General features: G+C 37.5%; 51 protein-coding genes, 1 other RNA gene and 1 other annotated feature (1 of these 53 only partly in view). Of the genes, 6 read left to right on the top strand and 46 right to left on the bottom strand.

Annotated elements, in window-relative coordinates:
* Nucleotides 1-34: 34 nt before the first annotated feature.
* The 6 genes from NPA36_RS00255 to NPA36_RS00280 form a co-directional block, all read right to left on the bottom strand.
* Nucleotides 35-274, bottom strand: a complete 240-nt coding sequence (locus NPA36_RS00255; RefSeq protein ID WP_256944115.1) for a YneF family protein — start codon at nt 272-274, stop codon at nt 35-37.
* Nucleotides 275-363: 89 nt separating this feature from the next.
* Nucleotides 364-1,431, bottom strand: coding sequence for a DNA polymerase IV (gene dinB / locus NPA36_RS00260; RefSeq protein ID WP_256944116.1), 1,068 nt, complete (start codon nt 1,429-1,431; stop codon nt 364-366).
* A gap of 115 nt (nt 1,432-1,546) precedes the next feature.
* Entirely contained in the window at nt 1,547-1,870 is a 324-nt protein-coding gene (locus NPA36_RS00265) for a branched-chain amino acid transporter permease (RefSeq protein ID WP_256944117.1), read from the bottom strand.
* Nucleotides 1,863-2,576, bottom strand: coding sequence for an AzlC family ABC transporter permease (locus NPA36_RS00270; RefSeq protein ID WP_256944118.1), 714 nt, complete (start codon nt 2,574-2,576; stop codon nt 1,863-1,865). The genes NPA36_RS00265 and NPA36_RS00270 overlap by 8 nt, the downstream gene beginning before the upstream one ends.
* 100 nt (nt 2,577-2,676) lie before the next feature.
* Nucleotides 2,677-4,677 (bottom strand): transketolase, encoded by a 2,001-nt coding sequence (tkt, locus tag NPA36_RS00275; RefSeq protein WP_256944119.1) that lies wholly within the window; start codon nt 4,675-4,677, stop codon nt 2,677-2,679.
* A gap of 88 nt (nt 4,678-4,765) precedes the next feature.
* Nucleotides 4,766-5,017, bottom strand: a complete 252-nt coding sequence (locus tag NPA36_RS00280; RefSeq protein WP_256944120.1) for a DUF896 family protein — start codon at nt 5,015-5,017, stop codon at nt 4,766-4,768.
* Between the two features lie 265 nt (nt 5,018-5,282).
* Here NPA36_RS00280 and lexA point away from each other — a divergent pair, with 265 nt between their 5' ends.
* The gene (lexA, locus tag NPA36_RS00285; RefSeq protein WP_256944121.1) at nt 5,283-5,903 is read left to right on the top strand and encodes a transcriptional repressor LexA; all 621 of its coding nucleotides are present in this window, start codon (nt 5,283-5,285) and stop codon (nt 5,901-5,903) included.
* Between the two features lie 226 nt (nt 5,904-6,129).
* On the opposite strand, the gene NPA36_RS00290 is transcribed toward lexA, so the two are convergent.
* The 21 genes from NPA36_RS00290 to hisS form a co-directional block, all read right to left on the bottom strand.
* Complete coding sequence (locus NPA36_RS00290; RefSeq protein WP_256944122.1) at nt 6,130-6,657, bottom strand: adenine phosphoribosyltransferase; 528 nt, start codon at nt 6,655-6,657, stop codon at nt 6,130-6,132.
* Nucleotides 6,658-6,736: 79 nt separating this feature from the next.
* Entirely contained in the window at nt 6,737-9,043 is a 2,307-nt protein-coding gene (recJ, locus tag NPA36_RS00295; protein WP_256944123.1) for a single-stranded-DNA-specific exonuclease RecJ, read from the bottom strand.
* A 33-nt stretch (nt 9,044-9,076) separates the two neighbouring features.
* A complete protein-coding gene (locus tag NPA36_RS00300; protein ID WP_256944124.1) occupies nt 9,077-9,499 on the bottom strand; it encodes a lipopolysaccharide assembly protein LapA domain-containing protein in 423 nt (140 codons plus the stop codon).
* Between the two features lie 12 nt (nt 9,500-9,511).
* Nucleotides 9,512-10,309: an SDR family NAD(P)-dependent oxidoreductase gene (locus NPA36_RS00305; protein WP_256944125.1), complete on the bottom strand. Its 798-nt coding sequence runs from the start codon at nt 10,307-10,309 to the stop codon at nt 9,512-9,514.
* 10 nt (nt 10,310-10,319) lie between these two features.
* The gene (rnz, locus tag NPA36_RS00310) at nt 10,320-11,249 is read right to left on the bottom strand and encodes a ribonuclease Z (protein WP_256944126.1); all 930 of its coding nucleotides are present in this window, start codon (nt 11,247-11,249) and stop codon (nt 10,320-10,322) included.
* Between the two features lie 10 nt (nt 11,250-11,259).
* Nucleotides 11,260-13,119 carry an acyltransferase family protein gene (locus tag NPA36_RS00315; protein ID WP_256944127.1) on the bottom strand — a complete coding sequence of 620 codons (1,860 nt, stop codon included), beginning with the start codon at nt 13,117-13,119 and terminating at the stop codon, nt 11,260-11,262.
* Nucleotides 13,120-13,127: 8 nt separating this feature from the next.
* Complete coding sequence (gene obgE / locus NPA36_RS00320; protein WP_256944128.1) at nt 13,128-14,435, bottom strand: GTPase ObgE; 1,308 nt, start codon at nt 14,433-14,435, stop codon at nt 13,128-13,130.
* A gap of 123 nt (nt 14,436-14,558) precedes the next feature.
* A complete protein-coding gene (glyS, locus tag NPA36_RS00325; RefSeq protein ID WP_256944129.1) occupies nt 14,559-16,646 on the bottom strand; it encodes a glycine--tRNA ligase subunit beta in 2,088 nt (695 codons plus the stop codon).
* A gap of 36 nt (nt 16,647-16,682) precedes the next feature.
* Complete coding sequence (gene glyQ, locus NPA36_RS00330) at nt 16,683-17,567, bottom strand: glycine--tRNA ligase subunit alpha (RefSeq protein WP_256944130.1); 885 nt, start codon at nt 17,565-17,567, stop codon at nt 16,683-16,685.
* Between the two features lie 64 nt (nt 17,568-17,631).
* Complete coding sequence (locus tag NPA36_RS00335) at nt 17,632-17,874, bottom strand: hypothetical protein (protein WP_256944131.1); 243 nt, start codon at nt 17,872-17,874, stop codon at nt 17,632-17,634.
* Nucleotides 17,875-18,189: 315 nt separating this feature from the next.
* Complete coding sequence (recO, locus tag NPA36_RS00340) at nt 18,190-18,975, bottom strand: DNA repair protein RecO (RefSeq protein WP_256944132.1); 786 nt, start codon at nt 18,973-18,975, stop codon at nt 18,190-18,192.
* A 19-nt stretch (nt 18,976-18,994) separates the two neighbouring features.
* Entirely contained in the window at nt 18,995-19,909 is a 915-nt protein-coding gene (gene era / locus NPA36_RS00345) for a GTPase Era (RefSeq protein ID WP_256944133.1), read from the bottom strand.
* A 9-nt stretch (nt 19,910-19,918) separates the two neighbouring features.
* On the bottom strand, nt 19,919-20,335 hold the full coding sequence (locus NPA36_RS00350; protein ID WP_256944134.1) for a diacylglycerol kinase family protein: 417 nt from the start codon (nt 20,333-20,335) through the stop codon (nt 19,919-19,921).
* Complete coding sequence (gene ybeY, locus NPA36_RS00355) at nt 20,313-20,798, bottom strand: rRNA maturation RNase YbeY (RefSeq protein WP_256944135.1); 486 nt, start codon at nt 20,796-20,798, stop codon at nt 20,313-20,315. Before ybeY ends, NPA36_RS00350 begins: the two co-directional genes overlap by 23 nt.
* Nucleotides 20,799-20,804: 6 nt before the next feature.
* The gene (locus tag NPA36_RS00360; protein WP_256944136.1) at nt 20,805-23,030 is read right to left on the bottom strand and encodes an HD family phosphohydrolase; all 2,226 of its coding nucleotides are present in this window, start codon (nt 23,028-23,030) and stop codon (nt 20,805-20,807) included.
* 29 nt (nt 23,031-23,059) lie between these two features.
* Nucleotides 23,060-24,016, bottom strand: coding sequence for a PhoH family protein (locus tag NPA36_RS00365; RefSeq protein ID WP_256944137.1), 957 nt, complete (start codon nt 24,014-24,016; stop codon nt 23,060-23,062).
* A gap of 69 nt (nt 24,017-24,085) precedes the next feature.
* Entirely contained in the window at nt 24,086-24,532 is a 447-nt protein-coding gene (locus NPA36_RS00370; protein WP_256944138.1) for a GatB/YqeY domain-containing protein, read from the bottom strand.
* Nucleotides 24,533-24,610: 78 nt separating this feature from the next.
* Nucleotides 24,611-24,784, bottom strand: a complete 174-nt coding sequence (rpsU, locus tag NPA36_RS00375; protein ID WP_005605651.1) for a 30S ribosomal protein S21 — start codon at nt 24,782-24,784, stop codon at nt 24,611-24,613.
* 193 nt (nt 24,785-24,977) lie between these two features.
* The gene (locus NPA36_RS00380; RefSeq protein WP_256944139.1) at nt 24,978-25,406 is read right to left on the bottom strand and encodes a Fur family transcriptional regulator; all 429 of its coding nucleotides are present in this window, start codon (nt 25,404-25,406) and stop codon (nt 24,978-24,980) included.
* Nucleotides 25,407-25,905: 499 nt separating this feature from the next.
* Nucleotides 25,906-27,663 (bottom strand): aspartate--tRNA ligase, encoded by a 1,758-nt coding sequence (aspS, locus tag NPA36_RS00385; RefSeq protein ID WP_256944140.1) that lies wholly within the window; start codon nt 27,661-27,663, stop codon nt 25,906-25,908.
* A gap of 30 nt (nt 27,664-27,693) precedes the next feature.
* Nucleotides 27,694-29,007 (bottom strand): histidine--tRNA ligase, encoded by a 1,314-nt coding sequence (hisS, locus tag NPA36_RS00390; protein ID WP_256944141.1) that lies wholly within the window; start codon nt 29,005-29,007, stop codon nt 27,694-27,696.
* A gap of 85 nt (nt 29,008-29,092) precedes the next feature.
* Nucleotides 29,093-29,289: a binding site (T-box leader), on the bottom strand.
* A 134-nt stretch (nt 29,290-29,423) separates the two neighbouring features.
* On the opposite strand from hisS, the gene NPA36_RS00395 reads away from it, so the two are divergent.
* Nucleotides 29,424-30,974 carry an N-acetylmuramoyl-L-alanine amidase gene (locus NPA36_RS00395; RefSeq protein WP_256944142.1) on the top strand — a complete coding sequence of 517 codons (1,551 nt, stop codon included), beginning with the start codon at nt 29,424-29,426 and terminating at the stop codon, nt 30,972-30,974.
* Between the two features lie 115 nt (nt 30,975-31,089).
* Here NPA36_RS00395 and dtd read toward each other — a convergent pair whose 3' ends face one another.
* The 5 genes from dtd to prmA form a co-directional block, all read right to left on the bottom strand.
* The gene (gene dtd, locus NPA36_RS00400) at nt 31,090-31,536 is read right to left on the bottom strand and encodes a D-aminoacyl-tRNA deacylase (RefSeq protein WP_256944143.1); all 447 of its coding nucleotides are present in this window, start codon (nt 31,534-31,536) and stop codon (nt 31,090-31,092) included.
* Between the two features lie 8 nt (nt 31,537-31,544).
* Complete coding sequence (locus NPA36_RS00405) at nt 31,545-33,764, bottom strand: RelA/SpoT family protein (RefSeq protein ID WP_256944144.1); 2,220 nt, start codon at nt 33,762-33,764, stop codon at nt 31,545-31,547.
* Between the two features lie 81 nt (nt 33,765-33,845).
* On the bottom strand, nt 33,846-34,517 hold the full coding sequence (gene deoC, locus NPA36_RS00410) for a deoxyribose-phosphate aldolase (protein ID WP_256944145.1): 672 nt from the start codon (nt 34,515-34,517) through the stop codon (nt 33,846-33,848).
* A gap of 4 nt (nt 34,518-34,521) precedes the next feature.
* Nucleotides 34,522-35,286, bottom strand: coding sequence for a 16S rRNA (uracil(1498)-N(3))-methyltransferase (locus NPA36_RS00415; protein ID WP_256944146.1), 765 nt, complete (start codon nt 35,284-35,286; stop codon nt 34,522-34,524).
* A 2-nt stretch (nt 35,287-35,288) separates the two neighbouring features.
* Nucleotides 35,289-36,236: a 50S ribosomal protein L11 methyltransferase gene (gene prmA, locus NPA36_RS00420; protein WP_256944147.1), complete on the bottom strand. Its 948-nt coding sequence runs from the start codon at nt 36,234-36,236 to the stop codon at nt 35,289-35,291.
* Between the two features lie 278 nt (nt 36,237-36,514).
* Between prmA and gpsB the strand changes: the two genes are divergently transcribed.
* The 3 genes from gpsB to NPA36_RS00435 all read left to right on the top strand — a co-directional run bounded on the left by gpsB (nt 36,515) and on the right by NPA36_RS00435 (nt 38,529).
* Nucleotides 36,515-36,904, top strand: coding sequence for a cell division regulator GpsB (gene gpsB, locus NPA36_RS00425; RefSeq protein ID WP_256944148.1), 390 nt, complete (start codon nt 36,515-36,517; stop codon nt 36,902-36,904).
* Between the two features lie 13 nt (nt 36,905-36,917).
* Nucleotides 36,918-37,286: RNase P RNA component class B (gene rnpB / locus NPA36_RS00430), an RNA gene on the top strand.
* A gap of 97 nt (nt 37,287-37,383) precedes the next feature.
* On the top strand, nt 37,384-38,529 hold the full coding sequence (locus tag NPA36_RS00435; protein ID WP_256944149.1) for a THUMP domain-containing class I SAM-dependent RNA methyltransferase: 1,146 nt from the start codon (nt 37,384-37,386) through the stop codon (nt 38,527-38,529).
* A 262-nt stretch (nt 38,530-38,791) separates the two neighbouring features.
* Here NPA36_RS00435 and NPA36_RS00440 read toward each other — a convergent pair whose 3' ends face one another.
* The 5 genes from NPA36_RS00440 to parE all read right to left on the bottom strand — a co-directional run bounded on the left by NPA36_RS00440 (nt 38,792) and on the right by parE (nt 47,470).
* Nucleotides 38,792-39,436, bottom strand: a complete 645-nt coding sequence (locus tag NPA36_RS00440) for a transposase (protein WP_256944150.1) — start codon at nt 39,434-39,436, stop codon at nt 38,792-38,794.
* Nucleotides 39,437-39,583: 147 nt separating this feature from the next.
* Nucleotides 39,584-40,345: a pyruvate formate-lyase-activating protein gene (pflA, locus tag NPA36_RS00445; RefSeq protein WP_256944151.1), complete on the bottom strand. Its 762-nt coding sequence runs from the start codon at nt 40,343-40,345 to the stop codon at nt 39,584-39,586.
* Between the two features lie 102 nt (nt 40,346-40,447).
* Nucleotides 40,448-42,676 (bottom strand): formate C-acetyltransferase, encoded by a 2,229-nt coding sequence (gene pflB, locus NPA36_RS00450; protein ID WP_256944152.1) that lies wholly within the window; start codon nt 42,674-42,676, stop codon nt 40,448-40,450.
* Between the two features lie 272 nt (nt 42,677-42,948).
* Entirely contained in the window at nt 42,949-45,411 is a 2,463-nt protein-coding gene (gene parC, locus NPA36_RS00455; RefSeq protein WP_256944153.1) for a DNA topoisomerase IV subunit A, read from the bottom strand.
* Between the two features lies 1 nt (nt 45,412).
* Nucleotides 45,413-47,470, bottom strand: coding sequence for a DNA topoisomerase IV subunit B (gene parE / locus NPA36_RS00460; protein ID WP_256944154.1), 2,058 nt, complete (start codon nt 47,468-47,470; stop codon nt 45,413-45,415).
* Between the two features lie 207 nt (nt 47,471-47,677).
* On the opposite strand from parE, the gene plsY reads away from it, so the two are divergent.
* Nucleotides 47,678-48,280 carry a glycerol-3-phosphate 1-O-acyltransferase PlsY gene (gene plsY, locus NPA36_RS00465; protein WP_256944464.1) on the top strand — a complete coding sequence of 201 codons (603 nt, stop codon included), beginning with the start codon at nt 47,678-47,680 and terminating at the stop codon, nt 48,278-48,280.
* A gap of 155 nt (nt 48,281-48,435) precedes the next feature.
* On the opposite strand, the gene NPA36_RS00470 is transcribed toward plsY, so the two are convergent.
* From NPA36_RS00470 to ylqF, 9 genes are all read right to left on the bottom strand, one after another.
* Nucleotides 48,436-49,302: an aldose 1-epimerase family protein gene (locus NPA36_RS00470; RefSeq protein ID WP_256944155.1), complete on the bottom strand. Its 867-nt coding sequence runs from the start codon at nt 49,300-49,302 to the stop codon at nt 48,436-48,438.
* A gap of 23 nt (nt 49,303-49,325) precedes the next feature.
* On the bottom strand, nt 49,326-50,129 hold the full coding sequence (gene codY, locus NPA36_RS00475) for a GTP-sensing pleiotropic transcriptional regulator CodY (RefSeq protein ID WP_256944156.1): 804 nt from the start codon (nt 50,127-50,129) through the stop codon (nt 49,326-49,328).
* Nucleotides 50,130-50,200: 71 nt separating this feature from the next.
* Nucleotides 50,201-51,613 (bottom strand): ATP-dependent protease ATPase subunit HslU, encoded by a 1,413-nt coding sequence (gene hslU, locus NPA36_RS00480; RefSeq protein ID WP_256944157.1) that lies wholly within the window; start codon nt 51,611-51,613, stop codon nt 50,201-50,203.
* 43 nt (nt 51,614-51,656) lie between these two features.
* The gene (gene hslV, locus NPA36_RS00485; RefSeq protein WP_256944158.1) at nt 51,657-52,184 is read right to left on the bottom strand and encodes an ATP-dependent protease subunit HslV; all 528 of its coding nucleotides are present in this window, start codon (nt 52,182-52,184) and stop codon (nt 51,657-51,659) included.
* 27 nt (nt 52,185-52,211) lie between these two features.
* Nucleotides 52,212-53,153, bottom strand: coding sequence for a tyrosine recombinase XerC (xerC, locus tag NPA36_RS00490; RefSeq protein WP_256944159.1), 942 nt, complete (start codon nt 53,151-53,153; stop codon nt 52,212-52,214).
* A gap of 499 nt (nt 53,154-53,652) precedes the next feature.
* Nucleotides 53,653-55,719 (bottom strand): type I DNA topoisomerase, encoded by a 2,067-nt coding sequence (gene topA / locus NPA36_RS00495; RefSeq protein WP_256944465.1) that lies wholly within the window; start codon nt 55,717-55,719, stop codon nt 53,653-53,655.
* 185 nt (nt 55,720-55,904) lie between these two features.
* Complete coding sequence (gene dprA, locus NPA36_RS00500) at nt 55,905-56,771, bottom strand: DNA-processing protein DprA (RefSeq protein ID WP_256944160.1); 867 nt, start codon at nt 56,769-56,771, stop codon at nt 55,905-55,907.
* 77 nt (nt 56,772-56,848) lie between these two features.
* A complete protein-coding gene (locus NPA36_RS00505; RefSeq protein WP_256944161.1) occupies nt 56,849-57,610 on the bottom strand; it encodes a ribonuclease HII in 762 nt (253 codons plus the stop codon).
* Nucleotides 57,610-57,671, bottom strand: the final stretch of a protein-coding gene (gene ylqF / locus NPA36_RS00510) for a ribosome biogenesis GTPase YlqF (protein ID WP_256944162.1). The gene runs 814 nt beyond the window's last position; only the last 62 of its 876 coding nucleotides appear in the window; the start codon falls outside the window, past its right edge — the gene reads right to left on this strand; its stop codon occupies nt 57,610-57,612. Before ylqF ends, NPA36_RS00505 begins: the two co-directional genes overlap by 1 nt.

Raw genomic sequence — 57,671 nt, forward strand, 5'->3', positions numbered from 1 at the left:
GTCCATTTTTATTAAGTAATAACCTTATAAGGGCTTATTTTTTCTTTTGACTGTTCTTTTTAGCTTGTGCTTTCATAGAAGCAGCAATTTGTCTTACTTTTGTTTCTGATGGTTTTTGACCCATTTGTGTCATCATCATACGTAACATTTCTTCATCAATTGGAGGGTTTGCTGCAAAATAGTCCATCATGTAACGACGGGCTAAAAAGAATCCACCAGCTGCACCGGCAACTACACCAAGGATGACAATTAAAATCCAAATTCCTGTACTCACGTTTCTATCTCCCTTCACTAATACTCCATTATCATATTGTACTAAAAAAACAGCTCAATGAAAAGTCTAAAATGATTCTTTCAACTGATTCAGTCAAACAAACTTAACTGTTGATAGGCAGAAGTCGCCTCTTCTAAAAGCCCAATGTTGACTCCGATGAGTCGGATATCTTCTTGTCGATATATTTTCTCAAATAGATCAATGACTTCTGTAAAAATGGTGTTTTGATCATTGAAATAATACGTCAAACTATGGCTTCGATTCATCGTTTGAAAGCTTTTATCTCGTATTTTCAGACTAACACTTTTTCCAACCAATTGTTTCATTTGTAATTCTTCTGCTATTTCTTTAGAAAAATTCTCTAAAGCACCAATTAACTTCTGTTCATCATCTGTATCGGATAAAAAAGTTCTTTCTTTAGAGATGGACTTCCTTTTGCGGTTTAGTACCAAAATATCATTCGATTTCCCTCGAACCTGATGGTAAAGAATATAGCCTTGCTTGCCAAATTTACGTGTTAGGTCTACTAACTCCAAGTCTAGCAAATCTTTACCAGTCTTAATGCCCGATTCTTTTAATTTTTGGGCTGAGACTTTGCCAACGCCATAAAAATCTTCGATAGGTAGCTCTGCAATAAAATTAGGAAAACGTTCATAATCCACTACCGTTATTCCTGCTGGTTTTTCAAAACCCGAAGCAACTTTGGCTAAAAATTTATTAAAAGACACTCCTACAGAACAGGTCAACCCAGTCACTTGAAAAATCTCTTCCTTGATACACTTAGCAACAATTGTGGCCGAGCCAATATTGAGTTTATTTTCTGTCACATCCAAATAAGCCTCATCAATAGAAAGAGGCTCTACTAAGTCAGTGTACTTATAAAAAATTTCCCGTACTTGTCTAGAAACTTTGCGGTACAACTCAAAATTAGAAGATGCCAAAATCGCTTGAGGACATAAGGCTAAAGCTTCCTTTACAGGCATGGCTGAGTGGACACCATATTGACGAGCTTCATAAGAACAAGTAGAAACCACGCCTCTTTGAATAGATTTCCCACCAACAATCACCGGTTTTCCACGCCATTCAGGATGCTCCCGCTGCTCAACTGATGCAAAAAAAGCATCCATATCAATATGTAAAATCTTTCTCCCCACCATGTTTACACCCTCCAAAGGAACATCTGTTCGCTTATAAGTATAAATGAAATAAGAGAGAAAAACAAGTAATAGAAATGGGTGAAGGACTCAAATATTTTAAGTACGGTAGGCTTTCCTAGAAAATTTGAACCAGTACCATATAAATTATTGTGGGAAGAAAGATGCTTAAAAGTGTATTCTTTTTCCAAACATGTAAAGCAATCACCAGAAGCACACAAATTATTTCAGGCAAGCCATATGGACTAGTGGTAAAATTCATTTCTTTTAAAGAATAAATGACCAAAATCACCATGATAGCCATAGGTAAAGTGTAGCTAAGGTATTCAAGTGCCAACGGTAGCTTCTTCATCTTTGAAAACAAGAGAAATGGCGTTGCCCTTATCCCAAAGGTAATCAAACCTGAAATTATCAAGGCACTATAAACATAAAAGCTAGTCATGACCTTTTCCTCCCTTCAAGCGACCATCAGATATTCGTCGGCTTTCTTCTACCACAAACAAGAGAATAATTGTAGCAATTAGAGATGGTAGTAAAAAATAGGTTGGACCAAATACAATTAAAGAAATGATGCCAGATACAGCACCAATAATAAATGGAAAATAAGAAGCAGCTTGACTCATTTGATTTATTACAATAACCACAAAGAGTGCTGTCATAGAAAATTCAATTCCTTTTGTGGAAAACCCGATATAATCTCCCACGAAATAACCAATAATCGTGCCAGAAATCCAATACAAATGATTAAATACAGCCACCCAAATAAAGGTTTCTTGAGAATATTTTTTACTAGACTGCTTCATTCCTAGGAAAATAGAAAAGGTTTCATCCGTTAAGGCAAACATCATATAAGGAGCCTTCCAGCCCATTTTTTTATAATCTTCAATAAAATTAATCCCATAAAATAACATTCTAAAATTAATGACAAGAGTCATAAGTGCAATCATCCATAATGGCATTACCAAGGAGAGCAAGCCTACCAAGGCAAACTGCATAGAACCGGCATAGACAATCATACTTGCCAGTGTAATCGGTAAAAATGAAAATCCACTTTCTCTCATTAACAAGGCGAAAGCAATAGCTAAAAATACATAGCCAAAACTGATAGGCAAACTTAGTCGAAACGCCTCTTTCATCTCTTTAGTCATCACTTAGCTCCTCTCTATTTTGAACTTCCCTTTAGAAATAGCAAAAAGGCTGAGGAGTGCTCAGCCTTTTTGCTATACAAATTCTTAGTCAGAGAACTGATTATTCAAAATTTGAAATATAGTTAGCACAGATGTTTTCCACAGTAAAGCCATATTCAGCCATAACTTGGTTTCCGTTTCCTGAAGCACCGAATCGGTCGATTCCCATAACAACCCCATCTAATCCTACATAACGTTCCCAACCAAAGCTAGCTGCCATTTCGATAGCTAAACGGTTTCTAACTGAGTTAGGTAGAACACTTTCTTTGTAGTCGTTTGATTGTTGGTCGAAAAGATTCATCGCTGGAATAGACACTACGGATACATCATGTCCTAATGTTCTTAATTGTTTTTGAGCCTCAATAGCTAGAGAAACCTCTGAACCTGTAGCCATTAAGATTCCGCTTGGAGTTTCGCCTTCTTGTGGGCTAAGAACATAAGCACCTTTTTCTAGGTAATCATATGCTTTCTCTTTTGTATTAGGCAATACTGGTAAATTTTGTCTACTCAATACCAATAAAGTAGGTGTATCGGTTGATTCAATGGCTACCTTCCAAGCTGCCGAAACTTCATTTCCATCAGCTGGTCTGATGACATTCAAGTTTGGTGTCGCACGGAATGCGGCTAATTGTTCAACTGGTTCATGAGTTGGTCCATCTTCTCCAACAGCAATAGAGTCATGGGTAAAGACATAAATAGCTGGCAAATGTGAGATTGCCGCAACACGAATAGCTGCTTTTAAGTAATCTGAAAAGACAAAGAATGTTCCAGCATACGCTTTTGTGCCACCGTGAAGCAAGATTCCATTTAAGGCTGCTCCCATTGCAAATTCACGAACACCAAACCAAATATTCCGTCCTTGATAGTTATCTGCATCAAAGTCACTATCAGCCTTATTCATGGTGTTGTTGGATGAAGATAAGTCAGCTGAGCCACCCCAAAAGTTTGGAAGAGCCTTCCCTAATTCTTGAATGGCATTTTGGCTAGTGACACGAGAAGCCAATGCTGGGCTATCAAGATCATAAGTTGGTAAAATAGTTTTCAAATCAACTTTAATATCTTCGCTAAATGCATCTTCAAATTCTTGAGCCAATTCAGGGAAAACGGTGCGATATTCTTCGAATAAAGAAATCCACTCATCTTGGTCTTTTTGACCAGTTTGTCCCAAAAGTTTTTCAAAGCGGTGTGAAACAGCTTCAGGAACTTCAAATGGTGCATAATCCCAACCATAATAGTCTTTTGCTGCTTGTACACCGGCAACTCCAAGAGGTGCTCCATGAACTTTATGGGTTCCAGCTTCTGGCGCACCATAACCAATAACTGTTTTTATTTCAATAATTGAAGGTTTTAACGTTTCACATTGAGCTTCCTCAATTGCATCAGCAATGGCATCCAAGTCGTTACCATCTTCAACACGCACATAATGCCAACCTTGGGCAAGGAAGCGTTCTTGAACATTTTCATTAAATGATTTATCAAGTGGTCCATCTAAAGAAATGTCATTTGAATCATATAAAACAATTAACTTACCTAATTTTAGGGTGCCTGCTAAAGAAGCAGCTTCGTAAGAGATTCCTTCCATCAAGTCACCATCGCCACATAAGGCATAAGTATGATGGTCCACTATTGGAAAGCCGTCACGGTTATAAGTAGCTGCTAAATGAGCCTCTGCCATAGCAAATCCAACTGCATTGGCAAACCCTTGTCCAAGTGGGCCAGTTGTCGCTTCTACCCCATCAGTATCATGAACTTCTGGATGTCCAGGTGTTTTGCTACCAAGTTGGCGGAAATTTTTCACATCATCAATAGAAACATCGAATCCTGATAAATGCAATAATGAATAAAGTAACGCTGAACCATGACCAGCTGATAAAACAAAACGATCGCGGTCAACCCAGGTAGAATCATTAGGATTTACTTTTAAATATTTAGACCATAAAACATAAGCCATTGGAGCTGCTCCCATTGGTAATCCAGGATGTCCAGAATTTGCAGCTTGCACCATATCCATACTCAAAGTACGAATAGTATTCACAGCAAGTTGATCGGTATTGTCAAACATGTTATCACTCCTTAATTTTATCAAGCACTTACATTATTTTACTTTGTTAAGCTGTAGAAAGCAATCACAAGTTATTAGCAAGATAACATTACTCTTCTTGATTACGTCCATGTAATCCCTTTTCAGCTTGGATCTGTTTTAGTTTGTCTGGGGTAACGTCCTTACCTTCTTTGTCAACAACCTTAAGTCCTTCGATATGATTTCTCATGCCACTCCTAAAAGACTTCAAGTAAGCTTTTCTAAGCTGTTCTTGTTCAAGTGTCTCCTCATCCGTTAAACCTTCTTCTTTCTTCTTTTTTGCTAGCTCATTAAGCCGCTCTATTTGCTCCTTATCTAACATGATATCCCTCCAATTTAGATGATACTTGCCTCTTTTATAGTATATGTGATTACTAATTTTACTGCAAACATATACTACAATCTTTTATGTTGATTTCATGACTTCATCTCTAAATATGCTCATAATCTTAGTAGCTAGCATTTTCTCATAAAATGGTTATTGTTTCAGAAAATCATTTCTAAAAATATACGAACATTCGTTTGATTTCAAAAAAAGTTTGTGCTATACTTCTATTAAGAAATCGCATAAGAAACGGGTGAAACGAATGAAATCAGCAAAAGAATCCAGACAAATAGAAGTTTTGCGCTATATTTATAGTGAAGTGAAAGAACATGGCTACCCACCAACCGTTAGAGAAATAGGAAATGCCGTTAACCTTTCCTCTACCTCAACAGTTCATGGGCATCTATCTCGCCTAGAAAAAAATGGACTTATTCAACGTGACCCAACCAAACCACGTGCCATAGAAGTCACACCAGCAGGTTTAAAAGAATTAGGAATTGCTTCAGAAAATATACCTATTCTTGGAACGGTTACTGCTGGCGAACCTATCCTGGCTGTTGAAGAAGCCTCAGACTTCTTTCCTATTCCACCTAGTTTGAAACATGAAGAATCTGATTTGTTTATGCTAGTTATTCGTGGAGAGAGTATGATAAACGCTGGAATTCTTGATGGAGATTATGTCATCGTTCGTAAACAAACCTACGCATCTAATGGAGATATTGTAATTGCTATGACTGATGAAGATGAAGCTACCTGTAAGAGATTTTTCAAGGAGAGCACACATTTCCGTCTGCAACCAGAGAACGACCGACTTGACCCTATTCTCCTGCCGAATGTCAGCATACTAGGTAAAGTCATCGGATTATTTAGAGATAGAATTTAATATCAATCAAAAAACACCTAAAATCACGTTTAGCCTTAAACGATGATTTTAGGTGTTTTTCTAATGATCCAGGCAAAAAATTTAACAAGTAATATCAAATCCTAAACTACAAAGGAGTCTCCAACTTATACCATTATCTGTCACAAAAAGGTGCAACTGTTCTCATTTCTGATAGGTATAGGCTGGAAACTCGAATATATGCAGTCAAAATAATTATTTTTTAGACCTACTCTTCATCTTCCGTATAGCCCATTAAAGTAAAAATATCATATTCCTTAATCTTTTCACGGCCTTTAAGATCTAAGAGCTCGATTAAAAAGGCTAGCCCAACAACTTGACCACCTAATTTTTCTACAAGCTTAGCTGCTGCTACCATAGTTCCACCAGTCGCTAATAAGTCATCACAAATCAATACTTTTTGACCTGGTTTAATAGCATCTTTATGCAGATGTAATTCTGCAGTGCCGTATTCTAGATCATACTCAACAGAAACAGTTTCACGAGGAAGTTTTCCTTTCTTACGTGCAGGTGCAAAACCGATTCCTAATTCATAAGCAACCGGACATCCCACAATAAAACCACGAGCTTCAGGACCGACTATCATTTCAGCCCCTACCTTTTTAGCATAATCAACAATTTGTTGTGTTGCATATTGGTAGGCAGGGCCATCAGCCATCAAAGGAGAAATGTCTCTAAAAACAATGCCTTCCTTAGGGTAATCTTTAACACTTGCAATATACTTTTTTAAATCCATCTTTTTTCTTCCTCCTAATAAAACTCACTTCATTTTTCAAAATAGTTCTTAGTTGATTGGTCGTACGAAAGAACTCCAATTAACCCAACCATTTGGTTAAATCTTTAAAATTGCTGTAGATAAATACTTTTTCTAGCCAAATTTTCTGGGCTTGTTCTTGAAAAGCACTTGTTTCTTCTAGCTGTACTCCTTTAGAAATCGGTTTGGTTTCAAGAGAGCCACCTGCTATTGTAACAAATCCAATCTCAAAAAACATCTTTAAAATAAGTTTGAAGCGTTCAAGTGGAATTTGCAGAAATGGCGCAATTTTGGCTAGATTTTCAGACACTTGAATCTGTTGATGACCTAGAAGGTACTGGTAGACATCTCTACATTCCTTTTTACTAGGAAGCCCCTGCTTTGTAGCTGATTCGACCTGATAAGCAATTATATAAGTATTCAAGTTATTTGGGTAGGAGACTACTGTTTCAACTGCTTTTCGATTTATAGGACACTCTAAAATTACCCAATTACTTTTATTAGTGGTCACAAAGATATCTGCATCAATATCTTCCCATAAAAGAACTTGAGAACTCTTAGGAATCATTTGTGTAATACTTGCTACCTTATCCGATTTATTAATCATATAAATAGCATTTTCAACTTGCAAATGCTCTGGTTTTAATATGGAAGAACGCCAGTCAAAGTACATACGCTCTTGTGAGCTGACATCTTTAATAATCAGTTGTGCAGCTTGATTTCCCTGCCATTCATTAATAGTGAGACTTCCAATCATAGAAATCGAAGCACCTACCATTAATCGCTCACTCCAACTTCCTTTTCCAAAGCCGATAGCCTGCAAATCAACATTTTGGTCACTGACTTGAAGTTTTAGATGAGTTTGCTCAGCACCCAAACGTCTAATTTGGCTTAAGGTAACATCATCAATCTCAACAAGCGGTTCGCTATTATCCGTACCAAATGGCTTTAATAAATGAAATTCCTTAATTAAAGAAACAGAAATATCTGAAATTGGAATAGCACTGGTCACTGAGATACTTGGTTGACTCTCAATTGCTTTTTGAAATTTTTGAGCAACCTGATTAACTTGACCTTCCAATTCTTTCAAGTTGTCCAAAGGCACACTTAATCCAGCAGCCATGTGATGACCACCAAATTTTTCTAAAAGACTTGAACAAGCTTGTAAGCTTTTAAAAATGTCAAGTGATTCAATAGAACGAGCTGAACCTTTAGCCATCTGTTTATTCTCATCAATTGAAAGAACAATGGTTGGTCGCTGAGTCACTTCCACAACTTTGCTGGCAACAATACCTAGTACGCCTTCGTGCCAATCCTTGCCCCAAACAATTTGTACCAACCTATCTTCTTTTGTAGCCACTTGCTCGAGAGCTTCTTCAGTAATCTGCTTAACGATTTCTTGCCTTTGACTATTTTGTTGCATCATCAGATCAACAATATCCGTTGCAATACTTTGATCAAACGTGGTTAAAAGTTCAACTCCTGGTGAAGCGTCCCCTAACCTTCCCAAGGCATTTAAACGAGGCCCAATCTGAAACCCAATTGTTGTTTCATCTACTTCATCTAGCTTTAAGGAAATTTTTTTAAAGAGTAAATCCAGTCCCAGCCTAGAATTTTCCTTCAACTGTAGCAAACCTTGTTTGACAATGGTGCGATTTTCATCCTTTAAGCTGACCAAATCAGCAACGGTCCCGATTGCAGCGAGGTCTAATAGTTCGATTGGAACTTCTCCAAGCAGAGCTGTCACCAATTTGAAGGTAACGCCAGCTCCGGACAAATCACCGAAAGGGTAATTTCCTTCAGGATGTCTTGGGTGAACAACAGCATACGCTGTAGGTATTTCCCGAGGGATTTCATGGTGGTCTGTTATAATTACATCCACTTGGTTTTCCATGGCAAATGCCACTGCTTCATGAGCAGCAATTCCACAATCAACCGTGATAATCAGTTGAATACCCTTGTTTATATATTCTTCAAAAACTTGTATATTGGGTCCATATCCATCAGTGAAACGATTAGGGAGATAATACTCCACTTGTGCCCCAATAGCCTGCAACCCTTCAAGTAAAATGGTTGTTGAGGTAATACCATCTGCATCATAATCCCCAAAAATTAGAATTCGCTCATCTGAATCAATTGCCTGTCCTATTCGTTCTATAGCTTTTTCCATATGATGCATTAGCATAGGGTCGTGAAAAAGTGTTGGATTTGGCTCAACAAACTCTTCAATAGCTTCTTTTGTATCAAGATTTCTCTCTAAACATACACTTAAAAAATAGGGACTATAAGGTAAGTCAGCTTGTAATCTTGCTAATTTATCTTGGTCTACTTCAAATGGCTTTTGCCAATTTAGCTGTGCAAATGACATGACACTCTCCTACTGATTGCAAATATGAATCGATTAAATTTCTCTTGGTTCTTGATGTATGCTTACATTGTTTAGCTCACTCTGAAGTTTGCTATTCTCATCCTTCATTTTATATAAGTCCTCTTCCACTTCATTGAGTGTTTTTCTATACCGCTCTTCTACCGCTTTTACCTCTTCCCGTAAACGAACATTATCTTCTTTATATTGATTGAATTCATCACCATATTTTTCATCCAATTGTCTGATTTGACGGTTTTTCGAAAATAAGGTTTGTAGTGAAAAAAAGATAGTCGCAACAGCCCCCAAAATAAAAGCTATGATGATAATTACAATCAGCGGACCAGATATTTTTGCAAACCCAAAATTTATCGGTACAGTCGTATTGTTCATTAAAGCAAAGATTGAAACAAGTAAAACGACTAATCCACTAATCACTAAGGTAACTTGATTTTTCATCTTTACACCTCACTATTTTTTATTAAAGAGATTCCCAGCAAAATAATCTCCTGTTTTAGGAAAGATTGCATATATTTTACTAGCCATATTCATTAAAGTTGGAATATTGATTTCACGTTGTGGTTGATTGATAAGGTCAATTATTTTTTCGGCAACAGTCTTAGCATCCAAGACTGTCCCACCTAAAGCTTTTAAGTATTGACCAGTTGGTTCTGCTTTAGCAAAGAAATCCGTATGAATTGGCCCTGGATTAACACTACTTACTTTTATACCATTCGACTTCATTTCTAGCCTTAAAGCATTGGTGTAGCCTAAAACAGCAAATTTAGTAGAAGAATAGATAGATGATTTTGCCGTAGCCATCTTACCAGCTTGTGAAGCTATCTGGATAATATGTCCCGTTCCTTGTTCTAACATTTGCTTACCAATTCTATTGGAGAAATCCATCAAAGCGAACACGTTTACTTCAAACATATCCTTGATTTCATTTTGGGTAAACTCTACGGCATCCTTGTATAATCCATAACCAGCATTGTTTATGAGCACATCTACTTTTCCATTTTGCAAAATGGTATCGATACATTGTCTTCTTTCTTCTTCAAGGCTTAAATCAGCACTATAATAGAAAATCTGTCCTACAGATAGTAGTTGACAATTACGAGCTACTTCTTTTAATTGTTCTTGACGTCTGGCAATAAGGACCAAATTGGCGCCTCTTTTGGCAGCAGCTAGCGCCATCTCTTTGCCAAGTCCTCCACTAGCACCAGTAATCACGATGTTTTTTCCAAGTAATTCTAACGTTTGTGACATAATATCCTCCTTAATCTGAAAAAGGAACCGGAATAATATCAAGGTCGTTGACGATGGTTGAGTTGGCAAAAACTTGCTTTGCTTCTTTTTCTAATTCTTTGGCTAAGTAGCCAACATAACGCGAACTAATATGTGTTAGTAAAAGTTTTTTTGCCTGTGCTTGATTTGCTACTTGAGCTGCTTGATGCGATGTTGAGTGAAAATACCGTTTAGCCAATCCTTTTTCACTAGCTTCAAAGGTCGCTTCATGTACTAAAACATCCGCATTTCCCGCCAACTTAGCAGCGTTTTCACAACATCTGGTATCCCCTAAAATAGTCACGATCCGCCCTCTTTTAGGCTCGGAAATATAATCTTTACCATCAATAAGTCTACCATCCTCTAACTCAATCGTCTGACCTTGTTTCAGTTTCCCAAATAATGGTCCATAAGGAACACCCAGTTCTTTTAATCTATCCGCTTGTAATTCTCCCGGATGGTCCTTTTCAACAATACGATAACCAAATGACGGAATTCCATGATCTAGTTTTAAGGTTAACACCTTAAATTTGGCATCATCAATGAGCTCCCCACCATCAGTGAATTCCTTATAGTGAATGGGATAGCCTAATCTAGACTGAGATAAACGAATGCTGGTTTCAACATACTCTTTAATTCCTTTGGGACCGTAAATTGTAACAGGACAATCCCCAGCTTGAAAGGTACGGCTACTCAAAAAACCAGGGAGTCCAAAAATGTGGTCGCCATGTAAATGGGTTATAAAAATTTTAGTGACTTTTCTTGGTTTTATAGCCGTATGAAGAATCATGTGTTGAGTGGCTTCACCACAATCAAATAGCCAAACCTCATTAATTTCATCTAATAATTTCAAGGCAATACTGGTAACATTACGATTTTTGGAAGGTAAGCCAGCCCCTGTACCTAAAAATTGAATTTCCATTCGTCACCTTCTATCCTCTTAAACTTGCATAAATTTGTTTGGTGATAAATAAAGCCATTTCATTTGCCCCTGTGGGATTGGTGTGAACCATATCTTCATAAAACCATTCTGGATGGTCTTTGCTGTAGCTCGCCCAATCGATAACGTGTACGTTTGAATACTTATCTGCTCCTGCTTTTAAGGTATCATTGACTTGATTTTTCCAAGTTCTGGGAACATTAGTATTGACAAAAAAGATTTGCTTATCTACTCCGATAGTTTTAATGAGAGATTCTAGTTGAGCAAAAGAAAATGCCCCATTTGAACCTAGTAACAAGACTACATTATTTTTTAGAAGTTTCTTTGATGCGAGTTCTTCTATATCAGCCGATGATTGATAGAGTTGGCGACCGATTGACCCGTCTAAAATAGCATTTGGGAAGATTGGTTGTAAGCTATTGGCCATTGCCAAAAGTGTTGAATCTCCAACAAAATTTACTTCCAGTGAGTTGCTGAATACCGTTTCTTCTCGTGTCAAACCAGCCACATTATTAATTGTCCGAACGGTATCTTTATCTGTACTTTGCGAATCACTAATCAATGTTGAGTTTTGACTGATAGTGTTTTGCAATGCTACTGTTTCTTGTGTAACCTGAGAAGTCGATTGCAGCAAGCCAATCACGCTAACGATAGGAAGAAATAGTAAAGCAGCGAGTTTAGCTAATCTTTTCCACTCTTTAGAAGGATTGGAAACAGCATCCTTTACCAGTTCGAATTGTTCTTGTCGTTGTGTTGCTGTGGCAAGACCTAGGTTTAGCTTACCATTTTCCAGTAATTGGTAGGATAACTCGCCGAATACAATAATTAGTAGACTTTGGATAAGAACATGAACTTGAGGTAGGTTGCTTAAATCACTTACCTTATCTTGGTAAAGGGTAATAATTGGGAAATACCACAAGTAGTAAGAGTAACTTCTTCGCCCTACCCATGTTAATGGCTTAATTCGAAATAGATAAGACAGCGCTGATGATGAATGAAGGCCAGTCATAATTAAGAAAGCTGTGGCCAAAGAAAAAATAAACATTCCGCCTCGATATGTCTGCCAGGTTTGATCCGACAAAAAGAAGATTAGAAAAATAAGAGACGCAAATGACAGGAGACTCATCCAGCCAAATCGTTTTTTCTGAGTAACTGACAATAGCTCTCTAAACTGTGATAGTGGCCAAATCAATGCCATGCTTGCCCCAATCAATAGTGAGAATGAACGTGTATCGGTACCAAAATAAACTCTAGATGGGTCAGTATCTGGCGAATACAAGAAAAACATAGCTAGTCCTGAAGCAAGTGCCAGGGCAGCAACACTTCTAAGGAGCCATTTATGATTTTTAATCAAGGTACTTAAGAAAACAAAAATGATAGGCCAGATAGCAAAGAGTTGAACCACCAAGGACAAGTACCATAAATGGGTAAATGGTGATTGCCCCGAATAGCGATCAAAATAAGAATGGCCATTGGCAATCTGCCACCAGTTATTCACAAAAAATAGAGATGACAGTAAGGATGGTCTCAAATTGATTAAAAGGTTTCGTTGAAATAAGGTAATGTAGGCTGTAACTAGCATACACATCCAGAGCATAGGTCTAATAATGCGGCTTAAGCGTTTCTTCAAAAAAGAGCGCAAAGGAACCTTTGAACGATTCATCAAACTTGACATTAAATTCGAGGTCATCAGATATCCTGAAATGACTAAGAAGATATCCACACCCAAGAAACCTCCAGGTATAACATGAGGTGTTAAGTGATAAAATATTATACAAAAGATGGCCACTGCTCTTAAACCATCAATGGCTGGAACATAAATTTTGTGTCCAATATCATTTCTTTCTACCATATCATCACCTAATCTACAAACTCAAATTCAAAACTCTTGATTCGAACTAGGTCACCATTTTTAGCACCTTTTTCTCGCAAGGTTTCATCTACACCCATACCACGTAGCTGTCTAGAGAAACGCATAACGGACTCATCGTGTTCAAGATTTGTCATTGAGAATAATTTTTCTAAGCGATCACCAGAAAGTTCCCACACCCCTTGAGAGTCTCTCGAAACGGTAAATGGTGCTTCATCTTCCAGTGTATAAACAACGTGTTCTACTTCTTCAGGGTCTTCAAGTGGGAAGAAGTCAGTAGCATCTAAAAGAAGAGCTGTTTCATTCAGTAACGCATCTAGACCTTCTTTACGATATGCAGAAATCGGATAAACTTTTGGAGTTTCTTGTCCTTCTTCTGAATAGTATTCCTTAAGCTTTTTAGTGAATTCTTCTAGGTTGTCACTAGCTTGGGGTTGATCCATCTTGTTAGCAACGATAATCATTGGGCGTTCTAATAAACGTAAGTGATAAGAAGCTAATTCATCCATAATTACCTTGAAATCATCAAAGGGATCTCTACCTTCCATTGTTGCCATATCGATAACATGGAGCAATACTTTAGTGCGTTCAATGTGTTTTAAAAAATGTATTCCTAGTCCAATTCCCGTGTGAGCACCTTCAATTAATCCAGGCAAATCAGCAACAACAAATTGTTGACCATTTGGAGCTTGTGTCATTCCTAATTGTGGCACCAAGGTCGTAAAATGGTAGTCAGCAATTTTGGGTTTGGCACTTGAGATAACAGACAAGAGCGTGGATTTTCCTACAGAGGGAAAGCCAACAAGACCAACATCCGCTAAGACTTTTAGTTCTAGTTCCAACTCTAATTCTTGTCCCGGTTCACCATTTTCAGCAATATCAGGTGCTGGGTTTTTATGAGTCGCAAAGCGGATATTTCCGCGGCCGCCACGACCACCTTTGGCAACTACAACCTCTTCTCCTGCATCGACCATATCTGCAATGAATTCCTTGGTAATGGCATTGCGAATAACCGTCCCAGCAGGAACCTTAACAATTAAATCTTCAGCTCCACGCCCATACATACTCTTGCTCATACCGTTTTCGCCATTTTTTGCTTTAAAATGACGATTATATCTAAAATCTAAAAGGGTTCTCAATCCTTCATCTACTCGAAAGATGACACTGCCCCCTCTACCACCATCTCCACCAGCTGGACCTCCATCAGGAACATACTTTTCACGTCTAAAAGCGACCATTCCGTTTCCACCGTTACCGGCTTTGACGACCACTTTGGCTTGATCAAAAAACACTGCCATTTATTTGTTCCTCCATCTTCATTTACTCAAAAATTTTGATTTTTTCTTATCTAACCATACCATAAAAGTGCAAAAATTACTTGCTAGCGCAACACTCTTTAGTATTAAAATCTACTTTCTTTTCTATTTCACATTTAAGGAAGAGAAATTAGCTACTACCAACATCATCTTAGCTAGTTGCTTTAATAGATTCAAGCGGTTTTCTCTTACTTTAGGGTCTTCTGCCATAACCATGGTTGTTTCAAAGAAATCTTTGATTTGTGGGCTTAGCTCTTCTAAAGCATTGAATTTTTCTTCCAGAGACATATTATCATAAGACTTGGCTAACCCTTTAAAGGTGTGAACTAGCTTTCTTTCACTGTCGTTTTCCAAGAGTGCTTCATCAACTGGTAAGGCATCTATTGCGTCTAGTTCCTCTTTGGTCGAATTCTTTAGACTTAGATTGATAACCCGAGTCAAGGCCTCTGTTGTTTCTTTAAAACTTTCCAAATCATGTTTTCTATCTAATAAACTTGCAAATACCATTAGTTGTGGAATAGATTGATTGCTGCTTTCTAGAATAGCTTCGATAACATCGTGTCGTTTAGTGATTAGGAATAATCGTTGTGCAATTCGATCTTTTAAGAATTGGCTAACTGTTTCTGCTACTGTTTCTTGATTGTCCTTGGCCATATCTTTGTAGTCTGTTCCAATCAATAAACGCATAAACTTATCTAAAGATAATTCCCAATTGAAAGCAATGGCAATTTGAACAACACCCATTAATTGTCTACGAAGAGCATAAGGATCGTTTGACCCAGTTGGAATTAGCCCTACTGATATGAAGCTTAGGAAGCTATCTAACTTATCAGCAATGGCTAACAGTGCGCCAGCTGTAGACTCTGGAAGTTGCCCATCAAACGATGTTGGCAAGTAGTGTTCTCGAATCGCTTGGGCAACCTCTTTACTTTCACCCTGCTCAATAGCATAAATCTCTCCCATGACACCTTGTAATTCAGGAAATTCCCCAACCATATTAGTCACTAAATCAAATTTATAGATTTCCGCAGCTCGTTGAGCAACAACTAAGGTATGCTCATCTATCGATAATTCTTTAGCCAAACGAGCAATTAGCGTTTGAACGCGTGCCATTTTTTCAGAAATAGAACCGATTTTCGCATGGAAATTCAATTTATCTAATTTTTTTAGATAGTAAGATAAGCTTTCTTTTTGGTCTTCATGATAGAAAAAGAGAGCATCCTCTAAACGTGCGGTTAAGACCTTTTGATTTCCTTTAGCAACATTCTCAATCGCTTTGTCATTCCCATTACGTGCAGAAATGAAAAATGGTAACAGCTGAGAATCATGATTGTAGACAACGAAATAACGCTGATGTTCTCTCATGCTAGTGACCAAAACAGGATCAGGAACACTTAAGTATTTTTCGTCAAATGATGCCGAAAAAACAGTTGGGTATTCCAAAATTGCAGAGACTTCTTCCAATAAATCTTCATCCACTGGAATAACCCAATTATTCTCTTGGGCTTTCTTGGTTAGCTGGTTGCGAATTTCTTCTTTACGTTTATCTTGGTCTGCAATAACAAAAACAGATTCTAAAGCTGCCTCATAGTCATCTGCATGTTCAATAGAGACTGGTTTGCCTAAAAAACGATGTCCTTGGCTAATTCGATCAGCTTGTATGTTTAATACGTGAACTTCTGGAATAATATCAGAGCCGTAAAGTGCAACGAGCCAGTGTATTGGACGGATATATTCAAGGTTATGAGCGTTCCATCTCATAGTGACACCAAACGTCATTGAGGTAATCACTTGGGATAGGCCTTTTAACACATCAATTGTTGCTAAACCTTTTTCCTCTTTTTTGACGTGAACGTACTCTATTCCATTCACCTCTTCAAAGTAAATATCTTCAACAGTTAAGCCTTTTCCCCGAACAAAGCCTTGAGCTGCTTTTGTCCAGTCGCCATCTTTTTGTGCAACTTCTTTTGAAGGTCCTTTAAAGATTTCGAGACGATCTTCTTGTCTTTCCGCCACGTCAGCCACTCTGGCACATAAACGTCGTGGTGTCGCAAATACGTCAACCTGACCATGAGAAATATTGGCTTCTGTTAGAAAATCATCAATTCGTTTTCCTAGTTGGTCAGCACTAGTTCGCACATAACGTGCTGGTAACTCTTCAAGTCCTATTTCTAATAATAGTGGTTTAGTCATTTATCTATTCTCCTTTATCTACTAGCATACACATCATTATTTTTCTTTTAAAAGTGGGAATCCTAGTGCTTCACGTTCTTCTACAAAAGTTTTTGCAATCGTTCTAGCCATCTTACGAATTCTACCTAGATATCCTGCTCTATCTGTAGCCGAAATAATTCCTCTAGCATCCATTAAGTTAAAGGCATGAGAACATTTTAGAACATAGTCATAGGCTGGATGAACTAGTTTTTCTTCCATCAGACGAGTTGCTTCTTTTTCATACTCATTAAAAAGCTCCATTAAGAGTTGCGGATTAGAGCTTTCAAAGGCATATTTAGAATGTTCAAATTCAGCTTGTGTGAAGATTTCCCCATATTTAACATCTTGAGTCCATACTAAATCATAAACACTATCTACATCTTGAATGTAAGAAGCTAGACGTTCTAAGCCATAAGTTAACTCACTGGTAACAGGGTGGCATTCTAAACCACCAACCTGTTGGAAATAGGTAAATTGAGTCACTTCCATCCCATCTAACCAAACTTCCCAACCTAAACCGGCACAACCTAAAGAAGGGTTTTCCCAATTGTCTTCTACAAAACGAATATCATGTTCTAAAGGGTCAATGCCTAAAGCATACAAACTTCCTAGATATAATTCTTGAATATTCTCAGGGGATGGTTTCATAACCACTTGAAATTGGTGATGTTGAAACAAACGGTTAGGGTTCTCACCATATCGGCCATCCGCTGGGCGACGTGACGGTTCAACATAAGCAGCATTCCAAGGTTCTGGTCCTATAGCCCGTAAAAAAGTATAAGGACTCATAGTTCCTGCTCCCTTCTCTACGTCATAAGCTTGAAGTAAAAGGCACCCTTGCTTTGACCAATATTCTTGTAAGGTTAAAATAATTTCTTGAACAGTTAATCCTTTTGTCATTATCATTCTCCTAGCATCTTATAGTTATCTTATATTTTTTGAAATAGTTCTTTCCTATGTTCAATTAATAAGCTTGAACAACTGGATAAAAATCATAAATCTTACCCGGAATTATATCTACAATTACTTGTCCGATCTCATCAAGTGATGTTTGAAGGGGGTAGATTGTCTGAGAACTTTTTGTCTCGAATTCTTCTTGAATGATGCCTAACTTATCATAAACATTTACTAAAACAGGGGTCATCGAAACAACTTTTAATTGATTTTTACTAAACTTATCTGCTGGTATTTTTACTTTAAATTCCATCTTATTCTCTCCTTTATCATCCTTGTCTGGAAAACTTAAGTATTTGACAACAAAAAAAGTCCCTATGTCTATGAAAACTCCATAAACATAGGGACGACAAGAGTCGCGGTTCCACCCTAATTCCTTAGCAAATACTAAGCTTCATTTGAAATAGACTCCAATGTGCCTTTCAATCCTATTTTTTAATTTGGCTTTCACTATCCCAAACTCGCTAGGTAAAAAATAAAATTTACTTTCATTGTCAACGTCTCTATTTAACTAATCTAATAGTACTGATAAGAAGGCTAAAAGTCAAGCCAGGCTTATTCTTTACACTTAATTTGGTTCTTGCCTTCTTTTAACTAATTCCTGACTCCAATTGCTCATCTGGTCGATAAATTGCTTACTTTTCAAGTGAATACCAACAAACTCCTCGTAGATTGCATCGACCAACCGCTTTAATTCAGACATGGTTTCAGGCGAAATCCGTAATTCTCCAATTTGATTTGGTTTAATCCTGACCAATAACTTTGCAATATGCAAGGCCTTGGGGGCGATATGTAAGCGATGAGGATCATCTTGCCAATGTCGTTGACATAGAACTCCATGCTTTACCATAGAAAAGTCAAATGGTTCCTGCTCCGATTGGCATAGAACACATTCTTGCAATTGAAGATAGGTACCAAATAGTGGCAAAAGTTGTAACTCAAAGAGATGAGTGATTAATTGAGGATTTTTTCCTTCTTGGATGGCTGTCAGACAGGCACTATACAATTCAAATAGACTTGGAACAGGCACCCTATCGTCAATAACTGCATCAACTAAATGAGTCATGTAGGTAGTGTAGGCATTGGCATCAATATCATCCAAGGCAATAGATAGGTGACCTAAATCCCTAGCATCTTTTAGAAAACTCAACCCTTTTTCATTAATGTGACCCAAAAATATTCCCTTAGTAAAAGGGATAAGGGCTTGCGCTAAAGGATGATTGGCTTGTTTACTATTTTTTATAAAGAACATGGTTTTCCCATGTTGCAAACTAAAAATTTTGACTAGCCCATCTTTTTCTCGGTGGCTTCGATTTGATAAAACTATTCCTTGAAATTCTTCATAATAAGCCACAAGACCTCAATCCCTATCCTTAATTTTTATAATCAGAAGTGCGGTACCCAAAATCTTGTAGGTTCCCCTTCTTCTTACGCCAATCTTTTTGAACTTTTACCCATAATTCTAAATAAACTTTATTGCCTAAAAGTGCCTCAATGTCTTTACGAGCGCGTACACCAATTTCTTTTAGCATTTGTCCTTGTTTTCCAATGATAATACCTTTTTGACTGGATCGTTCAACAATGATATTAGCATAAACATGAACCTTATCATTTTCATTTTTTTGCATTTTATCGACAGTCACTGCAACGGAATGTGGGATTTCTTCCTTAGTCAATTGAAGAATTTTTTCTCGAATCAATTCTGAAACAACAAAATATTCTGGATGGTCCGTAATTTGATCGCTTGGGTAGTACTGAGGCCCTTGAGGCAATTGCTTCGTTAAAAGAGCTAGTAGTTGATCCAGATTGTTGCCTTGTAAAGCAGAGATTGGTACTACTTCAGCAAAATCAAGTGAGTCTTGGTAACTCTCAATTCTTTCCATTACTTCTTGAGGGCTAATTAAATCAATTTTATTGAGCACCAAAAAAATAGGTGCTTTAATCCCTCTTAATTTTTCGATAATAAAGTTATCACCAGGACCTCTTTTTTCATTAGCATTAACCATAAATAAGACAGCATCTACTTCTCTTAGAGCTGAATAAGCACTCTCCACCATAAACTCACCCAATTCATGTTTGGGTTTATGAATTCCCGGTGTATCTAGGAACACAATTTGAGAATCTGTTGTTGTGTAAACACCTTGAATTTTATTTCGAGTTGTTTGCGCCTTATCAGACATGATAGCAATTTTTTGGCCTAACACCTTGTTCATAAAGGTTGATTTGCCCACATTAGGTCTCCCTACGATAGCAACGAAACCTGATTTAAAACTTTTTTCTTCTGTCATATCATTCTCCTATCCATTAAACATTTCTTGGTACAGTTTCCAAAATTTAGGCAGAAAAATAATGGAAGCTACAATTACTGTAAAAATCGCTGTGACCAAAACGGAACCAGCTGCGATATCTTTAGCACGCTTAGCTAAAATATGATAGTTTTTATCTACAATTAAATCAACAATGGTCTCAAAAATAGTGTTTAAAAACTCCATTAGAATAACAAAAAAGATACAAAAAATTAATAGAATCCATTCAACCCCAGAAACACGAAAAAATACAGCCAGCCCCAATGGAAGCAACCCAAAAAGAACATGATAACGCATGTTCCTCTCTTCTTTAAAAATAGTCACAATTCCATCAAGAGCATGTCTGAGAGAACTCAAAAAATTAGAATTTTTACCAACTTTGCTTTTACTTGTCTCTTTTGAGTCCATAAGATTCCAATATCTCCTCTTGTAAGCTGTTCATCTTAGATTCTTCTTCTATTGTCTGGTGATCGTAGCCGTTCAAGTGCAAAAATCCATGTAAGGCTAAAAATCCTAGTTCACGGTCTAGACTATGACCATATTCCTCCGCTTGTTCCTTAGCTCGATCCACTGAAATTAAGATATCCCCAATCACTGTAACAAAGTTTTCATCTTCAGTTGCAATATCGGCAATTGAAAAAATATCATCTTCTTCATCATCCAAGGCAAATGAAATGACATCTGTCACTTGATCTTTCCCTCTATATTCCTTGTTGATTTCTCTAATTCGCTCACTTGAAACGAATGTAACATCGCACTCTCTATTATTAGGAAGTTCCAAAAATTTTGCCGCATGAACAATCACTTGTTCAACTAATTCTTGGTAGGGCATTGGGACTTGGTTTGTCTCATCCACAATTTCAACCAACATGAAACATCACTCCTTTTTCTCAATATCTTTTTGAAGGGTCGGATACTCAATTCTAGAATGGAAAGTTCCATTTAGAGATTCAATAATTTTTTCTTCCACTAAAGCCAATTCGTTAAAGGTCAAAGAGGATTCATTCAATTGTCCGTCTTTGATACGACTATTGATAATACCCTTTACTAAGGCCCTTACCTTTTCTATCGTTGGTTGCTTCATAGCTCGACAGGCAGCTTCCGCACTATCAACAATACTGATAATAGCAGCCTCTTTTGTTTGTGGTTTTGGCCCAGGATACCTAAAGTCTTCTTCTTTACAATCAGGATTATTTTCTAACTCTTTTGCATAGAAAAACTTCATCAACGTTGTTCCATGGTGTTGAGCGCAAATATCAATAATTGGTTGTGGTAAATTATTCTTTTTAAGAATTTTAACACCACTAGTCACATGGTCAAAAATAATATTTTTGGATTCACTAGGGCTTAAAAAATTATGTGGATTTTCCATACCATTTGGTACATTCTCAATAAAAAAGAATGGATGGTCAGCCTTTCCAATATCATGGTAGTAACAGGCAACTCTAGCTAACAGGGAATCGCCCCCAATGGCTTCAACACAATTTGCTGAAATATTGGCAACCATCAAACTATGGTGATAAGTCCCTGGTGCTTTACTAATCAATTCTTTTAGAAGAGGTTGATTAGGATTAGACAAATTTGTTAACAAGAGTACCGAGTTGTCCTCAAACATCAAGTCTAAATAAGGTATAAAGACTAATGGCATAAAATATGACAAGATACTATTAGCTACAGCAAAAACAAGCATAACTAATACCGGGCCAGAAGTAAAAGCGTAATTACTATAAAAAATCCACGGAATCAAAGCAATCAAATGTAACGCCATAAAGATAAGGAATTTGACAATATAAGGTAGATTTGTTTTACCAATCGGAATAGTGATACTGATAATCCCAAGTAGCAGGTAATAGGAAACCAGAACAATCATCATAGAAAAATCAGATTCGTTATTGTAAATAAACCAACTTGACAAGGATAAGATAACCATCGCAAAGATACCATATCGTCTAGACTTTGTAGAGTGCATAATCAAATAAATGAAACCAGCCATTGGAAAGACTAGCCCAAAATTATCCATACCCCTAGCCTGAATGGATTCAACAATTTTTAAGATTAGAATGGCAATCAATGAAATCATTAAAAAGGCACTAATACGGTTTTTAGTTGACCAACGATTATTCTCGCTATTATTCTTTGAAATGCTTAAATAGTAATCTGTAAGTACAAATAGTGCCACAAAGATTAGAATAGCAAAATAGCCACTAATCATATGGTAATTAGCCACACCACTTGTAAGGCCTAATAATTGTAACTGTCGAAGATCAGCTTTACCGACAACTTGGCCTTCTTGTACAATCACCTGTCCTTGAAGGATTCTAACAGGTGGCACCGCATTTGACGTTGCAACTTTAGCTGCTTCAGTAGCATCAATATCCACAACATTATTAGTTACAATTGTATTCTCAACTAGTTCATTTAATACATTTCTTTCCACATCAGTGTAATTCCCATAAAACAATTGTTTTTTAGCCTCTTCTTGAGCTACACCAATGCCCTGTTCTTTTAGAGACTCGCTCATAACTGATGAAATAGCAGTCTTCAAAGAACTCTCATAAGCCTCAAGTTTTTCACTAGAGCTTGTCAGTAAAGAGGTGATGACCCAATCTGGTATAAAGATTGCGTAATCTTTCAAGCCACTGGATAGACTATCTAAATTCTTTTTAAAATAAGCCGTTCTTTGATCGTTTGTTGCGACTTGCACTCTTGAGCTAGAAGATTCATTTGTTGCTGCAGACGAATTAGTATTGGGTGCTACAGATGCTAGAATCTCACTAGACGGCTTAGAAGCTACCACTTTTATTTGAGCAAATAAATTAGATAGCTTTTCTTCTTGTTGGGTGACAATTTCTTTGTTATAGACATAAATATCTTGCACATTGTCTACAGCTAACTTTTTATTGATCTCTGTTTGTTCTTGATCTTCAATGTTTTTTGTTGCACGAACAGTTTCCTTAGCAACTTCATTTAAGGTAAAGGAGTATTGGTTTGGCTTTACGCTAGACCAACCAATAGCCAGTGCGCTCAAAATAAATAAAATAAGAAGCAAAGGGATATAGGTCACACCTAAAAAATCTTGAATCTTTCTAAGTTTTTGGCTCAAAAGTTTCCCTCCACTTCTTATTTATTAGATTAATCATTTGAATAGGCATTAATCACGCTAGAAACCAAAGGGTGTCTGACTACATCAAAGGAATCAAACTCAACAAAAGCAATGCCATTAATCCCTTTTAACTTATTTTCTGCGTCAATCAAACCACTGACCGTATTTCCCTTAGGCAAATCAACTTGTGTCTTATCCCCATTGATAACCATTTTTGAACCAAAACCAAGTCTGGTCAGAAACATCTTCATTTGGGCTCTGGTCGTATTTTGGGCTTCATCTAAGATGATGAAAGCATCTTCTAGGGTTCTCCCCCGCATATAAGCTAATGGTGCCACTTCAATCACACCACGATCTAGGAGTCGATTCGTATGCTCTACCCCATAAACATTGTACAAAGCATCATAAATTGGCCGCAAATACGGGTCAACTTTTTCCTTCAAATCTCCCGGTAAAAAGCCTAAGTTTTCACCCGCTTCTACTGCCGGTCGAGTAAGAATAATCTTTTTAACATCACCTTGTTTGAGCGCCGTAACTGCCATGACAACTGCCACATAGGTCTTTCCAGTTCCAGCTGGACCAATGCCAAATACCATATCTGCTTTTTTAATAGCATGGACATACTGCTGTTGTCCATATGTTTTCGCCCGAATTGGTTTGCCAGAATAGGTGCGGCCGATTTCTTCATTATATAAATTAATAAAGTAATCTAGTGTCCCTTTTTTAGTCATCTTAATAGCTGTCACAATATCTGTTTGAGAAATGGTAATCCCTTTTGTTAATAGATTTTGCAATTCAGACAATAAGTTACTAACCTGTTCAACATCTTCATGTCGCCCCTTGATAATAATCTCTTCTCCACGACTTGATAAAGTAACATCAAAGGCTTCCTCAATCAAATGTAGGTGCTTATCGTGTGAACCAAAAAGACTAGCTAAAACAAGTGGATCAAAAACGGATAAGCTTGTTACGGTTTCGCTTGTCAAAGATGAGTTCCTCCCTAATATTTCTTAATTAGTTTTTTATTTGATATGAATAGTATAACAGACTTTTCTTTATTTCGATAAAAATGCCTTCACTTGGTCCTTAATAACATTACCATCAGCTTGGCCCTTCAATTTTCCAGCCACTGTCCCCATCAATTTTCCAAATCCTTGCATGGAATCCACTGATAATTCAGCTGCTGTTGATTTGATGACGTCTTGAATCTCTGCAACGGATAATTGTTTCGGCAAATATTTTTCTACAATCTCAATTTCTTTTTTTACATGGTCTACTAAATCTTGACGTCCAGCCTTTTCAAACTCAAGTAAAGAGTCACGTCTTTGTTTCACTTCTCTAGATAAAATGGCTAGCTCTTCTTGTAAATCTAATTCTGCTTTTTTATCAATTTCAGCAGATTGAATGGCTGATTTTATCATACGAATAACAGCTAAGCTATCCTTATCTTTAGCTTTCATAGCTACCTTTAAATCATTATTGATATTCTCTTTTAAACTCATGATTTGTCCCCCTAAAAAAATTAAAAGAGACTGGAAATAAATTCCAGTCTCTTAGTCAACTGATTAGATCAGATCAGACTAGAACTTACGTTTACGTGCTGCCTCTGATTTTTTCTTACGTCTGACACTTGGTTTTTCATAAAACTCACGTTTGCGAGCCTCTTGTAAAGTACCAGTTTTTGAAACAGTACGTTTGAAGCGACGAAGAGCATCATCAAGTGATTCGTTTTTACGAACAACTGTTTTTGACATATTCTATTCCCTCCCTCCGAGCATTAAAAGTAACTGTTTTCTTTTGAATAGAATCATACTAACAAATGAAATTGTCCTTTTATCATTATAACTAAGCAAATTGATTAAGTCAACCCGTTTAAAAATGAAATTTATAGCTTATGAAAAGGAAGTCAAAGGCTAATATATCGGCTTTATCTAGACAAAAGCGACCTTATGCTTTTGCACTACATTGTGGGCATAGACCAAAAATTTCAAAACGATGGCTGAGGATTTTACATCCTTCAAGCTGCTCTTGGAAGAAATCCATTGGGCATAAGTCAATTTCCTTGGTTCTACCGCACTCTTGACAGATAAAATGATGGTGATGGTGCCCATGTTCCATGCAACCGATTCGGAATAATTTCTCCCCGTTCAACTCTGTTTCTTCAAGAATACCTAATTCAACATAGGTATAAAGATTCCGATAGATGGTATCATAAGATAGGTTAGGAAAATCTTTAGCTAACAATTCTTGAACAGATCTAGCAGAAAGATACCTATTTTCTTCGTTAAATATTTCTACTAATCTTTCTCTTTTTTTTGTGTATTTATAACCAGCATTTTTTAAAATAGCTATACAGTGGTCAACTTGAGTTGGCATGCAGGTCTCCTCCTCTTAGGCAATCATTTTCTAAATCGTAATGATACCTATATTCTGTTTTCCATTGTACGAGACTTGCAGCCACTATGCAAGTTAAAATGCTTGCGGGAGTTGGAGCTGCTTATCACAGAGATCTTTTCAAAACAATGTTGTTGTCCTAAAACAAAAGAGTTTCCGACAACTGTATGAAAAATCGAGGTGTAAAGCATAACTGATGCACAGTAGCTGTTGGGGCTGGGCAAAAAGTCTGTAATAAAATAAAAAAATTCTAAATCATAAAAGAGTTCCCCAGAAATTTATCCGAAATGGGAACGGTGGCACCGCCGAAAGCCTTGGTCTTTCGGCTTAGCTGTCTACGTGGCTGTAAATCGGCTGAAGCCGAAACATCCACTGTGCGTCAGCTATGCTTTACACCGTTCTGTACGGATAAATTTCTGGGGAACTCTTTTATTTGGTTACCATTTTGACTTTTTTCCCAGCCCCAACTTTTTTATAAAACTTACATTAATCGAAGGGACAATTCTTGTAATTGTTGAGGAGATACAGTAGATGGTGCTTGTGTTAAAACATCTACAGCAGAACCATTTTTAGGGAAGGCTATTACTTCACGGATATTTTCTTCTCCAGCTAGTAACATAACTAGGCGGTCAAGTCCTAGGGCAATTCCTCCATGTGGTGGGAAACCATAGTCTAACGCATCCAATAAGAAACCGAATTGTTCTTTAGCAGCTTCTGGAGTAAAACCAAGTACCTCAAACATAGCTTCTTGCATTGGTCGATTAAAGATTCTTAAAGAACCCCCACCAATTTCGTAACCATTCAATACAATGTCATAAGCGTTAGCTCTTGCCTCTTGAGGATTAGTTAGAAGTGCTTCAGCTGATGGGTTTACTGGACTGGTAAATGGATGGTGCATAGCCACATAACGTCCTGCTTCAGGGTCTAACTCTAGTAATGGCCAATCAACAACCCATAAGAAATTGAACTTATTGGTGTCAATCAAGTTATGTTTTTTACCAAAGTGTAGACGTAGTTCAGATAAGGCTTGAGCAACAACACTAGCATTGTCAGCACAGAAGAAGATAATATCACCAACTTGTGCATCTAGACGTTCTCTCAAATCACTTTCTTGATTTAGAAGGAATTTAGCAATTGGTCCTTTAAAGCCATCTTCTTCTACTTTAATCCATGCTAACCCTTTAGCACCAAATTTTCCAACTAGGCTTGCTAATTGGTCAGCGTCTTTACGAGAATAACTATCCGCCAAACCTTTTAAATTGATGGCTTTAACTTGTCCGCCAGACTCAACGACTGATTTAAAGACTTGAAGTTCAGAATTTTGAACAATATCACCAACATTGATTAATTCTAAGCCAAAACGTGTATCCGGCTTGTCATTGCCATATCTTTCCATGGCTTCTGCATAAGTAATACGTGGAAATGGTGTTTGGAGTTCCACACCCAGTGTATCCTTCATCAGTTTGCTGAACATGGCTTCCATGTAGGTTTGAATTTCAATGTCACTTAAAAAGCTTGTTTCAATATCGACTTGGGTAAATTCTGGTTGACGGTCTCCTCGCAAGTCTTCGTCTCTAAAGCAACGAACGATTTGATAGTATCGGTCTAAACCACCCGCCATTAACAATTGCTTGAAAATTTGTGGCGACTGAGGTAGAGCATAAAATGCCCCTTCATGAATTCTAGACGGCACTAAATAGTCTCTTGCCCCCTCTGGCGTTGACTTCGTCAGATACGGTGTTTCGACTTCAATAAAGTTATTTTGGTCTAAGAATTCACGAATCGATTTTGTTGTTTGGTGACGCAATCTTAAATTTTCTAGAACTGGTTTGCGACGCATGTCTAGGTAACGATACTTCATTCTCAAGTCATCTGAAGCACTTTGGTCGTCCTCAATATAGATTGGTGGTGTTTTAGATTTAGAAAGTAACTCAACTTCATGAGCTTCAACCTCCAACATACCTGTCTCTAATTTAGGATTAATTAATTCTGGAGCACGTGGAATAACCTTTCCAAACACTTGAATAACAAATTCTGAACGCAAGCTTTCTGCTATTTCAAAGGCTTCTTGATTAATAGAAGGGTTAAAAACGATTTGAACAATTCCTTCTCTATCCCTCAAATCAACAAAGATTAAACCACCATGGTCTCTTCTTCTTTGAACCCATCCGTTCAAAACCACTTCTTGTCCAATAAATTCTGGACTAATTTTTCCACAATATTCTGTTCTTGTTTTCATGGTGATCCCCTCATTCTTATTAAATTTTATTTAGCTAAAGTACTCATCAATAGCTCTAGTATCCATGGTTGCTTGTCTAAAAATAGTTTCAAAATCCGTTTTCAAGTCTTCAAAAGATACAGGAATAACTTTCTCGTTTTTAACAATTTTTAAGTTAGCTGTTTGCTTTTCAATCTCTTCTTGACCAATTGTTAAAATGGCTTTTGCTTCATACTTTTGTGCCTGTTTAAATTGTGCCTTTATCTTACGATCAAAATAATCTCTATCAGCTGAAAAACCTTGTTGACGAAGGGCTTGAACCATAGAGAAGACTTCTTCATTCGTTTCTTGACCAAGTCCTATCACAAAAACGTCTAGATCATCCGTGCTAGGAATATCAATGCCCTCGTCTTTAATCAACATGACAAGTCGCTCCATGCCCATTCCAAAACCAAAGCCTGGTGTTTCAGGTCCATCCAAGTCTTGCACTAGTCCATCATATCGTCCGCCGCCACAAATAGTTGCCTGAGCACCAAACGCAGCTGAGTCTGTCATGATTTCAAAAATAGTTTCTTGATAATAATCCAAGCCACGTACCATGTTTGCATCAATTTCATAAGGAATATTCAAGGCTTTTAGGTAGCTTTGAACTGTTTCAAAATGCTTAGCAGATTCTTCTGACAGAAAATCAAGAATACTTGGCGCATCTTTTACTAACTCTTGGTCTTTTTTATCTTTGCTATCCAATACTCGCAAAGGATTCTTGTGCAAGCGTTCCTTAGAATCTCTACTCAATTGGTCACTTAAAGGTTCCAGATAATCAATTAAAGCTTGACGATAACGTTGGCGATCACTTGGTTGTCCCAGACTGTTGATGACTAGTTTAATTTTTTCTAAGCCAAGTTCTGTTAGCAAATCCCAGGCTAATGCAATGGTTTCCGCATCAATAGCTGGATTGGTTGAGCCGAAGACTTCCACACCAATCTGATGGAACTGACGACTACGACCGGATTGCGGACGCTCATAACGAAACATGGGAGACATATAATAGACCTTATATGGTTTTTTATGCTCTGGTCCAAACAACTTATTTTCTACAAAAGAGCGAACGATGGAAGCCGTGCCCTCCGGTTTAAGTGCCATATGACGCTCACCTTTGTCGTAAAAATCATACATTTCTTTTGAAACAATATCCGTGCTATTACCAACTCCCCTAGCGAACAGGTCATAACTTTCAAAAATTGGAGTTCTCATTTCTGCAAAGCGGTAATCATTCATCAAAATTCGTGTTGTTTCTTCAATGTATTGCCAAATACGAGTGTCTTCAGGTAACAAATCAGCTGTTCCTTTTGGTCTTTGGATCATTTTATCCTCTCCTTTACATACTTGTTTAACAGTTTTCGAATAGAACTAGGGTTGAATATACAAAAAAAGCCTCACTTCATAATGAAGTCAGGACGAATTATCGTGGTACCACCTTGGTTTGAAAAGTTAACCTTTTCCTCTTGAAGTAACGGCTCTTACCGGAATAACTTTGCATTATTCACCTCAGGATTGTCTTCGTCTCAATAGTCTACAAAAAGCTTTCAGCCACGGCTTTTCTCTCTAAATGCTATCTCAAGTACTCTCTTCCTTCAAAGGTTTTCTTTGATAGACTCTAATTTACTAGAAGAAAGGGCATTTGTCAACAAAATGAAACATAATTTTTTGCACAAACAAAAGTAATATTGGTATAATGACTAAAATAAGTAAAAGAAACGCTTTACATTTGGGGGACAAACATGAAATCGATACAAAGATTCTTTTTAAGACTCTTTTCAATAGTAGCTGTAAGACAGCTTTTAATCTTTGTAGCTATGATGGCTACTTTAACCGTTTTGGTCTGGCCATTAATTGGCACACCTTCAACTACTGAAAATATGGGCTTAACCACAGCAAAACCATTATATAGTGATTACACAAAAACAGACCATGTCTTAAAAGAACTACCGGTCGGAACCAAGTTCACCGTCATTTCGACTGAAAATGGCTGGACTAAAATTAAATTAAGCGATGGATCAACAGGCTGGGTTAGCGGACTAGATCCTAATCAAAACCCAGAAGAAACTACTTTTCTAGATAACCCAATCGACCAAGTTGCTACCATATCCAGCTTAACCGCAAATATTTATGCACTGGCTCAAAAACAATCACAAGTATTAGGGTCTGTTAACAAGGGGGATCATCTCTTTTTATTACGAGACTTTGGCAATGGATGGCTACAAGTTCAATACAATGGACAGGTTGGTTGGCTTGACGCTAAAGAAGCTAACATTCATGAAATTGTTTCGGTAATTGCTGGTGAAGATGTACCTTTGTACGAAAAATCTTCAGTCACTTCCCCTGTTTTAACATCTTTAAGCGCAGGAACTACTTTACAGGTTCTTGAAAATCAAGGTCAATTCCTCAAAGTCTCTTATCAAGAATGGACTGGCTTTATTGAAACAGATTTAGTGAATTTTTCAATTGGCACTATGAGAAACTTATTGCGTGACCAGGCGTCCTTGCCCACAACAGCTAGCAATAAGAAAATATTGGTGACACGTTTGAATGGCACACCAATTAACCAAGAAGCTGATGCTAACAGTCGAGTAGTTGAGACTTTATCATCTGGAACTATTATTGATTACCAAGATCGACAAGGCGATTATTACCGCATTACCTTAAAAGATGGAAGTACTGGTTACCTTGGCTATTGGCTAGTATCCACCAATTTCCCTAGCATCGAAAGTGATAGCACCATCCCTAGTTCGCTGGCAACTGCAACTATAGTCATAGATGCAGGACATGGTGGTGATGATCCTGGAGCAGTCGTTGATTTTTCATCGGTACACGAAAAGGACTTAACCTTAAGTACTGCTAACAAGCTCAAAAGTCTCTTAGAGGCTGTTGGAACGAAAGTCATCATGACTAGAAGTGATGATAGTAGTGTCAGCCTCATCAATCGAGCAGAAATTGCTAATGCTGCTGATGCTGATATTTTCATCAGTATACACTATGATGCCTCTGAAACAGATAGCCTAAGTGGTACAACAACTTACTACTACAATCAAAATAACCGTTCTTTAGCTAACACTATTAATAAATATCTAGCTATGAGATTGCGTTTACCAAACAATGGCTATTACTTTGAGAATTATGCCGTGCTAAGAGAAAATTCTCAGCCAGCTGTCTTATTAGAATTAGGCTATATTAATAACAGAAGTGACAACTCTATCATTTCAACACCTTCGTATCAAGAAGATGTAGCTACAGCTATCCTTGAAGCCCTACAAGAATACTTTCAACCATGATGTTGTGATAGCAACGAGATAGTTCTCTCTAATTTGATGACTCTTTAATTTCTAATAGCAGAAATACGCTACAAGAATCATTTAACTAATGATTCTTGTAGCGTATTTTTAAACACTATTTGTCTTTGGAATCCAAAATAATAGTAGCTGGCCCATCATTGATTAAAGAGACTTGCATCAAAGCACCAAACTCTCCCTTTTCAACTACATGCCCCTTTTTTACCAAAGACTCATTGAAATATTCATATAATTTTTCACCAAGCTCTGGTGAGGCTGCATTGGTAAAACTTGGCCGATTGCCCTTCTTGGTATTGGCCAATAAGGTGAATTGGGAAATAGATAAGATAGAGCCATTCACTGCTTCTAAATCTAAATTTGTCTTCCCTTCATCATCCTCAAACAGCCTCATCTGACTAACTTTACGAGCCAGATAGTCACAATCTTCTTCGGTGTCATCCTTACCGACTCCGACAAGTAACAGATAACCTTTCTTAATAGCGCCAATGATCTTCTCATCAACAAGAACGCTAGCTTGGCTAACACGTTGTAATATAACTCTCATTTGTCCTCCTATGAAATGACCCGTCTAACACTGTATACATCAGGAATCTGCTTAATCTTATCAACAATGAAATCCAATTGTTCTAGGTTTTGGATACCAATTTTCAAAGTAATCATAGCAATCTTATTGGCATCAACCTTACCATTCACCGAATTAAGATTTTTTGTGATGCTATTGATGACATTTAAAACCTCATTCAAGAGTCCATTACGATTATAACCTTCCACAATAAGTTCAGTATCATACTGTTGTTTACTGTCACTGGTATCTTCCCAATCAACTTCAATTAAACGGCTCTGTTGTTCTTCAGGAAGTTGTACATTAGGACAGTCTTTTCGATGGACAGAAATCCCCCGACCTTTCGTAATATAACCCACAATTTCATCCCCTGGAACTGGATTACAACAGCGGCTAAGACGCGTTAAGAGATTGTCCACTCCTTCAATGATAACTCCACCTTCATGGCGAATTTTCATTTTTTGATTGTCTTTATTGGACTTAGTTTCTTTCTTTTGAATTTCAAATGTCTCTTCTACAGTTTTTTGTTGTTCTAGTAACCGTCTTGCTTTCTCTGTTAAGCGATTGGCAACAGTTTGAACAGAGATTTCACCAAAACCAATAGCCGCAAACAAGTCGTCCTCTGTCGTAAAATTAAATCGACTGGCCGCTTCTTTAAGAGCTGTTTTGGTCATAAATTCCTTTGGTGAAAATTCCAATTCAGTTATTTGTTTTTCTAACAAATCTCGTCCACGAATAATATTTTCATCACGATCTTGTAATTTGAAAAAGCGTTTAATTTTATTTTTTGCCCGACTTGTTGATACAAGATTAATCCAGTCTCTGGAAGGACCGAATGAATTGGACGAGGTTAATACTTCTACAATATCCCCATTTTTTAATTGATAGTTGAGGGGTACAATTTTGTTATTAACTTTGGCTCCTATGGTTTTGTTTCCAATCTCCGTATGGATATTATATGCAAAGTCCAGTGGTCCTGACCCGGATGGCAACTCTGAAACATCGCCTTTCGGTGTGAAAACATAGACCTTGTCTTTAAAAATATCTTCTTTAACACTCTCCATAAAGTCATTGGCGTCATTAGAGTCATCCTGTAATTCAATTAGGTCATTAAACCAATCTAGCTGCTTTTGAAGTGGGTCACTAGCTACTTTTTGAGTGGTACCTTCTTTGTAAGCCCAGTGAGCTGCTACCCCGTATTCAGCTACTCGATGCATTTCAAATGTTCTAATCTGAATTTCGACTGGTTTTCCGCCAGGGCCGATAACCGTTGTATGAATAGACTGATACATATTGGCTTTAGGCATAGCGATATAGTCCTTAAATCGACCAGGCATTGGCTTCCATTTCGTATGGATGGCCCCTAAAACAGCATAACAATCACGGATGGTATCAACTAAAACACGAATAGCTAATAAATCATAGATTTCGTTAAACTGTTTCTTTTGATCCTTCATTTTTCGATAGATAGAATAAATATGTTTTGGGCGGCCATATATTTCAGAATGTAATTGTAATTCTAAAGTTGCTTCATCAATATTAGAAATGGTTGTTTGAATATACTGTTCTCTTTCTTCACGTTTGGAGTTCATCAGGTGAACAATGCGATAGTATTGTTGCGGATTTAAATACCTTAAGGAAGTATCTTCCAACTCCCACTTTATTTTGTTCATCCCCAAACGATGAGCTAACGGAGCATATATTTCTAAGGTTTCATTTGCAATACTTCTTTGTTTTTCAGGTTTATGAAAATTAAGCGTTCTTAGATTGTGCAATCTGTCTGCTAATTTGACCATAATAACTCTTAAATCGTTGGCCATGGCTAGAAGCATTTTTCGATGGTTCTCTGCTTGCTGTTCGACATGCGATTTAAATTTAATCTTCCCTAGTTTTGTAACGCCTTCTACTAAAAAGGCTACATCTTTTCCGAATTCATATTCAATGTCATCGATTGAAAATCCTGTATCTTCAACAACATCATGCAAAAAACCAGTGGCAATTGTATCCGGATCTAGTTTCAACTCGGCTAAAATGCCTGCCACTTGAATAGGATGAACAATGTAGGCTTCGCCAGATTTTCGAATTTGTTCTTTATGAGCAAAGGTTGCAAAATCAATTGCTTTTTCAATAAATGCAATATGTTGTTCATTCATATATTCTTTGCATAAATTCAAGACATCATCGGCTGTGTAATTTTTATTTTTTGACATTGTACTTACCTCCTATTCATTTTATTTTGCTTATTATATCGTAAAAATCTTGAATTGTCAGACAAAAAGTCTCTTTTATAACTAATATCCAGTAGTATCACCACTAGCTTGTTTTTCAACAATAGCAACACCGTTAGAGGCACCTAGACGAGTTGCCCCAGCTTCAATAAATGCCATAGCATCTTCATAGGTACGAACACCACCACTTGCTTTAACACCCATATCAGGCCCAACAGTTTGACGCATTAGGGCAACATCTGTAACGTTTGCTCCACCACCAGCAAAACCAGTAGATGTTTTAACAAAATCAGCTCCCGCATCTTTCGCCAATTGGCAAACTTTCACTTTTTCATCGTCGTTTAACAAAGCTGTTTCAATGATAACCTTGCTAGTTACTCCATTAGCAGCATCAACAACAGCTTTAATATCTTCATGAACTGTATCAAAATCACCAGTCTTAGTAGCCCCAATGTTGATGACCATGTCTACCTCATCTGCTCCATCAGCAATGGCTTGTTTTGTTTCAAAAGCTTTCACAGCAGCAACATTCATACCTTGAGGGAAACCAATTACCGTACACACTAAAACATCTGAACCGGTTAATGCTTCTTTAGCCGTTTTTATCCAGTAAGGTTGCACACAAACCGATTTAAAGTCATACTCTTTTGCTTCTTTACACAATTGTATAATCTCTTCCATAGTAGCGTCTGGTTTTAATAATGTATGGTCAATCATTTTAGCTAATTTTGTCATCTTGTCATCCTCTTTCGTTAATTAATTCTGTTTGATAGGAAATAGCTGATAAAGCATATAATGGCGCTGTTTCTGCGCGTAGTATTCTTGGTCCCAAACCACAAGGAACAACTCCCTGGCTCTGTAAAAAATCAATTTCGTTTTGATCAAAACCGCCTTCTGGTCCAAATATCATTAAGATGGAGTCTCCACTTTTTACCTTAGACACTAAGGATGCGAAATGCGAAGTCTCTCCCTGTCTAGCACTATCTTCAAAAGCAACTAGACTGGCCGTATAGTCACTTGCTTTTGAGCATAAGTCTTTAAGTGAATGAACTTGGTCAACAAACGGAACTAGACTTCGATGCGATTGCTCTGCAGCTTCTTTGGCTATTTTTTGCAATCGTTGAATTTTCTTTTGACTCTTGTCTTCTTTCCATTTTACCATGGTTCTTGTGGTATCTAGTGGGATAATTGAAAAAGCACCTAATTCAGTAGCCTTTTGGGTAATCCATTCTAGTTTATCACCTTTAGGAAGTCCTACTGCTATGGTTACTTTGACTGGCATCTCAGCAGACTTCACCTTATCCACTTGCAAGCTGACTTCAAGTTCTTGGTCATGTATTTGCGTAATGGTAGCAATAAAAGTTTGTTGTGATTGGTCGACAAGATAAAAAGAGCTGCCAATGCCCATTCTCATCACACGCAACATATGATGGAGTGTCTCCTTGTCAAAACCAATCGTTGATTCCGACTCATTTACATCTCTATCAATAAAATATCTTTGCATAACTAGTCCTCATTCCCTTTTGTGAAAATGAGACAGTTCCAGTCTCCCAGTTGCATGGATTGTTTTAGATAAAATCCATGTTCTACATATGCATCTACTACAGAGTCTTTTTTGCTGTCAATAATACCCGATAAAATTAAATGTCCCTTGTCTTTCAAGTTTCTGTAAGCATCTTGAGGCATCTTAACTAAAATTTCAGCTAAAATATTAGCGATAATAATATCTGCTGGAAGATCAATTCCTTCTAATAGATTATTTTCAGAAATTTTTATATCAGAAGCAAACTCATTCAAAGAAATATTTTCTTTGGAAACACGTGTAGCTAGTTCGTCAATATCAAATGCGTAGCTGTCACAAACTCCTAGTGCCTTAGCTGCGATGCTTAAAACTCCAGAGCCCGTACCAACATCTAAAATCGTTTCACCACCCCGTACCAACTGTTCTAAAGCCATTAATGACAATTGAGTGGTTGGATGTGTTCCTGTGCCAAAAGCCATACCCGGATCCAGTTTGATAATGATTTCATGCTCTTGACTAGCTTTGTAATCAATCCAGCTAGGTACAATGGTCAAATAACGACTAACTCGTACTGGAAAATAATAGGCTTTCCAAGCATCAGCCCAATCGCTTTGCCCCATTTGAGAAATTTCTAAGGTATTTTTTCCAAGCTCCAAACCAAATTCTTTCAAAGCTTCTAGTTTTTGCAGAATGTCAGCTTGTAATTGGTCATTCCATTCTTCCTCAGTAAAATATGCTTTGACAAAGACATCTTCATTGGAAAACAATTCTGACTGATTTACTTTTAGCCATTGCAACTGCTCTTCATTTAGTTGAAAAAAATCTGCTGGATCTTCAATGGAAACCCCTTTAGACCCTGCTGCGATTAAGATTTCTGAGATAGCTTCAACACTTTCTGTATGTGTTTTAACAGTGGCTTCAATCCACTCCATTTAACTCCTCCTTTTTTGTTTTAATAGCGCTCACCTATCTTGAAGGCAAACAACTTTACCTCTTTTTCCTATTACTCTACTATACAACACTTTAGCCAAATTGACGAACTTTATTATATTTAAAAAATGTCTAAAAATAGTATAATATTTGCTAGTGTATTTGTATTTGCTCGGTATTTTTAGTATTATAATAGAGATAGTTGACTAAGTCAGTCTTCTACTATTTAATAATCATAAATCTAGAGACTATAAAAATCAATATGAGGTGTAAGTTATTTATGGTAAAAACATTATTAACAACAAAAGATATTTTAAACAAAACCTTCAAACACTCTTTTAGAGGCTTTGACATTGGAGAAGTTGACGAATTTTTGGACGCAGTTATCAGAGATTATGATGCTTATCAAAAAGAAATTGCTTTTTTACAAAATGAAAATGAGCGTCTTATTGCTAAAGTCGATGAATTGTCAAGACAAGCCAACGTTTCTCAAGCAACTCGTCAAACAACTCCATCCGGCGGCGTAACCAATTTTGATATCTTAAAACGTTTATCGAACTTAGAAAAACATGTTTTTGATTCAAAATTATCAGAAAACACTACGGAACCTGACCAAGCAAGTGATGATGACCTTTATAAAACACGTGTCATCTCCCCAATAAACGATTAATCATTATCTTGTAAATTCTGAGTAATTGCGGTCTATTTGACATAGGCTGAGGAAAGTCCATGCTCGCACAAGCTGTGATGCTTGTAGTGTTCGTGCTTAGCGAAACAATAAGCTAAGGCAATCAATTGATTGACGGCAGAAGAAATGGCTAAGGGCGATGTCTATGCCAGACTATTCTTGAAAGTGCCACAGTGACGTAGCAATCTCGGAAACGTGATTGGTGGAACGCGGTAAACCCCTCGAGCGAGCAACCCAAACTATAAGGTAGGGGCACTCTTTTTAGGAATCCAACGATAAAAGAGACATATGAACATATGTAGACAGATAATTACTGAAGCTAACAAGACCTGATTGTTAGCGGAACAGAACATGGCTTATAGGAATTTACAACAGGTTTTTTTATCTGAGACGTTTGTCTCAGATTTTTTTAGGAACTTTACATTTAGATAGATAAACCAGTTAGAAATAGGAGGTTATTTATGCACCAATATCAATTAGTGGCTACTGCAGCTGCTGGTATCGAAGCCTTAGTAGGCAAAGAATTAAAAGACTTGGGCTATGAGTGTCAAGTTGAAAACGGAAAAGCTTTTTTCAAAGGAACTGATATGGATATTGCCAAAACCAATATCTGGTTAAGAACAGCTGACCGGATTAAGATTGTTTTTGGAAACTTTACCGCTACTACCTTTGACCAACTTTTTGAACAAACCAAAGCTCTCCCTTGGGAAGACATCTTACCAGTTGATGCCGAATTTCCAGTTTCAGGAAAATCTGTGAAATCAACTCTATATAGTGTGCCCAATTGCCAATCCATTGTAAAAAAAGCCATTGTTACACGATTAAGTGATGCTTATTCCAGACGAGGACAATTACCAGAAACCGGGGCCCTCTACCCTATCGAAGTGGCTATTTTGAAAGATGTGGTATCTTTAACGATTGATACTAGTGGGACTAGCTTATTTAAACGTGGTTACCGTACTGAAAAAGGTGGCGCACCACTAAAAGAAAACATGGCTGCTAGTCTTGTCAAATTAACCAACTGGTACCCAGACAAACCATTTTATGATCCAGTTTGTGGTTCAGGAACAATCCCTATTGAAGCTGCCTTGATTGGTAAGAATATTGCACCAGGTCTAAATAGAACATTTGCGGCACAAGAATGGACTTTCTTTGATTCTAAAGCTTTTCCAACCGTAAAAGATGAAGCTCGTAAGGCCATTAAAGAAGATGTTCAATTGGATATTCTAGGGACGGATATTGATGGCTCCATGATCGAGATTGCTAAAAGGAATGCTGAAAAAGCTGGCGTTGCAGACCAGATTGTTTTCAAACAGATGCAACTGTCCGACTTCAAAACCAATAAGGACAATGGCGTTATCGTAGCTAATCCCCCTTACGGTGACCGGTTACTTTCTGAAGAACAAGCCCAAGCCCTTTACGCTCAAATGGGTGCTACTTACAAACCTTTAACAACATGGAGTAAGTATATCTTAACCAGTGACTTAGCTTTTGAGACACACTATGGTCAAAGAGCAACCAAGAAAAGAAAACTATACAATGGCGCAATAAGAACTGATTTGTTCCAATTCTGGGGCAAGCGTACTCCAAGAAAAATTGAAAACTAAAGAATGGCTTACCTACTATTTGTAACTAAGTCCTCAAATGAGATTGATCAGAAATAACAGTGTAAACCATAGTTCAAAAAAATTAGCTTATTCAAAAATCGTCAAGTTTCTCGAACAACTTTCGAGAAACTTGACGATTTTTATGTCAATAAAAATAACTGTCAATACAGCTCTTTCAATAATTATTTGGCGTAATCTACTTAGGTGTATACTCAATATCAAGAGAAGGAAGTTGTTTTTGATATCTTTACCACAAGGTAGTTTAATAATCCTCCATGTTTAAGTTTTTTAAATCTACTCCTATTCTCTCAATCATTTGCTCTAGATCTGCACCCGTATCTCGTTCATCATCTGCAATAGCCTTCTTTACTTTATGTCCAATTAATTCATCATAAATATCTTTAATCTTTTCATTAAATCTATCATTGTATCTGTTGGATATTCTTTTCCATACAAAAAAGTTTTTATTGGCATCAGAATCTATCTTGGTTTCATCAGTAGAAACAGCCTTATTTTTGACATGGTCACGCTCTTTTAGAAGCATAAGAAAATAGATATACGCTTTTGGAATGAGAATACAAATAGTAGGATTCTCTCGAAAATTATTGATGAAATGATAAGAAACATACTGATCTCGTGTTAACCATCTCATTGGCAACTCTTCCTCATTCATCTGAACGATTTTACGACCACTAAAGACAGAACGAGAATAAGCAAAAAGGATCATTTTAAGTAACATTCTTGGGTGGTGATTAGGACGACCCGTAAAGATTAAAGAGTCAGAAAATTCGGTATCTGGAATGGAATCAACGAATTGACTGATAAAAAGTGCATCATGATCTTCAGGGATCGTATAATCAAAATTTGGTACAAGTGAACCTTCTGAGCTATCATACTGTTTATACATTCAAGCGCCTCCTGATTGTGGTTTTCTGTTACTAACATTGTATCATGTAAGCACTTTGTTGGTTGCAAAATTTTGTATTAAAAAAAAGAAAAAGATGCTTCTCACAGGATTTGTGGAAAGCACCTTTTTAATTGTCATTTATGCATATTATGCGGTTAAGAATCCTGTATAAGAATCTGTATTCAATATTCTACGTGCATTTTCAACACGTTCTGGTGTTGGTGGTTCAATACCATCCAACTTATATGGGATTCCTAGATTTTTCCACTTGTATACCCCTAATTTATGGTAAGGAAGAATTTCAAATTTCTGAACATTTTTTAATTCTGCAACAAAGTCGCTCAATCGGTATAAGTACTCGTCATAGTCAGTTCTCTCAGGCACAAGGACATGACGAATCCAAACTGGTTGACCTTTTCGAGAAAGATATCTTGCCAATTCTAGAATATTATCGTTTGGCCAGCCTGTCATTTTGCGGTGCCCTTCTGAGTCAATGTGTTTTAAATCCAAGAGAATCAAATCAGTATATTGAAGTAATTCTTCAAACTTGCTGAAAAATGGTTCGTCATAAGTGAAAGGCATACCACAAGAATCAAGCGTTGTGTGTACCCCTTGTTCCTTACATTTTCTAAAGAAGTCAATTAGAAAATCTATTTGTAGAAGTGGTTCCCCACCGCTGATGGTGACACCACCCTTTTTCCCCCAGAAAGGACGATATTTCAAAGCTTCTTGTAACAATTCATCTGTTATTCTTTTGTGGCCCGTGCCAATATTCCAAGTGTCTGGATTATGACAAAACTCGCAACGCATACGACAGCCTTGCATAAAAGTCACAAATCGAATTCCAGGACCATCTACTGAGCCAAAACTTTCAGTAGAGTGAATATAACCGACTACAGGTTCAGTCATTTCTGTCCCACTCCTTTTCACTAATGTAAATAAGCGAATGGACGACAGTGTCCATCCGCTTATTTGTTGATTTCTATTCACAACATCTTAAGTGAGTTTGTCTTACATGCTTTCGTGCATTGTACGGTTGATAACATCCAATTGTTGTTCACGAGTTAGCTTGATGAAGTTAACTGCGTAACCAGACACACGGATTGTTAATTGTGGGTATTCTTCTGGATGTTCCATAGCATCTAATAAAGTGTCACGGTTGAATACGTTGATATTCAAGTGATGACCACCTTTAAATGCATAACCATCAAGCATAGCCACTAAGTTATCTTCTTGTACATCTAATTCACGTCCTAAGGCTTTAGGAATGATTGAGAATGTATTTGAGATTCCGTCAAGTGCATATTCATAAGGAACTTTTGCAACTGATGAAAGTGACGCTAAAGCACCATGAGTGTCACGTCCATGCATTGGGTTAGCACCCGGTGCAAATGGTTCGCCGGAACGACGTCCATCAGGTGTGTTACCTGTTTTCTTACCATAAACAACGTTAGATGTAATGGTAAGAATTGACGTAGTGTGTTTTGCATTACGGTAAGTTTTGTGTTTTTTAACTTTGGTCATGAATTCTTTCAATAACCAGATAGCAATGTCATCGGCACGATCATCATTGTTACCAAATTTAGGGAAATCGCCTTCTACATCGTAGTCAACTACTAAGCCGTTTTCATCACGGATAGTTTTAACCGTTGCATATTTGATGGCTGATAATGAGTCAACTGTTACAGAGAATCCAGCAATACCTGTTGCCATTGTACGTAGAATTTCTGTGTCATGAAGAGCCATTTCAAGTCTTTCATAGCTATATTTGTCATGCATGTAGTGGATAATGTTTAGAGTATTTAAGTACATACCACATACCCATTCCATCATGTCGTTAAATTTGTCTACAACTTCTTTGTAGTCTAAAATTTCGCTTGTGATTGGTTGGAATCTTGGTCCAACTTGAGCTTTAGATTTTTCATCAACACCACCATTGATAGCATATAACAATGTTTTCGCTAAGTTCGCACGAGCTCCGAAGAATTGCATTTGTTTACCGATACGCATTGCAGATACACAACATGCGATTCCGTAGTCGTCTCCCCATTCAGGACGCATAACATCATCATTTTCATATTGGATTGCTGAAGTGTTGATAGATGTTTTAGCAGCGAATTTCTTGAAGTTTTCTGGTAAACGTGTTGACCAAAGAACTGTCAAGTTTGGTTCTGGCGCTGGGCCTAAGTTGTTTAGTGTGTGTAAGAAACGGAAGCTGTTTTTTGTTACCAATGGGCGTCCATCTTCACCAACACCAGCGATTGATTCCGTTACCCAAGTTGGGTCACCTGAGAATAAATCATTGTATTCAGGTGTACGAGCAAATTTAACTAAACGTAATTTCATAACAAAGTGGTCAACAATTTCTTGTGCTTCTTCTTCTGTTAATGTTCCGTTAGCTAAGTCACGTTGTACGTAAATATCTAAGAAAGTAGATGTACGTCCTAATGACATCGCTGCACCGTTTTGTTCTTTAATAGCTGCTAGATATCCTAGGTATAACCATTGGAAAGCTTCTTTAGCTGTTGTAGCAGGTTGAGAAATATCAAAACCATAGATATTTCCTAATTCTTTTAATTCTAATAATGCACGGTATTGTTCAGAAACTTCTTCACGTAGACGGATAACGTCTTCTGACATAGTTCCATCACCAATGTTAGCATAATCTTTTTGTTTTTCAGCAATTAGACGATCTACTCCATATAGAGCGACACGACGGTAGTCACCAATGATACGTCCACGACCATAAGCATCAGGAAGACCAGTGATAACCCCACTCTTACGAGCTGCACGAATTTCAGGTGTGTAAGCATCAAAGACGCCTTGATTATGTGTCTTACGATAGTCACGGAAGATATGAGAAATTTCTTCATCAATCTTGAAGCCATAAGCTTCAGCTGATGCTTCACTCATACGGATACCACCAAATGGTTGCAAGCTACGTTTAAATGGTTTTTCAGTTTGGAATCCAACAACTGTTTCTAAATCTTTGTTTAAGTAACCTGGTCCGTGTGAAGTAATAGTAGATACAACTTTTGTATCCATATCTAATACGCCACCAGCTTCACGTTCTTTAACATTAAGTTCCATTACTTGTTTCCATAATTCTTTTGTTGCTTCAGTAGGTCCAGCAAGGAAACTGTCGTCTCCTTCGTATAGGTCAAAGTTTTCTTGGATGAAGTCACGTACGTTTACTTCTTGTTTCCAAACATTACCCTTAAAACCGTTCCATTGTTCCATTCTTGTTCCTCCTTAAATTTTTACCCTTTGTGAAATATATAACAGTTATTTACATCTTTATTATAACACTTTTTTAGAAAAGCGCAACAGATACAAGAGGAAAAAGTCAAAAAAATTTAAAAAAATGCCTATAAACACACAAAAAAGCCAATATTTGGCAGTATACAAAAGAATTTAAAAATATCAACAACCACTAGATATAGAATAAACTGTATTAAAAAGCCACAGATAACTGTTATATAATACAGTCATCTGTGGCTATACAGAGCATTTTATTCTCCAATAGATAGAATATTGACGTGGTTTTTCACAATGTCTGTAACCTCTTCCACATCATCCTTAAACAAGTATGACCCATTAGAAGTACGTTCTGACAAAGCATAAGAGGATGGGTCTACGTCAAAGACTTGTCCTTTATCGGTTCGCACGGTAAAGCTTTCTTCTTTAGTAAGCAGATTAGATACAAAGATCATTCGGTGAGGTCTAACTTTCAGTTCTTTAAGAACCATAAGCCCTCGCTTGGCCCGACTTAAAATTGAAACTTCCTCAGGATTCATTCGTTTAACCCCTCCTCTTTGCGTCACAAAGAGTAAGGCAGGACGACTAGTTTGAGATGGATATATAGTTCCGGCCACTAAGTAATCTTCTTTTCTAAGATTAATAGCTTTTACACCGCTAGCTATCGTTCCAACAATAGGTACTTCATCCAAGGTATAACGCAAGGCAAAACCACAATGGGTCGTCAAGAAGACTTGATAGTCTGGTCCAGTTGCTAAATGGATCGCAACAACTTCATCACTTGCCGTTTTTAACTTAATAGCTTTACTGGTTCGAGTTTTGTAACCTCTAAAAGATTGGAAATCGTGGAAATAGGTTTGTTTAATCATACCCTCTTTGGTCATGAAAACTAATGTATCAAGCCCTTCGTTTAACAGTTTAGGAACGATTTGGGCTCTTAAAACCCCTTCATTAGCTACCAAAGTAATGGATTGGCTGATATGTTGTCCCATATCTTTCCATTTCATATCTGGTAATTCATGAACAGGAATATGGATATAATTACCCTTATTGGTAAAGGCAACCAAATTCGATAGTGTAGATGTTTTTTGAGCTAGCAAGATCTCATCATCATCTTTCATAGCTGGCGCTTCAGATGCAGAGGCCTGATAAGAGCGCAAGCTAGTCCGTTTGTAGTAGCCTTGTTTAGTGACAACTACCATGACTTCCTCATCTGGGATTAGGATTTCTTGTTCTATCTTAATTTCTTCTATCTTATCTTCAATTTGTGTTAAACGTGGCGTAGCATAAGTCTTCTTGATGGTTCGAAGTTCGCTCTTCATGACTTGTAGAAGAACCTTTTCAGATTTTAAGATACTTTGATAGGTTGCTACCTGTTCATTCAAATCGAGTTTTTCATTTTGTAGAGCTGTAATATCGGTATTGGTTAGACGATATAATTGTAAGGACACAATAGCCTCTGCTTGAATTTCAGAGAAACCAAACGCTTCTTGTAACCGATTCTTAGAATCTTTTTTATCTTTACTCTCTCTAATCAATGCGATTACTTCATCTAAAATCGATAAAGCTTTCATCAATCCATCTACAATGTGCAATCTGTTTTGAGCTTTTGCCAAATTGTAAGTTGTTCTCTTGGTGATAACTTCTTTTTGATAGTCAATATAGGAACTTAAAATCTTTTTTAATCCTACTTGCATAGGCCGACGTTCATCAATGGCTACCATATTAAAATTATAATTGATTTGTAAATCAGTATTTTTAAAAAGATAGTTCAATATGCCATCAGCATTCGCTTCTTTTTTTAATTCGACAACAATTTGGAGGCCTGTACGGTCAGATTCATCACGAACTTCCGCAATGCCTTCGATCTTACGATTGACACGAATTTCATCCATTTTTTTAACTAGATTAGCCTTGTTCACCTCATAAGGAATTTCAGAAATGACAATTTGTGACTTTCCGCCTTTAATAGCTTCTATAGCTGTTTTTGAACGTACGACTACCTTACCTCTACCTGTTTGATAGGCAGATTCTAATTCTTCAACCCCTTGTATAATAGCACCTGTTGGAAAATCAGGTCCTTTGACAAAGGTCATCAAATCCTTAACGGTTGCATTTGGTTTGTCGATAAGATGAACAGTAGCATCAATCACTTCGCCTAAGTTATGAGTAGGTATTTCTGTTGCGTAACCAGCAGAAATACCTGTTGATCCATTAACCAATAAGTTAGGGAAACGGGCTGGTAAAACAGTTGGCTCTTGATCGGTATCATCAAAATTTAAAACAAATTCTACTGTTTCTTTGTCAATATCTCGTAATAATTCTTCCGAGATTTTTGACAAACGGGCTTCCGTATACCGCATAGCAGCAGCTGGATCGCCGTCCATACTACCATTATTGCCGTGCATTTCGACCAATACTTCTCGCAATTTCCAGTCTTGGCTAAGGCGAACCATGGCTTCATACACAGACGAGTCTCCATGGGGATGGTAATTACCGATAACATTCCCTACCGTTTTTGCCGATTTCCTAAATTGTTTATCACTACTGTTGCCTTCTGCATACATAGCATATAAGATACGACGCTGCACTGGTTTTAAGCCGTCACGAATATCAGGAAGGGCACGGTCTTGGATGATATATTTAGAATAGCGACCAAAACGATCGCCCATGACATCTTCTAGGTTCAATACTTGAATGTCTTGTTCAGTGGTCATCTTATTCCTCCTCTAACAATAGAGATAATTGTTGAGCATCATCTAGATTCTCTTGGTGATGAATTTGTTCTTCCATAAGCTCTTCACTCGTTACATTCTTGGCCGCAGCACGAGGAAGTTCTGTTTCTAGAATGCTCTTTTCATCGCCTAAACGAAACTCTACATGTTTTTCAATCCATTTTCTACGTGGTTCTACTTTGTTACCCATTAAAGTGCTGACACGGCGTTCTGCTTGAGCTTTGTCATCTAGAACCACACGAATCAAAGTACGTGATTCCGGGTCCATAGTCGTCTCCCACAATTGATCAGCATTCATTTCCCCAAGTCCCTTGTACCGTTGCAATAGATAACCTTTGCCCACTTTTTTAATCTTTTCTTCAAGTTCACTTTCTGTCCAGGCATATTCGGTTACTTGTTTCTTTCCAGTGCCTTTAGAAATTTTAAATAACGGTGGTAAGGCTAAATAAATTTTACCAGCTTCAAAAAGAGGCTTCATATAGCGATAGAAGAAGGTCAAGAGCAAGACTTGGATGTGGGCTCCATCTGTATCGGCATCCGTCATGATGACGATTTTATCATAGTTACAATCTTCAATTTGAAAATCGCTTCCTACACCAGCTCCAATGGTATAAATCATAGTATTAATTTCTTCATTTTTTAAAATATCAGAAATAGAGGCTTTTTCTGTATTGATAACTTTCCCTCTAAGAGGTAGTATAGCTTGAAATTTACGGTCACGACCTTGTTTGGCTGAGCCACCAGCAGAATCTCCCTCAACTAAATATAATTCATTTCGTTTTGGATTTTTGCCTTGAGCGGGTGTTAGTTTCCCTGATAAAATGGTTTCATTTTTCTTTTTCTTACCATTGCGTGACTCTTCGCGAGCTTTTCTTGAAGCATCTCTAGCTTCACGAGCCTTAATAGCTTTTCGCAATAGTTCTTGTGCGATTTCGCCATTTTCAGCCAAAAAGTAGCCTAGTTGTTCATTAACAATGTTATCAACTATTCCTCTAGCCTTTGGAGTTCCTAGTTTGTCTTTGGTTTGGCTTTCGAATTGAAGAACTTCTTCTGGAATTCGTAAGGATACGATGGCTGTAATCCCTTCTCTTACATCACTTCCTTCAAGATTACGGTCCTTTTCTTTCAACATACCAATTTTTCGAGCATACTCATTAAAGGCTTTTGTCAAAGCTGTCTTCATCCCTACTTCATGGGTCCCCCCATCTTTGGTACGTACATTATTGACAAATGACAGAATGGTCTCTGAGTAGCCATCATTGTATTGAAAGGCAAATTCCGTTTCAATGCCTTCAATCTCACCATCAAAATAGACAACCGGTGAAACGGTATCTTTTTCTTCGTTCAGATAATCAATGAAATCACGAATCCCATTGTCATAATGGAAGACTTCTGATTCTCCAGTCCGTTCATCCAGTAAACTGATGGTTAAGTCTTTTAAAAGAAAAGCTGATTCACGTAATCGTTCCGCTAATGTTTCATACGACCAATTCAAGGTTGAAAAAGATTCTGCACTCGGCAAAAAGGAAACTGTCGTTCCAGAATGTTTTTGAGCTGTTTTAGCCTTTTTCAAATTGCCTTTCGGTTTTCCGCCTTGAACAAAATCTTGAGTGTATTCAAAGCCATCACGTCGAACTGTTACTTTTAACCAGTCTGACAAGGCATTTACCACACTGGCACCAACGCCATGTAGACCTCCAGATGTTGTATAGCCGCCCTTACCAAATTTACCACCCGCATGTAAGATTGTAAAAATTACTTGAATGGTTGGTTTGCCAGAAGCGTGATTCCCAGTTGGCATACCACGTCCGTTGTCAGTCACGGTAAGAGACAAGTCTTTGTGGATAACGACATCTATTTCTGTTGCATATCCAGAGAGTGCCTCATCAACTGCATTATCCACAATCTCATAAGCCAAATGGTGCAATCCTCTTTGGTCGGTTGAACCGATATACATGGCTGGTCTTTTTCTAACAGCTTCCAAGCCTTCTAGGACTTGAATAGATTCATCATTATATGCGTTTTTATTTACTTTTACCATTATCTAACTCCTTTACCTGATCCCTATCTAAGTAGATGACCACTATTGCAAGAACATCTATTCTATAATACTTCAAATCTGTGATTTTGCAAGACATTGACAATTATTCCTTAAAGAAAATACACTTGTAAAAGACAAAATTTAATTTTCATGATAAACTGGAAATAGTTTACAAAAGGAGTAATTGACGTGAATCTACCAATTATAATGATTAACTGCCTTCTGGCTTATTTATTAGGGTCCATTCCTTCTGGTGTATGGGTTGGCCAATATTTTTACCAAACGGATATCAGACAGATGGGTAGCGGTAATATGGGTACTACCAATACCTTCCGCGTCCTAGGTCCAAAAGCAGGAACCATAGTCTTATTTATGGATCTTGCTAAAGGAGCAATTCCAGTTCTCATTGCTACCTATCTACTACCAACATTTCCATTTAGTCCTCTGTTTGTTGGAGCCTTTGCCGTTTTGGGGCATACCTTTCCTATCTTCGCCCAATTCAGAGGCGGCAAGGCTGTTGCAACCTTTTCTGGGGTAATGCTAGCCTATATTCCTCTAGTTGTTTTAGTTTGTCTAGTAATCTTTCTAGTGACCCTTTACCTCACTAGAATGGTTAGCTTAACCAGCATGGTCACTATAAGCATTGGTGTTCTTTTAACCTTGTTTTATCAGGATTGGTTTTTAACCACAATATCCCTTGTAGCAGACCTCTTTATCATCTATCGCCACCGCTCAAATATCAAACGAATCCTAGACGGAACCGAAAGCAAAGTGACCTTCCCTTGGGAGAAGAAACAAGATACAAAATAAGTGAAAACTGAATACAAATTCTAAGCATTAAAAAAACGCCCAAATTACGGTTCAAACGGAATTTGGGCGTTTTTCGATTTGCAAACTTATTCGGAATTCATTTTGAAGTCTAATAAGATAGTTATAAAAGAATCTCGGATAATCTGGCAACTCTCCTAAAAAACTTCAATCGTGTAATCCATAATAAACTCTTTACCAGCATCTAAATGTTGGATACCTAACTTATCTTGCAACTGTCCATTAGAATTGATATCATCTGGCAAACCAGTCCATGGCTCAATACATAAAAACGGCGCATGATTAGTTAACGTCCACAAACCTACATAAGGAACACTAGAATAAGTCAGTGCAACACCACTTGGGTCTTTTTCACTACGTATGGAGATTTTAGTCGCATTTGGCGTTTTATACAAAAGTAAATCATTGGTAAACAAGTCGTGTTTCAAAGCGATTTGTTTAGGAGCATCTCTAACAATAAGAGATTGATCGATGTAGGCACCATTTAGCGGGTAACGATCGATTGGGCCTGCTGTTTTGATCTCAACAAAGTAATCTTCAAAGCTTAAGTCTTTTGCTAATGGTACGTTAAAGGCTGGATGACCACCAACTGTGAAATACAAGTCATTGTCACCAGCAACCACCTTGTATTTAACAACTAAGGTATCCTTAATCAAATGGTAAATAATATGAAATTCATAGTCAAATGGGTAGTTTTCCAGCTTGGTAGTTCGGCTAGATAAAACAAAATCCAACCGATTAATAGACTTATCTGCCAACTCAAAGATATGATCTCTGGCAAAACCATGTTTGGTCATGCTATACGTTTGCCCTTGATAGGAATACTGGTCATCTTTCAAAGCCCCAATAAACGGAAATAAAACGGGTGATTGTTTGTTCCAAAAGCCTTCTTGTACTTGATAAAGATACTCTTTTTGATTGCCTCTTGAGAATAAAGAAGTTAATTCAGCTCCCTTATCTTTCACGGTAATCGATAAATAGTCATTTTCAATTGTATAGTTCATACGTTTTCTTCCCCCAGTAACTCTTAGTCTTTTTCTAGCTCTTGACGAATGGTCTCTGCAATATTCTGATTCTTAATCTTAATAAATGTCCCTTTCATACCCAGACTGCGACTATCAATGATTCCAGCAGACTCCAATTTTCGAATGGCATTAACAATGACTGATCTCGTAATCCCATATTCTGTGGCAATTTTTGATGCGGTAATAATCCTTTCAAGACTATCCAAATTGTCAAAAATAGCACGAATAGCTTGCAGCTCACTATAAGATAAACTGTTTAAGGCTAGTTGCACATTACGTCTCTCCCGATTGACTTGTGCAATTTGCTCTGTTTGCCAGTGTAGCAGCTCAGTCCCGATGACTGTCGCAGCATGTTCGGCTAAAAGCAAATCACTTGTTGAAAAAATTGGCTCAATGCGCCCCATAATAACAGAACCTAAACGACTACCAGAGGCAAAGATTGGAATAATTGTCGTTTTACCCGAAATAAATTGAACTTTTTCTTCTACTGGAAAAATAGTCAATTCTGAGTCAAAAGCAATATTTTCACTGGTGCTTTCTATATGCTTTAGTTGGTCTGTGTAAAAACTAGGCAACTGACGTTTTTGAATATAGTCAGTTAAGCGAGGATTAGAAACTTTAAATTCATCATGATACCCTAATATTCTGCCTTCTTTTGAAATGATATACAAGTCCACCTTTAACATGGCACCCAACATTTCGGCCAAAACATCAAAAGGTAAATCAGATGCAGACTTATCTACCCACATATTTTCATGTTGCAATACGCGATTAATCTTCCGTAAATCTCTTAAAACACTTTCCACTCAGCCATCCCCTTTTTTCTATTTGAGTAATGGTTGCTTATAAATCAACCATTACTCAAACCCATTTATTTTTATAGAATGTATCGGCTTAAATCTTGATCTTCTTGAATGCTTGCTAACTTACTGTCAACATATTGTTCTGTAATTTGGATAGAACCCATATACATATCAGGAGCTTCAAAGAGTAATTCTTCTAATAGCCGTTCTAAAATAGTATGCAAACGACGAGCTCCAATATTTTCAGTACGACTGTTAACATCAAAGGCAATTTGAGCTAGACGTTTTACGGCTTCTTTGGTAAAGATGACCTCAATATTTTCAGTTGCAAGTAAGGCCTTGTATTGTTTTAATAAGGCATTATTTGGCTCCGTTAAAATTCTTTCAAAGTCCTCTTCCGTTAAATCTTGTAACTCCACACGAATTGGAAAACGCCCTTGCAGTTCTGGCATTAAATCACTTGGCTTAGCCACATGAAAGGCACCTGAAGCAATGAAAAGAATATGATCGGTTTGAATCATCCCATATTTGGTATTGACTTGACTACCCTCAACAATTGGTAAGATATCTCTTTGAACACCTTCTCTAGAAACTTCTCCACCGCCACCTTGATGGTTTCTAACGGCAATCTTATCAATCTCATCAATAAAGATAATTCCTGATGTTTCAGCTAACTTTAAGGCTTCTGCATGAATATCTTCTTGGTTAACTAGTTTGTCCGCTTCTTCTTGAGTTAATAATTCAATGGCCTCCGCTACAGTAACGGTCCGTTTTGATTTTTTAGCCGGTGTTAGGTTTTCTAGCATAGATTGGATTTGACCCATTTGCTCCATAGCCCCACCAAAATTTCCAGCTTTTAACTGTTTTTCAGTAACTTCAATGGTGACTTCTTGGTTTTGTAGTTTGCCATCACGTAATTGTTGTTCTATTTCTTTGCGTGATTTAGCAACTTCTTCCGTTACTTCTTCTTGCACCTTAGGCTCCATACCCGTTTGAGGAAGTCCTAATGATTCAAACATAGATGCCATTTGGTCACGTTGTGGGTCTCGAACTTGTTTCATAATGCCTGGTTTCATTAACTTGGCTAATTTCTTAATAGCGTTGCTATAGGCTTGCCCACGAACTTCTTCTTTTTTAACCTTTGCCACAATCTGAATGGCATTTTCAACTAAGTCACGAACCATCGATTCAACGTCACGACCAACATAGCCGACTTCCGTAAACTTAGTCGCTTCAACCTTGACAAATGGTGCATTGACCATGGTTGCCAAACGACGAGCAAGTTCCGTTTTACCGACTCCGGTAGGTCCAATCATCAGTAAATTTTTTGGCGTTACTTCTTTTTTCATTTCTTCATCTAGGAGAAGACGGCGGTAACGATTTCTAAGGGCTACAGCTACAGCTCGTTTGGCATCATTTTGTCCAATAATATAACGGTCTAATTCCGCTACAACTTCTCTAGGTGTCATATTAATTTCTTGATTCATAGATTTTTTTGTCTCCTTATTCTTCTCTTTTTAGAAAGTTATCTTATAATACTTCTGTCAGGATAGAGTTATTAGTGTAAACATCAATCTCTGAAGCGATTAGTAAACTTTCTTTAGCAATTTCTTCTGCGGTTAAGTCCTTGTCACCAAAACGTAGCAAGGCTCTAGCACTTGATAAGGCAAAATTTCCGCCAGATCCTATGGTTAAGATGCCATCATCCGGTTCGATAACTTCCCCTGTACCTGAAACCATCAATAATTGGTCCTTATTCATGACAATTAAAAGCGCTTCTAATTTTTGTAAGGAACGATTGGTACGCCATTCCTTAGCCATTTCAATCGCAGCTCGTTGCAAGTTGCCTTTGTATTGTCTTAATTTTTCTTCAAACATTTCTTCTAAGGTGATAGCATCTGCCACTCCACCTGCAAATCCAACCAAAACTTGGTTGTCATATATTTTACGGATTTTGCGGGCACTGCCTTTCATAATCACTGATTCGCCCATGGTTACTTGACCATCACCTGCCATCGCTGATTGTTGGCCTTTTTTTACTGCACAAATTGTTGTCATAGTTTTCTCCTTATCTGATGTTCTCGTTTATTTGTCAAAACTACTTGGATCAAAGCCGTCCTTGGTAGTCGTTTTTTTAGCTCTTGGAAAGAAATTTTGGTAGTTTTTTTGCAGACTCTCTTTGGATACATGTGTATAGATTTGTGTAGACGAAAGACTAGCATGTCCCAATAACTCCTGAACTGTCCTAAGATCAGCTCCATTATTCAATAAATGGGTTGCAAAGGAATGCCTAAATGTATGGGGATGAACTTGGTTTGTCAAACTAGTTTTCTTGATAGCTTGGTCCAAAATATACTCAATGCCCTTAGGTGTTAGTTGATCGCCCAAATGGTTAACGAAAACAAAGTCATGTTCTTTATGGTGAGCCAACATAAGGTCCACTCTTGCTTGATTGATGTATTGTTGCAAGGCTTTCTTAGCTTGTGAACCAAAAGGAACATACCGCTCCTTATTGCCCTTACCAATGACCAGTAAAACGTCTACATGCCAATCAATTTGGTTAAGGGTTAAGTTAACCAGTTCGCTGACCCGTAAACCACAAGCATAGAGAATTTCAATAATGGCTCGGTTGCGAATGTCCAAAGGCGTATCCCCCTGTAAAGACTCGAAAAAAATAGCCATTTCTTCTTCATAAATAACTTGTGGCAACCTATCTTGCCCTTTTTTATAAGAGACCTGACTAAAAGGATTGGAGTCATAGCCTTCCATATCCACTAAATAGGTATAAAATGACCGTAATGTTGACAGATACCTAGAAATAGATGTACGACTTTGTTTTTCTTGATGAAGTTCTCCTAGGAAAATTCTTACATCTGCTAAAGTCACTGCACTAAAGTCTTGAATACCAACCTTTTCCATAAAGGTCATAAACCGATCAATATCTCTTCCATAAGCAATAATGGTCTGAGGAGAGTAACGTCTCTCCACCGATAGATTGGTAAGAAATTGTGTTTTTAATGTATTCATCTTTCAACCTCTTTTTATGACAAATGCTTATTGTCAAACTATTCAAAATTGAATATATATCCAATCTAATTTATATTATACACAAAATGACTTCAGTAAGTTAACAAATTATCTTCCTTTACAGAACTTTAAGACTTATATACTAAAGATTTCACCAATCATTTATTATAGCTTCATAATAAAAAAGGCAACTCTGACAAGTTATGCAAGAGCCACCTTTAGTAAAGCTTTATCAAAGAGTTTTATTTAGTTAAAAATTGAGTCTCTAGCCCATTTGTCGGAAATCACGGTGTAGAGCATAGCTGACGCACAGTAGCTGTTTCGGCTTTAGCCGATTTACAGCTACGTAGACAGCTAAGCCGTGAGACCAAGGCTCACGGCGGTGCAACCGTTTTGATTTCTGACAAATGGGCTAGAGACTCTTTTCTACTTAAGAACTACTTCCATTTCATCAATATCTCAGATTGGGAATTTTCCTTTTATATTTTTAGCACTCTCATCATTTTTGCACTTCTTCAGAGTAATCTCCCTTGCTACAAACAATTTGTTTGCCACCTTTGACTTTCTTTTCAACGAGGTAGCTTTGACATTTTGGACAATCTCTTCCAATTGGTTTATCCCAAGACACAAATTCACACTCAGGATATCTGTCACAACCGTAGAAAATTCGATTCTTCTTAGATTTGCGTTCGATAACTTGGCCCTTATGGCAAACAGGACATTCTACTCCAATCGTTTTCACAATCGCTTGCGTATTATGACATTCTGGGAAGTTGGAACAAGCATAGAATTTCCCAAAGCGACCTAGTTTAATAACCATCGGACTTCCACATTGATCACAGTCAAAGCCAGCAGGTTCATCTTTAATTTGAATCTTTTCAATTTCACTTTCAGCTTTTTCTACTTCTGTAATAAATGGTCTGTAGAATCTATCAATGACTTTGGTCCATTGTTCTTGACCTTCTTCAATCTGGTCCAAATCGGTCTCCATAGCCGCTGTAAAATGAGTATCAACAATATTTGGGAAATACCCATTAATCATGGTATTAACAATCTCACCAAGTTCTGTTGGTTCAAATCGTTTTGCAACTAATTTGACATAGTACCGTTTTTGAATGGTTTCAATGGTTGGTGCATACGTTGATGGGCGACCAACACCGATTTCTTCAAGTGTTTTAATTAAAGTCGCTTCAGAATAGCGAGCTGGTGGTTGGGTAAAGTGTTGTTCTTTATCCAGTTTCACTAGGTTAACCAAGTCCCCAACTTCTAACTCTGGTAATCGGTTATCTTTTTTAGCATCCGTTTGATCTTGGTACACTTTTTGATAGCCTGGAAACTTAATCGTTGAGCCGTTTGCTCTAAACATAACAGCTCCTTGCTCAATATCAACTTGCACTGTGTCATAAACTGCCGCAGTCATTTGACTTGCGACAAAGCGAGACCAAATTAAAGAATACAGTTTTAATTGATCTTTGGACAAGTAAGATGCTATCGAATCTGGTGTTCTCATAACTGAAGATGGTCGGATAGCTTCATGGGCATCTTGTGCGCCTTCAATCTTCTTGGATTTTTGACCTTGGCTATTAGAATATTCTGCACCAAACTGGCCTAAAATGTATTCCTTAGCCTCAGCTTTAGACGAATCAGATACTCGAGTTGAATCCGTACGCATATAGGTAATCAACCCCGTAGACCCTTGTCTCCCCAAAGAAATCCCCTCATAAAGTTGTTGAGCAATCATCATGGTTTTACGCGTTCTAAAGTTTAACTTACCAGAAGCTTCTTGCTGCAAACTACTAGTGGTGAATGGCAATCCCGGATTACGGCGTCGTTCCTTTTTAGTAACTTTTTCAATCGTAAAATCTTTTTTCTCGTCAATTTGTTTGAGAATATCTTGAACTGATTCTTCGTTAGATAATGGTAGCTTCTTGCGATTAACTCCATAAAAATTAGCCGTAAATTGACTTCTAGCTTTTTTAAATTGCCCTGTTAACGACCAATATTCTTCTGGTACGAAGGCCTTAATCTCATCTTCACGGTCGATAATTAACTTTAAGGCCACGCTTTGTACTCGACCAGCACTCAACCCTTTTTTAATTTTCTTCCATAAAATAGGTGAAATCGTATAACCAACAAGTCTATCTAAAACACGTCTAGCTTGTTGAGAATCCACCAAATTCATATCAATCGTTCTTGGATTTTTAAATGCATCTTTGACGGCATCTTTGGTAATCTCATTAAACTCAACACGAATTGGCTTTGTTGTATCTAACCCTAGTAGATGAGCCAAGTGCCATGCAATAGCTTCCCCTTCTCTATCCGGGTCACTTGCTAGATAAACATTATCTGCTTTGGCAGCTTCTCTTTTTAGGGACTTAATTAAATCTCCCTTACCTCTGATAGAAATATAATGTGGCTCATAATTATTTTCAACATCGACACCCATTTTGCTTTTTGGCAAATCTCTTAAATGTCCTTTACTTGCAACGACTTTAAAATTCTTCCCTAAATAACGTTCTATCGTTTTTGCTTTCGTGGGTGATTCGACGATGACTAAATTTTTTATTGTTTTAGTTGCCAACCAATTTGCCCCTTTCTTATGATGGCGACCGCCACCCTTAAATCGTAATACATCATATTCTATTCATATAGGCTTTGTCAAATAGAAGAGAAAAAAGCAGAGAACTTTACCAAATTACAAGAATTACTGATTACTTCTATTATATGAGTATATGAGCTCATACCAGCTCTTTAGTTATAATAATCCAAACAATCTATTAGGTCTGAACTATCTGTTACTGTAGTAGCACCAGCAGCAATCAGTTCATTAGTCCCCATTGAAAATGGATTAAAAATCGACCCTGGTACGGCAAAGACATGGCGATTCTCTTGTAAGGCTAGATTAGCTGTAATCAGACTCCCACTTCTTTTTTCTGCTTCAACCACTAGAACCCCATGACTCAAGCCAGCAATAATACGATTTCGATAAGGAAAGTGATAGCGTAAAGGTTTGCTACCTAGAGGGTATTCACTAATAAGCAATCCTCGTTTAGCTACATGTTCTTGCAAGAAAACATTCTCTCTAGGATAGGCACGATCAATGCCACAACCTATAACAGCAATTGTATTACCATTTTCCTCTAAGGTTAGTCGATGAGCGCTACTGTCAATACCCATGGCTAATCCACTCACAATAGTTATTCGGCTTTGACACAAGTCTGGCAGCAAGTTCTTGAGTACTTCTTGCCCATATGCAGAGTGCCTTCTCCCACCCACAACTCCTAAACAAGTCGTTTTTAAGAGCTGTAAATTCCCCTTGGCAAATAATACAATAGGCGGTTCAAATATTTCTCGCAAGCGTTCAGGGTAGTTGATGTCATCTATGGTTATGATATGGATAGACTGGTCCATGTATTCCTTGTATAAGTCCGTTACATTTTTGTCTTCCACCCAAGTAAGAAATTTTGTCGGCAATAGGTCAATAACCCTGCCCATGGGAAAGCACTCTACTAAACTAACTCTCTGACTTAATAGTTGGTAGATTGCAACAGATTCTTTGGCAGTCAAACGCTCACTCCAAGCCATAGCCGTTAATAGACTTCTTTTTGTCCAAAACACAAAAAACACTCCTTTGATATTAATATAGTTGGTTCACTATATAGATACGCAAAAAAGTGTTGATTGATTAATCATGGCTACAAATAATTTTTCACTGGAGCAAATGTTTTTCGATGAATAGGAGAAATCCCCACTGTTTCTAGTGCTGAAAGGTGTTGGGCTGTCCCATAGCCCGCATTCCTCTCAAAGCCATAAGCAGGAAATTCTAAGGCATAGTCTTCCATCATCTTATCTCGAATCTGTTTGGCTACGATAGATGCTGCAGCGATAGAAATACTCTTAGCATCGCCCTTAATAATGGAGTCTTGAGGCAAATCCAAGTCTAAATTCATGGCATCCAACAAGAGATAGTCAGGAGCAAGTGACAGGTTTAGAATAGCCTCTTTCATAGCTTCCTTACTAGCTTGATAAATATTGATGTCATCAATTCTTTGTGGTGAAATAACTCCTACACCTACCGCTACTGCTTCCACCATAATTTTATCGAAAATCTCTTGGCGTTTGCTTGCAGATAACTTTTTAGAATCATCAAAACCTAAGTCTTGTATTCCCTCTGGTAAAACAACTGCAGCAGCAACCACAGGACCAGCCAACGGACCACGCCCAACCTCATCAATACCAGCTATCCACTGAGCTCCTCGACTGCGAGCTTGTCTCTCAAAAAACTGCATGCCTTCAAACTGCTCTATCCTAGCTTGCTTCTTTTCGTATTGTCGATGCCAAGATTTAAGAAGAGCTTTAACTCCTGCTCGTTGGTCATTAGCAAGTTCTATAAGAAACTTATCCTGAACATCCTCAATCAAGGCTAGCTGTGCTTTAATATCTTTTATTGATTGCACTAAGCATCTGCCTCCACTTTAGATACTACAGGTGACACAGGCGGCGTATCCAAGGTATAGG

The organism is Granulicatella seriolae, from assembly GCF_024543085.1.
GTDB classification, from domain to species: domain Bacteria; phylum Bacillota; class Bacilli; order Lactobacillales; family Aerococcaceae; genus Granulicatella; species Granulicatella seriolae.

Coding starts and splice junctions, on each gene's coding strand:
- dinB (WP_256944116.1), bottom strand. CDS start 1,431: ATGGTGGGGAGAAAGATTTTACATATTGATATGGATGCTTTTTTTGCA.
- NPA36_RS00265 (WP_256944117.1), bottom strand. CDS start 1,870: ATGACTAGCTTTTATGTTTATAGTGCCTTGATAATTTCAGGTTTGATT.
- NPA36_RS00270 (WP_256944118.1), bottom strand. CDS start 2,576: ATGACTAAAGAGATGAAAGAGGCGTTTCGACTAAGTTTGCCTATCAGT.
- tkt (WP_256944119.1), bottom strand. CDS start 4,677: ATGTTTGACAATACCGATCAACTTGCTGTGAATACTATTCGTACTTTG.
- NPA36_RS00280 (WP_256944120.1), bottom strand. CDS start 5,017: ATGTTAGATAAGGAGCAAATAGAGCGGCTTAATGAGCTAGCAAAAAAG.
- lexA (WP_256944121.1), top strand. CDS start 5,283: ATGAAATCAGCAAAAGAATCCAGACAAATAGAAGTTTTGCGCTATATT.
- NPA36_RS00290 (WP_256944122.1), bottom strand. CDS start 6,657: ATGGATTTAAAAAAGTATATTGCAAGTGTTAAAGATTACCCTAAGGAA.
- recJ (WP_256944123.1), bottom strand. CDS start 9,043: ATGTCATTTGCACAGCTAAATTGGCAAAAGCCATTTGAAGTAGACCAA.
- NPA36_RS00300 (WP_256944124.1), bottom strand. CDS start 9,499: ATGAAAAATCAAGTTACCTTAGTGATTAGTGGATTAGTCGTTTTACTT.
- NPA36_RS00305 (WP_256944125.1), bottom strand. CDS start 10,309: ATGTCACAAACGTTAGAATTACTTGGAAAAAACATCGTGATTACTGGT.
- rnz (WP_256944126.1), bottom strand. CDS start 11,249: ATGGAAATTCAATTTTTAGGTACAGGGGCTGGCTTACCTTCCAAAAAT.
- NPA36_RS00315 (WP_256944127.1), bottom strand. CDS start 13,119: ATGGTAGAAAGAAATGATATTGGACACAAAATTTATGTTCCAGCCATT.
- obgE (WP_256944128.1), bottom strand. CDS start 14,435: ATGGCAGTGTTTTTTGATCAAGCCAAAGTGGTCGTCAAAGCCGGTAAC.
- glyS (WP_256944129.1), bottom strand. CDS start 16,646: ATGACTAAACCACTATTATTAGAAATAGGACTTGAAGAGTTACCAGCA.
- glyQ (WP_256944130.1), bottom strand. CDS start 17,567: ATGACAAAAGGATTAACTGTTCAAGAAATTATTTTAACCTTACAAGAA.
- NPA36_RS00335 (WP_256944131.1), bottom strand. CDS start 17,874: ATGGAATTTAAAGTAAAAATACCAGCAGATAAGTTTAGTAAAAATCAA.
- era (WP_256944133.1), bottom strand. CDS start 19,909: ATGACAGAAGAAAAAAGTTTTAAATCAGGTTTCGTTGCTATCGTAGGG.
- NPA36_RS00350 (WP_256944134.1), bottom strand. CDS start 20,335: ATGGACTCAAAAGAGACAAGTAAAAGCAAAGTTGGTAAAAATTCTAAT.
- ybeY (WP_256944135.1), bottom strand. CDS start 20,798: ATGTTGGTTGAAATTGTGGATGAGACAAACCAAGTCCCAATGCCCTAC.
- NPA36_RS00370 (WP_256944138.1), bottom strand. CDS start 24,532: ATGAGTTTAAAAGAGAATATCAATAATGATTTAAAGGTAGCTATGAAA.
- rpsU (WP_005605651.1), bottom strand. CDS start 24,784: ATGTCAAAAACAGTTGTTCGTAAAAACGAATCACTTGATGATGCTCTT.
- NPA36_RS00380 (WP_256944139.1), bottom strand. CDS start 25,406: ATGCCAACTCAAGTTGACCACTGTATAGCTATTTTAAAAAATGCTGGT.
- aspS (WP_256944140.1), bottom strand. CDS start 27,663: ATGAAAACAAGAACAGAATATTGTGGAAAAATTAGTCCAGAATTTATT.
- hisS (WP_256944141.1), bottom strand. CDS start 29,007: ATGATCCAAAGACCAAAAGGAACAGCTGATTTGTTACCTGAAGACACT.
- NPA36_RS00395 (WP_256944142.1), top strand. CDS start 29,424: ATGAAATCGATACAAAGATTCTTTTTAAGACTCTTTTCAATAGTAGCT.
- dtd (WP_256944143.1), bottom strand. CDS start 31,536: ATGAGAGTTATATTACAACGTGTTAGCCAAGCTAGCGTTCTTGTTGAT.
- NPA36_RS00405 (WP_256944144.1), bottom strand. CDS start 33,764: ATGTCAAAAAATAAAAATTACACAGCCGATGATGTCTTGAATTTATGC.
- deoC (WP_256944145.1), bottom strand. CDS start 34,517: ATGACAAAATTAGCTAAAATGATTGACCATACATTATTAAAACCAGAC.
- NPA36_RS00415 (WP_256944146.1), bottom strand. CDS start 35,286: ATGCAAAGATATTTTATTGATAGAGATGTAAATGAGTCGGAATCAACG.
- prmA (WP_256944147.1), bottom strand. CDS start 36,236: ATGGAGTGGATTGAAGCCACTGTTAAAACACATACAGAAAGTGTTGAA.
- gpsB (WP_256944148.1), top strand. CDS start 36,515: ATGGTAAAAACATTATTAACAACAAAAGATATTTTAAACAAAACCTTC.
- NPA36_RS00435 (WP_256944149.1), top strand. CDS start 37,384: ATGCACCAATATCAATTAGTGGCTACTGCAGCTGCTGGTATCGAAGCC.
- NPA36_RS00440 (WP_256944150.1), bottom strand. CDS start 39,436: ATGTATAAACAGTATGATAGCTCAGAAGGTTCACTTGTACCAAATTTT.
- pflA (WP_256944151.1), bottom strand. CDS start 40,345: ATGACTGAACCTGTAGTCGGTTATATTCACTCTACTGAAAGTTTTGGC.
- pflB (WP_256944152.1), bottom strand. CDS start 42,676: ATGGAACAATGGAACGGTTTTAAGGGTAATGTTTGGAAACAAGAAGTA.
- parC (WP_256944153.1), bottom strand. CDS start 45,411: ATGACCACTGAACAAGACATTCAAGTATTGAACCTAGAAGATGTCATG.
- parE (WP_256944154.1), bottom strand. CDS start 47,470: ATGGTAAAAGTAAATAAAAACGCATATAATGATGAATCTATTCAAGTC.
- plsY (WP_256944464.1), top strand. CDS start 47,678: ATGATTAACTGCCTTCTGGCTTATTTATTAGGGTCCATTCCTTCTGGT.
- NPA36_RS00470 (WP_256944155.1), bottom strand. CDS start 49,302: ATGAACTATACAATTGAAAATGACTATTTATCGATTACCGTGAAAGAT.
- hslU (WP_256944157.1), bottom strand. CDS start 51,613: ATGAATCAAGAAATTAATATGACACCTAGAGAAGTTGTAGCGGAATTA.
- hslV (WP_256944158.1), bottom strand. CDS start 52,184: ATGACAACAATTTGTGCAGTAAAAAAAGGCCAACAATCAGCGATGGCA.
- xerC (WP_256944159.1), bottom strand. CDS start 53,153: ATGAATACATTAAAAACACAATTTCTTACCAATCTATCGGTGGAGAGA.